Raw genomic sequence first — 44,515 nt, forward strand, 5'->3', positions numbered from 1 at the left:
AACGCCGGGGCCGTGCTGACCCTGCGGACGCTGGAGGACGTACCGGAGGCGCTGCGGACGCCGCTGCTCGGCGCGGTCGGCTGCCGGATGGCGTTCGCCGGGGTGACGACGTGGGACGGCGCCCGGTTCGCCGAGGTGTGGGGCAAGGAGTGGGTCGAGGCCCGCGACATCACCAACCGGCAGATCATCGCGGACGAGCCGCTGACCCGCGTCGTGCACACCGTCCGCCGGCTCGTCACGGGACGGGCGGTGACGGCGGAGTCGGTGACCGTACGGAGGGTGGAGCGCGAGCGCTGGTCGGCCTCCGAGCTGGCCCATTCCGTCCCGGCCGGACACGCGGTGCTGTCGCTGACCACGGTCCGCGGCGAACACGCCCCGCCGGTGCTGGTCGACCTGCGGGGCTAGGGCGCGGGCGGCATTCGGGGGCGCCCCCGCGCGGGACGCGCGGGGGCCCCTCCGGACGCGCGGCCTCCGCGCCCACCGGGGCGCCCGCGGGCACGCGGAACTGTGTGCGGGGGATTCGTCCGCTGAGGCAGAATTGGCCCATGCCGTTCATACGGAGCGGCGCATTCTGCCTGAAGGTGCCATGGCTCCCACCCTCGCGTCCCTCGTCCAGCACTCGGCGCTCAAGCTCGGGGTCCGCGCGGGCGAGGACCGCCTGGAGACCGAGGTCCGCTGGGCGCACCCGAGCGAACTCGACGACCCCGTGCCGTACATGGACGGCGGAGAGCTCCTGCTCACCACCGCCATGAAGCTCGATGCCGAGGACACGGACGCGATGCGCCGGTACGTCACGAGGCTTGCGGGCGCGGGCGTCGTCGGGCTCGGCTTCGCCGTCGGCGTCAACTACGACCGGATCCCGCAGGCCCTGGTCGAAGCCGCGCAGGAGCGGGACTTCCCGTTGCTGGAGGTGCCGCGCCGGACCCCGTTCATCGCCATCAGCAAGGCGGTCTCGGCCGCGATCGCTGCCGACCAGTACCGGGCCGTCACCGCGGGCTTCGATGCCCAGCGCGAGCTGACGCGTGCCGCGCTCGGCACCGACGGGCCCGCCGCCCTCCTCGCCCGTCTCGCCGCGCACGTCGACGGCTGGGCCGCGCTGTACGACGCGTCCGGCGCCGTCGTCGCCGCGGCCCCCGACTGGGCAGCGCGCCGGGCCGCGCGGCTCACCGCCGAGGCCGCCCGGCTGCGCGAGCGGCCCGCCCCGGCGACCGCGGTGGCCGGAGGCACGGACGAGGGCGAGGACCGCGTCGAGCTGCAGTCCCTGGGCACCGGGCGGCGGTCCCGCGGCGTGCTGGCCGTCGGCACCGGCGCCCCGCTGGGCACCGCCGAGCGCTACGCCGTGCACTCCGCCATCGCCCTGCTCACCCTGACGACCGAGCGCTCCCGCTCACTGCACGAGGCGGAGCAGCGGCTCGGCGCCGCGGTGCTGCGGATGCTGCTGGCGGGCGAGCCCGACCACGCCCGCGCGGTGGCGGGCGGGCTCTACGGCGGGCTGCTGGACGCGCCGTTCCGCATGCTCGTCGCCGAGACGGCACCGGGCTCGGCGACGGCGGACAGCGCTGCCGCGGGACCCGACGGCCGGCAGCCGCCCGACCCGCTGTCCGTGCTCGCCGACACCGTGGAGTCCGCGGCGGCCCGCGGCGGCGAGTCCGTCCTCGTCGTCCCGGACGGCGAGCGCCTGGTGGTCCTGGCTCCCGACGGGGGGACGGCCGTCGGGGCGTGCTTCGCGCACGCCGAGACGCTGGAGGGGCGGCGGAGCGGGGGCGCCGGAGCTCACGAGCACGACAAGGGGACGGGGGAGGACGGCCCCGAACCGGTCATAGGGCTCTCGGCGCCCGCGGGCCCGATCGCCGCGTCGGGCGCGTACCGCCAGGCCGAGCAGGCACTGTCCGTCGCCCGCCGCCGTGGCCGGGTGCTCGTCGAGCACGAGCAGGTGGCCGCCGGTTCGGTCCTCCCGCTCCTGGCGGACGACGCCGTACGCGCCTTCGCCGACGGCATGCTCCGTGCGCTCCACGACCACGACGCGACGGGACGCGGGGATCTGGTCGCCTCGCTGCGCGCCTGGCTCTCCCGCCACGGCCAGTGGGACGCGGCGGCCGCGGACCTCGGCGTCCACCGGCACACGCTGCGCTACCGGATGCGCCGCGTGGAGGAGATCCTGGGCCGCTCCCTGGACGACCCGGACGTACGGATGGAGCTGTGGCTGGCGCTCAAGGCCACGGCCCCCGGCACGGACTGACTCCTGGTGGGCCCGGCCCGGGGCCCAGCGCGACGCTCCCGTCGCGACACGCGCGGCCGATGCGTCACTCCCGCACCACCCCGGAGCGGCAACGGTGCCAAACCGGCGTGGGCGGCGGGGGATACCACTCCACGCCGGACAAACCACATTCGGCGCCCCGACCCCTACCGTGGGGACCAGAGACATCCCCACCACTTCGGAAGGGCCGGGATTCGCTGTGACCACACATCACGCCTTCTGGCTGGCCGGGCGCGAGGCGACCGGCGACGACACGCTCGACGTGACCTCCCCCTGGGACGGCGGCCTCGTCGGCACCGTCAGCGTTCCCACCGAGGCCCAGGTCGAAGAGGCCGTGGCCGCGGCGCACGCCGTACGCGACGAGTTCGCCGCCACGCCCGCCCACGTGCGGGCCGCGGCCCTCGATCATGTGTCGCGTCGCCTCGTCGAGCGCACCGAGGAGATCGCCCGGCTGATCTCCGCCGAGAACGGCAAGCCCCTCAAGTGGGCGCGCGGCGAGGTCGGCCGTGCCATCTCGGTCTTCCGGTTCGCGGCCGAGGAGGCCCGGCGCTTCAACGGCGGCGAGGCGCAGCGCCTGGACACCGACCTCGGCGGCGTCGGCCGGCTGGCCTTCACCCGGCGCTTCCCGCGCGGCGTGGTGCTGGGCATCGCCCCGTTCAACTTCCCGCTGAACCTGTGCGCCCACAAGCTCGCCCCGGCGATCGCGGTCGGCGCGCCGATCATCCTCAAGCCCGCTCCTGCGACGCCGCTCTCCGGGCTGATCCTCGGCGACCTGCTCTCCGAGACCGAGCTGCCGGCCGGTTCGTGGAGCATCCTGCCGGTGCCCAACGACCGTATGCCCGCCCTCGTCCAGGACGAGCGGCTGCCGGTCATCTCCTTCACCGGCTCCGACAAGGTCGGCTTCGCGATCATGGAGTCGGTGCCGCGCAAGCACTGCACGCTGGAGCTGGGCGGCAACGGCGCCGCCGTCGTCCTCCCCGACTTCTCCTCCGAGGCCGACCTGGACTGGGCCGCGACCCGCATCGCGACCTTCTCCAACTACCAGGGCGGCCAGTCCTGCATCTCCGTGCAGCGCGTCATCGCCGACGCCTCGGTCTACGACCGGCTGGTGCCGAAGGTGGTCGCGGCCGTCGAGGCGCAGGTCACCGGCGACCCGTCGGACAGTGCCACCGACGTCGGCCCGCTGGTCAGCGAGGACGCCGCCAAGCGCGTCGAGTCCTGGGTCGACGAGGCCGTCCAGGCGGGCGCCAAGCTGCTCGCGGGCGGCAAGCGGGACGGCGCCTCGTACGCCCCGACCGTGCTCGAAGGCGTGCCGGACGACACCACGATCGCCTGCGAGGAGGTCTTCGGCCCGGTGCTGACCCTGCAGAAGGTCGACGGCGAGGCCGAGGCGTTCGCGGCGGTCAACAGGTCCAAGTACGGCCTGCAGTCCGGGGTGTTCACGCGCGACCTGCAGACCGCGTTCCGCGCCCACCGCGCCCTCGAGGTCGGCGGCGTCATCATCGGCGACGTCCCCTCCTACCGCGCGGACCAGATGCCCTACGGCGGCATCAAGCAGTCCGGCGTCGGTCGCGAGGGCGTGAAGTACGCGATGGACGACTACACCTACGAGCGGGTCATGGTCCTCACGGGCATCGACCTCTGAGCTCGGACCTCTGAGTTCTGAGCGGGATCCGCCCGGCGCCGGGCCGAACCGCTCGGGCGGCCGGGGACGCGACCGCAAGGCGCGTGCCCGGCCGTCGCGTTTCCGCAAGCCGGGCTGCGCGCCCATCGGCCGTCCGGACGCACCCGCGCGGGACCGCCCGGCCCGCCACGCCCCCCGCACGCGGCGTGCCTCACCGCCGTACTCCCGGAAATCCGCCACACGAAATCACCGAAAGTCAACTACATCCTTACGGTGAGTCGTGCGCGAAGTCTGGTAGAGCGGTCCTGGATCGGGTACATACGGTCGAGTAGCACCGACAGGTAGCGAATGGCTCAGACTGGAAGCAAGTCGACCGGTGCAGCCCCGACTCCGCGGCGAGGTGACCCCGTCATGACCGCCACACCCACCAGGCCAACCGTCTCCGAGCGCGAAGCGCGCCAGGTCGCCGAGGCGGCCCGTGAGCAGGACTGGCGCAAGCCGAGCTTCGCCAAGGAGCTGTTCCTGGGCAGGTTCCGGCTCGACCTGATCCATCCGCACCCCATGCCGGACGCCGAGAGCGTGCGGCGGGGCGAGGAATTCCTCGCCAAGCTGCGCGACTTCTGCGAGACCCGGATCGACAGCGCCCGGATCGAGCGGGAGGCCCGGATCCCGGACGAGGTGATCAACGGCCTCAAGCAGCTCGGCGCGCTGGGCATGAAGATCGACACGAAGTACGGCGGTCTCGGCCTCACGCAGGTCTACTACAACCGCGCCCTGTCCCTGGTCGGCACCGCGAGCCCCGCCCTCGGCGCGCTGCTCTCCGCCCACCAGTCGATCGGTGTGCCGCAGCCGCTGAAGCTGTTCGGGACCCAGGAGCAGAGGGACGTCTTCCTGCCGCGGTGCGCCCGTACGGACATCTCGGCGTTCCTGCTGACCGAGCCGGACGTGGGCTCGGACCCGGCACGGCTGGCGACCACCGCCGTGCCGGACGGGGACGACTACATCCTCGACGGCGTCAAGCTGTGGACCACCAACGGCGTCGTGGCCGACCTGCTCGTCGTCATGGCCCGGGTGCCGAAGTCGGAGGGCCACAAGGGCGGGATCACCGCGTTCGTCGTCGAGGCGGCGTCCGAGGGCATCACCGTCGAGAACCGCAACGCCTTCATGGGCCTGCGCGGCATCGAGAACGGCGTGACCCGCCTCCACCAGGTCCGGGTGCCCGCCGCGAACCGCATCGGCCCCGAGGGCGCCGGTCTCAAGATCGCCCTGACCACGCTCAACACCGGACGCCTGTCGCTGCCCGCCATGTGCGTCGGCGCCGGCAAGTGGTGCCTGAAGATCGCCCGCGAGTGGTCGAGCGTCCGCGAGCAGTGGGGCAAGCCGATCGCCAGCCACGAGTCCATCGGCTCGAAGATCTCCTTCATCGCCTCCACCACCTTCGCGCTGGAAGCCGTGGTCGACCTCTCCAGCCAGATGGCGGACGAGGACCGCAACGACATCCGTATCGAGGCGGCCCTGGCCAAGCTGTACGGCTCCGAGATGGGCTGTCTGATGGCCGACGAGCTGGTGCAGATCCGCGGCGGCCGCGGCTTCGAGACGGCCGAGTCGCTGGCGGCCCGCGGCGAGCGCGCCGTGCCCGCCGAGCAGATGCTCCGCGATCTGCGCATCAACCGGATCTTCGAGGGCTCGACGGAGATCATGCACCTGCTGATCGCCCGCGAGGCGGTCGACGCCCACCTCTCCGTCGCGGGCGACCTGATCGACCCCGACAAGTCCCTCTCGGACAAGGCGAAGGCGGGTGCCAAGGCCGGTGGCTTCTACGCCCGCTGGCTGCCCAAGCTCGTCGCGGGTCCTGGTCAACTCCCGCGCAGCTACAGCGAGTTCCACCGCGCGGGCCACCCCGACCTGTCGGTCCACCTGCGCTACGTCGAGCGCGCCTCGCGCAAGCTCGCCCGGTCCACCTTCTACGCCATGTCCCGCTGGCAGGGCCGGATGGAGACCAAGCAGGGCTTCCTCGGCCGCATCGTCGACATCGGCGCGGAGCTGTTCGCCATGAGCGCGGCCTGCGTCCGCGCCGAGCACCTGCGGGCGACCGGCGACCACGGCAGCGAGGCGTACAAGCTCGCCGACGTCTTCTGCAAGCAGTCCCGCATCCGCGTCGAGGAACTCTTCGGACGGCTGTGGAACAACACCGACGACCTCGACCGCAAGCTCGTCAAGGGCATCCTCGGCGGCCAGTACACCTGGATGGAAGAGGGCATGGTCGACCTCAGCGGCGACGGACCCTGGATCGCCGACGCGACCCCCGGCCCCGCCCAGCGGGAGAACGTCCACCGCCCCATCCGCTGACGCGGACGACCCGGATCCACCCGGCGCGGTGCACCGCAACCACGCGGTGCACCGCGCCGTGCCGTGACTGTGCGGCACGCCACGCCGCCCCTTCGGGGGCGCCCGTCCGGAAGTGGAGGGGACTCCGGCCACAATGGGGGGATGACGGACTCTCTCGCTCATCCGCACGACCGCTTTCCCGCGGCCGGCGCCGCCACCGGCGGGCCACGCGACATCGTGATCCTCGGCTCCACCGGATCGATCGGCACCCAGGCCATCGACGTCGTGCTGCGCCATCCCGACCGCTTCCGGGTCACCGGGCTCTCCGCGGCCGGAGGCAGGGTCGCCCTGCTGGCCGAGCAGGCCCGGCGCTTGCGAGTCCGTACCGTCGCCGTCTCCCGCGAGGACGTCGTACCGGCGCTGCGCGAGGCGCTGGCCGCGCAGTACGGGAGCGAGTCGCTGCCCGAGATCCTGGCCGGCCCGGACGCCGCCACCGACCTGGCCGCGTCCCCGTGCCACTCCGTCCTCAACGGCATCACCGGCTCCATCGGGCTGGCCCCTACGCTCGCCGCGCTGGAGGCCGGGCGGGTGCTGATCCTGGCCAACAAGGAGTCCCTGATCGTCGGCGGCCCGCTGGTGAAGGCGGTCGCCAAGCCCGGTCAGATCGTGCCGGTCGACTCCGAGCACTCCGCGCTCTTCCAGGCGCTCATGGGCGGCGCCCGCTCCGAGGTCCGCAAGCTCGTCGTCACCGCGTCCGGCGGCCCGTTCCGCGGCCGTACGAAGCCCGAGCTGGCGCAGGTCACGCCCGAGCAGGCGCTGGCCCACCCGACCTGGACGATGGGCCCGGTCGTCACGATCAACTCCGCGACTCTGGTCAACAAGGGGCTGGAGGTCATCGAGGCGCACCTGCTCTACGACATTCCCTTCGACCGCATCGAGGTCGTCGTCCACCCGCAGTCCTACGTCCACTCCATGGTGGAATTCATCGACGGGTCGACACTTCTCCAGGCGAGCCCGCCGGACATGCGGATGCCGATCGCCCTCGGCCTGGGCTGGCCCGACCGGGTGCCCGACGCGGCCCCGGGCTGCGATTGGACCACGGCGTCGACCTGGGAGTTCTTCCCGCTGGACACCGACGCCTTCCCCTCGGTCGACCTGGCCCGGCACGTGGGCGAACTGGGGGGCACGGCCCCGGCCGTGTTCAACGCCGCCAACGAGGAGTGCGTTGACGCATTTCTCGAAGGAAGGCTGCCGTTCAATGGAATTGTGGATACCGTCGCCGACGTGGTCGCCGAACACGGGACTCCGCGAGGAACCGGCCTGACCGTCGCGGACGTCCTCGAGGCGGAGACCTGGGCGCGCGCCCGCGCCCGTGACATGGCAGCACAGGCGACACCGGAGGCTCGCGCATGACGGCATTGATGACGGTACTCGGCATAGTCGTCTTCGCCGTCGGTCTGCTCTTCTCCATCGCGTGGCACGAACTGGGGCATCTCTCCACGGCCAAGATGTTCGGCATCCGTGTGCCGCAGTACATGGTCGGCTTCGGGCCCACCATCTGGTCCCGCCGCAAGGGCGAGACCGAGTACGGCGTCAAGGCGATCCCGCTCGGCGGCTACATCCGCATGATCGGGATGTTCCCGCCCGGTGACGACGGCAAGGTGAAGTCCCGCTCCACCTCGCCCTGGCGCGGCATGATCGAGGACGCCCGCTCGGCGGCGTTCGAGGAGCTGAAGCCGGGCGACGAGAAGCGGCTCTTCTACACGCGCAAGCCGTGGAAGCGCGTCATCGTCATGTTCGCCGGGCCCTTCATGAACCTGATCCTGGCCGTGGTGGTCTTCCTCGGCGTGCTGATGGGCTTCGGCATCAACAGCCAGACCACCACCGTCAGCACGGTCTCGGTCTGTGTGATCTCGCAGAGCGAGAACCGCGACACCTGCGCCAAGGGCGACCCCGCGTCCCCCGCGAAGGCCGCGGGGCTGAAGCCCGGCGACAAGATCGTCGCGTTCAACGGCACATCGACCGACGACTGGGGCACGCTCCAGGACCGCATCCGCGACACCATCGGCCCGGCCACGATCACGGTCGAGCGGGACGGGGCGACCAAGACCCTGCACGCGAACCTGGTCGAGAACCAGGTCGCCAAGAACGACGGCAACGGCCGCCCGGTCCCGGGCGAGTACGTGAAGGCGGGCTTCCTGGGCTTCAGCCCCGCCACCGGCGTCGTCCAGCAGTCCTTCGGCCAGTCCGTGGACCGCATGGGCGGCATGATCACCTCGGGTGTCCAGTCACTGGTGGACCTGCCCTCGAAGGTCCCGGCCCTGTGGGACGCGGCCTTCGGCGACGGACCGCGGGAACCGGACTCTCCGATGGGCGTCGTCGGCGCGGCACGCGTCGGCGGAGAGGTCTTCAACCTCGACATCCCGCCGGAGCAGCGCGTCGCGACCATGCTCTTCCTGGTCGCGGGCTTCAACCTGTCGCTGTTCCTGTTCAACATGCTGCCGCTGCTGCCGCTGGACGGCGGGCACATCGCCGGTGCCCTGTGGGAGTCGGTGCGGCGTCACGCCGCGCGTCTGCTGCGGCGGCCCGACCCCGGCCCGTTCGACGTGGCCCAGCTGATGCCGGTCGCCTACGTGGTCGCCGGGATCTTCATCTGCTTCACCTTGCTGGTGCTGGTGGCCGACCTGGTCAACCCCGTCAGAATTTCCTAGCGGGGTACGGATTCCGACAGCCGGGCGAATTTTGTGCCCGGCTGTCGGCATTTGTACGTGTTCGGCGACGGGATGTGCTGCGGCCCGGACAGGTGCCGTAATCTCGTGGAACGGAGCCCGCCGATCTCGGGACCTCGATCCGACACCTTCTGGGGTTGCAAGCAAGATGACTGCGATTTCGCTCGGAATGCCGTCCGTTCCGGCCAAGCTCGCCGACCGGCGGGTCAGCCGCAAGATCCAGGTCGGAACGGTCGCCGTGGGCGGAGACGCCCCGGTGTCCGTGCAGTCGATGACGACCACGGTCACGGCGGACATCGGAGCGACCCTGCAGCAGATCGCCGAGCTGACGGCCTCGGGCTGCCAGATCGTCCGCGTCGCCTGCCCCTCGCAGGACGACGCCGAGGCCCTGCCCGTCATCGCGAAGAAGTCCCAGATCCCGGTGATCGCGGACATCCACTTCCAGCCCAAGTACGTCTTCGCCGCCATCGACGCCGGATGCGCCGCGGTCCGCGTGAACCCGGGGAACATCCGCCAGTTCGACGACAAGGTGAAGGAGATCGCCAAGGCGGCCTCCGACGCCGGCGTCCCGATCCGGATCGGCGTCAACGCCGGCTCCCTCGACAAGCGGCTGCTCCAGAAGTACGGCAAGGCCACCCCCGAGGCGCTGGTGGAGTCGGCGCTGTGGGAGTGCTCGCTGTTCGAGGAGCACGGCTTCCGGGACATCAAGATCTCCGTGAAGCACAACGACCCGGTGGTGATGGTCAACGCCTACCGCCAGCTCGCGGCCCAGTGCGACTACCCGCTCCACCTCGGCGTGACCGAGGCGGGCCCCGCCTTCCAGGGCACCATCAAGTCGGCCGTGGCCTTCGGCGCCCTGCTGTCCGAGGGCATCGGCGACACGATCCGGGTGTCCCTCTCCGCGCCCCCGGCCGAGGAGGTCAAGGTCGGCATCCAGATCCTGGAGTCGCTGAACCTCCGTCAGCGCCGCCTGGAGATCGTCTCGTGCCCTTCCTGCGGCCGCGCCCAGGTGGACGTCTACAAGCTGGCGGACGAGGTGACCGCGGGACTGGACGGCATGGAGGTGCCGCTGCGCGTCGCCGTCATGGGCTGCGTCGTCAACGGCCCCGGTGAGGCACGGGAGGCGGACCTCGGCGTCGCCTCGGGCAACGGCAAGGGCCAGATCTTCGTGAAGGGCGAGGTCATCAAGACCGTGCCCGAGTCCAAGATCGTGGAGACCCTGATCGACGAGGCCATGAAGATCGCCGAGCAGATGGAGAAGGACGGCGTCATGTCCGGCGAACCGCAGGTGTCGGTGAGCTGATCCCGCGGACCGGACTTCCGGTGCGTACGGGGCCCGCGCGTCCCGTACGCACCACCGCAAGCCCCGCTCGTGAGCAGGCCCCAAGGGCCCTTGCCAGGAGCGGGGCTTGTCGCTGCAGGGCGGCGCTCACCAGCGGCGGCGGGTACAGTGCGGAAACCAGCAGACCGCACGGTGAGGCATTCCGACAGGTGTTGACCACGACCACGACGAGGGTTCTCGAACCCGGAGACCTCGGCGCCGCTCTCGCGGTTCTCGACCGTGACCCCGTCGCCAACGCCTTCGTGGCCGCCCGGGTCCAGGTCGCCGGTCTCGACCCCTGGCGCCTCGGCGGCGAGATGTGGGGCTGGTACGCCGACGGCCGGCTGGAGTCCCTCTGCTACGCGGGAGCCAACCTGGTGCCGATCTGCGCGGGCCCCGAGGCCGTGCGCGGCTTCGCCGACCGGGCCCGCCGCGCCGGCCGCCGCTGCTCCTCGATCGTCGGCCCGTCCGAGCCCGTGGCCCGGCTCTGGTCGCTGCTGGAGCCGAGCTGGGGCCCCGCCCGCGAGGTCCGCGGCCACCAGCCGCTGATGGTCACCACCACTGTGCCCGAGGACGTGCGCCCGGACCCGCTCGTGCGGCGCATCCGCAAGGACGAGATAGACCTGGTGATGCCGGCCTGCGTGGCGATGTTCACCGAGGAGGTCGGCGTCTCGCCGCTCGCGGGGGACGGCGGGCTGCTCTACCAGGCCCGGGTCGCCGAGCTCGTCGGCACGGGCCGTTCGTTCGCCCGCATCGAGAACGGCCGCGTGATCTTCAAGGCGGAGATCGGCGCCGCGACCCCGAAGGCGTGTCAGATCCAGGGCGTCTGGGTCGACCCCGAATTCCGCGGCCGCGGCCTCTCCGAGACCGGAATGTCGGCCATTCTCCACCACGCCCTGCACGAGATCGCCCCCGTGGCCAGCCTCTACGTCAACGACTACAACACCGCTGCTCGCGCGGCGTACCGGCGCGTCGGCTTCCAGGAGACCGGCGCGTTCATGAGCGTGCTGTTCTGAGCCGGTCGGCCGCCCCCGGGCCCTTCTGCCACCGGTAGGGTCGCGACCATGAATGACGTCGTGGTCGGGCCGCTCGACCTTGCCGCACGGGTGGACGAGGCCCTCGCGGTCCAGGCGCTCGCGTTCGGGCTCACCCACGACGAGATCGGCGTCCGCCGCCACATCGTGCTGCGCCATCTGACCAGTCCCGGAGCCCGCGCGCTCGGCGCCACCGCCGCCGACGGACGCCTCGTCGGCTTCGTCTACGGCATGCCCAACGACCGCGGCCACTGGTGGTCGACCGTCGTAGAGCCCTACCTCCGCTACGTCGGCCAGGACCACTGGCTCGACGACTCGTTCGTCATCACCGAGCTGCACGTCCACCCCGCCTTCCAGAAGCGGGGCATCGGCCGTGCGCTGATCACCACGATCACGGACGGCGCCGACGAGCCGCGCAGCATCCTGTCCGCGATCGACACCGAGCGCAGCCCCGCCCGCACGCTCTACAGCGCCCTGGGCTACGAGGACCTGGCCCGCCGCGTCGTCTTCCCCAGCGCCCCGAGCCCGTACGCGGTGATGGGGGCGTTCCTGCCGCTCCGCAGGGGCTGACGGCGCCGGGCACTCCCCGGGTTGGATAGCCTCCAGGGCACGCACTTCGCACCGCAGTAGACGCAGGAGACAACCTCATGGTCCAGCGCATGTCCCGGATGATGCTCAAGACGCTGCGGGACGACCCGGCCGATGCCGAGACCACCAGCCACAAGCTGCTGGTCCGCGCCGGGTACGTCCGCCGCTCTGCCGCGGGGATCTGGACCTGGCTGCCGCTGGGCAAGCGGGTCCTGGAGAACGTGTCCCGCGTGGTCCGCGAGGAGATGGACGCCGCCGGGGCCCAGGAGGTCCTGCTGCCCGCGCTGCTGCCCAAGGAGCCGTACGAGGTGAGCGGCCGCTGGGAGGAGTACGGCGACCTGCTGTTCCGCCTGAAGGACCGCAAGGGCGGCGACTATCTGCTCGGGCCCACCCACGAGGAGATCTTCACCCAGGTCGTCAAGGACCAGTGCTCCTCGTACAAGGACCTGCCGGTCGTCCTCTACCAGATCCAGACCAAGTACCGGGACGAGGCACGGCCCCGCTCCGGCGTGCTGCGCGGCCGGGAGTTCCTGATGAAGGACTCCTACTCCTTCGACACCGACGACGAGGGCCTGGCCGCCTCCTACGCCCTGCACCGCGAGGCGTACACGAAGATCTTCCAGCGGCTCGGCCTGGACTACCGCATCGTCTCCGCCGTCTCCGGTGCCATGGGCGGTTCGGCTTCCGAGGAGTTCCTCGCCCCCGCCGCCGCGGGCGAGGACACGTTCGTGGACTGCCCGGCCTGCGACTACGCGGCCAACACCGAGGCGGTGACCGCGCCGGCGCCCGAGGTCGAGCGGGTCGAGCACGGGGACGTCGAGGAGCTGGACACCCCGGACACTCCGACCATCGAGACCCTGGCCGAGCACCTGGGCGTGGAGCGCTCCGCGACGCTGAAGAACCTGCTGGTCAAGGTCGACGGCAAGATCACGGCCGTGGGGGTGCCCGGCGACCGCGAGGTAGATCTCGACAAGCTCGGCGAGCACCTGGCACCCGCGGTCGTGGAGCTGGTGACGGCCGAGGACTTCGAGGGCCGCCCCGACCTCGTCCGCGGCTACGTCGGCCCGCAGGGCCTGGCCGGGTCCGCCTTCCGCTACATCGCCGACCCCCGCGTCGCCCCCGGCACCGCGTGGATCACCGGCGCCAACACGGAGGGCAAGCACGCGAAGAACGTGGTCTGCGGACGGGACTTCGAGGTCGACGACTACCTGGACGTGGTCGTCGTCGAGCCGGGCGACCCCTGCCCCCGCTGCGGCACCGGCCTGGAGATCGGCCGCGCCATCGAGATCGGCCACATCTTCCAGCTCGGCCGGAAGTACGCGGACGCCTTCGAGCTCGATGTGCTGGGCCGCGAGGGCAAGCCGGTCCGGGTGACCATGGGTTCGTACGGCATCGGCGTCTCCCGTGCCGTGGCCGCGCTCGCCGAGCAGACCGCCGACGAGCAAGGCCTGTGCTGGCCGCGCGAGATCGCGCCCGCCGACGTCCACGTGGTCGCCGCCGGCAAGGCGCAGCAGACCGAACTCGCCCTGGAGGTGGCCGAGAAGCTGCACTCGGCGGGCGTCCGGGTGCTCGTGGACGACCGCGCGGGCGTCTCGCCCGGCGTGAAGTTCACCGACGCCGAGCTGATCGGTGTGCCGACGATCCTGGTCGTCGGCCGGCGTGCGGGCGAGGGCGTCGTCGAGCTGAAGGACCGGCGTACGGGCGAGCGCGAGGAACTGCCGGTGGACGACGCCCTGGCGCGGGTCGCCAAGGGTTAGCACGCACCACCGGGACGGCCCGGCCGGCGCGGTCCGCCATGGAGCGGGAGGCACGCCGGCCGGGCCGTCGCCGTCCGCACGCCGGGAGTTCCTGCCGGCCCCTCGCCACCGCGGACCCGTACGCCCGGATCGTCCCCGAGTCCCGTCACCGCGAGTGGCGGGAAATCGCTCCTCAGAACCGGGGGATCCCAAGACCCAGCGTGGTAGCGGCACTTGGGCCAACGCGGCCACCGGAGCGGGACTCTTTCCGGAACGGGAGGAGGGGGCCGCCCGCCGCCGACGTGATGCCGCCGCGCGTTTCGCCAGGTCGGCACGGCCCGCGTGGCGCCCGCGGCCCCGCCGCTCAACTCCCCGGCGCCGTCCCGCCGTTCGGGCCCGCGGTGGCCGTCAGAGCCAGCCGGCGAACTCCAGCAGCAGTTCGCCGTCCTGAGGGCGGCCCACCGACAGGGCCCGCACCCCGGACTCGACCGCCCGGAAGACCGTCCAGCCGCGCAGCCGATCGCGGTCCACGTCCAGGGAGTCCGCCAGCTTCGCGACCCTGCGGCGTGCCGCCGCCGCGCCCCCGGGCGAGGCCACCAGATCCTCCAGCCGGTCACGGACGAGCCGCGCCAGGTCGTAGGCGCGCTCGCCGACCAGCGGCTGCGGCCCCACCGCCACCCACGGCACCCGCTCCGCCGACAGCACCTTCCCCTGCCGGAAGCGCCCGTGCAGCAGCACGGACTCCGGGGGAGCGGCCGTCAGCCCCTCCCGTACGGCCAGAGCCTCCTCGACCATCGGACCGGCGCTCTCCGCGGCCGGCGCGGTGACGGCCGTACGCAGCGCCTGCGCCGCCTCCGCCGTGCGGTCGGCGACCGACGCGAACGGATGGTTCCCGCCCGGCTCCACCCACAGCTTCCGTACGGTCCCGGCCGCCTCGAGCTGCGCCTTGCCCTCCGGCAGCGAACTCAGGCCCACCTCCCCGTGCAGCCGCTCCAGCAGCAGCGCGCCGGAGTCCGGGTCGGCGTCCAGCAGCCGTACGGCGCCCCAGCCGTCCCAGAGCGCCAGCGCGGCGTGCTCGCACCGCGAACGGGCGCCCGGGACAAGGAGCTTGAGCACCGCGGAGGTGCCGTCGGGGCGGCGTACGAGCGCGATGAGACCGCTGCGCCCGCCGGGTGTCAGCACCCGCTCGAAGTCCAGATCCCAGCGGTCCAGGGCCTCGCCCAGCGCGTCCGGCAGAGCTTCCAGCCACTCCCTCCCGGCGTCCCCGTACTCCTCGGCCAGCGCGCGCACCAGGCGCTGCGGTGGCTCAAAAGGAGTGCCGGCGCCGGGCCGTGCCGCTGAAGCCATGCCTGAGCTGTCCCTTTCCCTCGCTGCGCACGAGCCCGTCCGGGCCCGCGACCCGCGGCTCGTACCACCCGCGCGGGTCCGCCCGACGGTCAGAGCGTGTCCGCCGTGGGGCCCGCCGGCTCGGACGAGCTGTTCGCGGCCTGCCGTTCGGCAAGCCCAGGGAAGGCTACGCTCCCGCCGCGCCAGCGCACCGCCCGCACTGCCGCCTCGCGCAGCGCGGCCGCGGCCTCGCGGCGCAGCGATCCATCCGTGGCGCGGACCAGATCGCCGTACACCCCGGCCACCCGGTCCTCCAGCTCGGCGGCCAGCCGGAGCGCGGCGGGCCCGTCCGGGACCGGGAACGGCAGGGCGTAGGCCGCGGCCGACGCCTCGGGCTTCCCGCCCAGGTCGCGCACGGTGCGGCCGAGGGCGTCGCGGCGGGCCCGGTGCGCGTCGTACGCCTCGCGGGCCTCGGACCGCCGCTTCTCTCCTATACGGCCCCCGACCACGCCGTATCCGTACACCGCTGCATGCTCCGCCCCGAGCGCCGCCTGCGCCGCGGCGAGGGCGGCGTCCTGCGACGGCGGGCGGGTGCGAGGGGCCTGGGTGGTCATCGCGTCTCTCCTGAACCGTCTCCTGAGGAAGGTGCGGGGGCGGGCGCGCGGTGCGCGCGGGGCACCCTCAGGCGCCCTTCGTGAGCAGGTACGCGTGGCCGGCGCCCGCGGCGGCGACGGAGGCGAGCAGGCGGGCCAGTTCGGGCGGCGCGTCCATCAGGGCCTTGGCCCGGGCGTCGGCGGTCGTGCGCTCGGCCTCCGCCAGCGCGGCCAGCGCCTTGTCCTCGTCGTCCGGGATCTCGGGGGCCCGCGAGGCGCGGTCGCCCGAGGCGGACGCCGAGGGCGAGGCACTGCCGGACCGCGGGGTGACGAGCGCGTCCGCGTGGCGCGAGACCTCGGCGCGCAGCGGGGCGAGCCGGGACGCGAGGGGCGGGTGTGCCTTGAGCGTGGCGTCGTACCGGGCCAGCAGCGCCTTCGACTCGGCGGCGCTGCGGTCGCGGAGCTTCAGCGCCCGGGAGGTCCGCTCGGCCCGCTCGGCCGCGGAGCCCGAGTCCGAGCAGCCGGAGAGGACGGTTGTCGCCGCGGTGGCGCCGAGCGCACCGGTCAGCAGGCTCCTCCTGCGCGGCCCGCCACGGGGGGCCGCGGGGACCTGATCCGGCCAGGAACCGGACCCTGAGTCCGGCCCGGACGAAGGCCGCGACGGGGTGGAGAGCGGCACGGTTCACATCCTGTCGGGGAGTGAGGGGCGCATGCGGCCGGTGGTCGGGAAGGAGCCGCCGGAACGGGTGTCCGGGACGGCGGCTGGAGCGAGCCTACCTGCGGGTACCGCGAAGATCACCGACCGGCTCGTCGGTACCGTGGCACGCCCGTGGAAGGCGGACAGCACCACCGCCCGCGACCGGATACCCTTTGAGCTGACACGCGCCCTTCCCACAACAGCACACGCGGCCGAGGAGTCACCCGGATGAGCACCACCCAGAGCGAGAGGCTGCGCGGACTGCTCGAACCGCTGGTCGCCGCACGAGACCTGGATCTGGAAGAGATCGAGGTGACACCGGCGGGGAAGCGACGTGTGCTGCGGATCGTGGTGGACGCCGACGACGGCGTGTCCCTGGACGCCTGCGCCGAGCTGAGCCGGGCCGCATCCCAGGAGCTTGACGACTCCGACGCCATGGGCGGAAACCCGTACGTCCTGGAGGTCACCTCCCCCGGCGCCGACCGCCCGCTCAGCGAACCGCGCCACTACCGCCGTGCCACCGGCCGCCTCATCAAGGCCGGCCTGACCGACGGCGGCGAACTGGTCGCCCGGATCACCGCCGTCGACGAGACGGGTCTCGACCTGGAGGTCCCGGGCGTCAAGGGCCGCAAGCCCACGCACCGCCGACTCGCCTTCGACGACATCGCCAAGGCCCGGGTGGAGATCGAGTTCAACCGCAAGGCCGCCGAGAAGAGTGCCGCGGCCGCTGACGACGAGAGCCAGGAGGAGGCGTAGCCGTGGACATCGACATGAGCGCCCTGCGCGGTTTGGTACGGGAGAAGGAGATCTCCTTCGATCTGCTGGTCGAGGCCATCGAGGCCGCCCTCCTCATCGCGTACCACCGCACCGAGGGCAGCCGCCGTCACGCACGCGTGGAGCTGGACCGCAACACCGGTCACGTCACGGTGTGGGCGACCGAGGACCCGGCCGATCTCGACGAGGGCGAGGAGCCCCGCGAGTTCGACGACACCCCCTCCGGCTTCGGCCGCATCGCCGCGACCACCGCCAAGCAGGTCATCCTGCAGCGGCTGCGCGATGCCGAGGAGGAGATCACGTTCGGCGAGTACGCGGGCCGCGAGGGCGATGTCGTCGCGGGCGTCGTCCAGCAGGGCAAGGACCCCAAGAACATCCTGGTCGACATCGGCAAGCTCGAGGCGATCCTGCCGGTCCAGGAGCAGGTCCCGGGCGAGGACTACGCGCACGGTACGCGGCTGCGGTCCTACGTCGTCCGCGTGGTCAAGGGCGTCCGCGGCCCGTCCGTCACGCTCTCCCGGACCCATCCCAACCTGGTGAAGAAGCTGTTCGCCATGGAGGTCCCGGAGATCGCGGACGGGTCGGTGGAGATCGCCGCCATCGCCCGCGAGGCCGGCCACCGAACCAAGATCGCCGTACGGTCCACCCGCTCCGGGCTGAACGCCAAGGGTGCCTGCATCGGCCCCATGGGCGGCCGGGTGCGCGCGGTGATGGCCGAGCTCAACGGTGAGAAGATCGACATCGTCGACTGGTCGGACGACCCGGCGGAGCTGGTGGCGCACGCGCTCTCGCCTGCCAGGGTGAGCAAGGTCGAGGTCGTCGACCTCGCCGCGCGCTCGGCCCGCGTCACCGTCCCCGACTACCAGCTCTCGCTGGCGATCGGGAAGGAAGGGCAGAACGCCCGGCTCGCCGCCCGTCTGACCGGCTGGCGGATCGACATCCGGCCCGACACCGAGCAGCAGCCGGTCGCCCAGGCCGCCGAGTAGCGGCGCGATCACCCTGGTCGGCCCGCAGGCCGCACCGGGTGCCGGGGCCGGTCCGTGCGAGCGGTCCGGGGAAACGAAATATCGAGTGGCCGTACGGCCGTTACCCGGGCAGGGTGAGGTCGGTACGGGGAGGTAGACTGAGCGTGTCTGGCCGGACGCATGCCCGAGCATGCCCTGAGCGAACCTGTGTGGGGTGCCGGGAGCGAGCGGCCAAGGACGATCTGCTGCGTATCGCGGTGATCGAGGGCGCCTGCGTTCCCGATCCACGCGGTACGCTGCCCGGCCGGGGTGCTTATGTGCACCTCGCCCCGGTCTGTCTGGACCTGGCGGTCCGGCGCCGGGCGTTCTCCCGGGCCTTCCGAGGCCAGGGCCCGCTCGACACCGAGGCACTGCGCCAGTACGTCGAGCAGGCAACGCAAGCCGTAACACCGTAAGAGAACGGCACGGGAAACCGTGCGGTCAGGTACCTCGCGAGTCGGAAGTAGGTCGAGATTGCGATGAGCACTCGATGAGTACGCGATGAGTACGCCCATGAAGTAGCGACGGTCCGGCGGATACCCCGGACCAGAAGGAGCGAAGTGGCTAAGGTCCGGGTATACGAGCTCGCCAAGGAGTTCGGAGTCGAGAGCAAGGTCGTCATGGCCAAGCTCCAAGAACTTGGCGAATTCGTACGTTCGGCGTCCTCGACCATCGAGGCGCCGGTTGTACGCAAGCTGACTGACGCTTTCCAGCAGGGCAACGGCTCCGGCCGTGCCGCAGGCAAGCCTTCGGCGCCCCGCAAGGCGGCGCCCTCCCCCGCGAAGCGCGCGGGCGGAACCCCCTCGCCGTCCCCCGCCCAGGGTGCGACGGCTCGTCCCGCTGCCCCCAAGCCCGGTGCGAGCGCGCCCAAGCCCGCCGCCGCGGAAGCGGGTGGCCCCGTCACCCCGGCAGCTCCGGGCCCGCGTCCCACCCCGGGACCGAAGGCACCGGGGCCGAAGCCCGGCCCGGCCGCGCCCGCGACGCCGGCTCCCGCCGCTCCGGCCGCGCCGGAGTTCAGCGCGCCCCCGCAGGCGCCCTCCGGCCCGAAGCCCGGCGCCACCCCCGGCCCGCGCCCCGCGCGTCCGGCCCCCGGTGGCCAGGGCGGCGGCCGTGGCGACTCCCGTCCGGCGTCGCCGCGTTCCGGTGGCGACCGCGGTGCTCCGCGTCCGGGCGGTCGTCCGGCCGGTCCGCGTCCGGGCAACAACCCCTTCACCTCCGGTGGCAGCACCGGTATGGCGCGCCCGCAGGCGCCCCGTCCCGGCGGTGCCCCGCGCCCCGGCGGCCAGGGCGGCCCCGGCGGTGCTCCGCGTCCGGGCGGTCAGGGCGGTCCCGGTGGACCTCGTCCGCAGGCCTCCGGCGGCGGCCGTCCGTCCCCGGGCGGCATGCCGCGTCCGCAGGCGCCCCGCTCCGGCGGCGGCCCCGGCGGCGGCGGTAACCGTCCGAACCCGGGCATGATGCCGCAGCGTCCGTCCGCCGGCCCGCGTCCGGGTCCCGGTGGCGGCGGCGGTCGCGGTCCTGCCGGTGCCGGTCGTCCCGGCGGCGGCGGTCGCCCGGGCGGTGGCGGCGGCTTCGCCGGCCGTCCCGGCGGCGGTGGCGGCGGTGGCCGTCCCGGCGGCGGTGGCGGCGGCTTCGGCGGTCGTCCCGGCGGCGGCTTCGGCGGTGGCGGCGGTGGCCGTCCCGGCTTCGGCGGTCGTCCCGGCGGTCCCGGTGGCCGCGGTGGCACGCAGGGTGCGTTCGGCCGTCCCGGCGGTCCGGCGCGTCGCGGTCGCAAGTCGAAGCGGCAGAGGCGCCAGGAGTACGAGGCCATGCAGGCCCCGTCCATCGGCGGCGTGATGCTGCCGCGCGGCAACGGGCAGTCCGTCCGCCTGTCGCGTGGAGCCTCGCTCACCGACTTCGCCGAGAAGATCAACGCCAACCCCGCCTCGCTGGTCCAGGTGATGTTCAACCTGGGCGAGATGGTGACGGCGACCCAGTCGGTCTCCGACGAGACGCTGCACCTCCTCGGCGAGGAGATGAACTACGTCGTCCAGATCGTCAGCCCGGAGGAGGAGGACCGCGAGCTTCTCGAGTCCTTCGACATCGAGTTCGGCGAGGACGAGGGCGGCGAGGAGAACCTCGCGCCGCGTCCGCCGGTCGTGACCGTGATGGGTCACGTCGACCACGGTAAGACGCGTCTGCTGGACGCGATCCGCAAGACCAACGTCATCGAGGGCGAAGCCGGCGGCATCACCCAGCACATCGGTGCGTACCAGGCGGCGACCGAGGTCAACGACGAAGAGCGCAAGATCACCTTCATCGACACCCCGGGTCACGAGGCGTTCACCGCCATGCGTGCCCGTGGTGCGAAGTCGACCGACATCGCGATCCTCGTGGTGGCGGCCAACGACGGTGTGATGCCCCAGACGATCGAGGCGCTGAACCACGCCAAGGCGGCCGAGGTGCCGATCGTGGTCGCGGTCAACAAGATCGACGTCGAGGGCGCGGACCCGACGAAGGTGCGCGGCCAGCTCACCGAGTACGGGCTCGTGGCCGAGGAGTACGGCGGCGACACCATGTTCGTCGACATCTCCGCCAAGCAGGGTCTGAACATCGACAAGCTGCTCGAGGCCGTCGTCCTGACCGCCGACGCCGCCCTGGACCTCCGGGCCAATCCGGTCCAGGACGCGCAGGGCATCGCGATCGAGGCGCACCTCGACCGCGGCCGCGGCGCCGTGGCGACCGTCCTCGTCCAGCGCGGCACCCTGCGGGTCGGCGACACGATGGTGGTCGGCGACGCGTACGGCCGTGTCCGCGCGATGCTCGACGACAAGGGCGAGAACGTCGAGGAAGCGGGTCCCGCGACCCCCGTCCTCGTCCTCGGTCTCACCAATGTCCCGGGCGCCGGTGACAACTTCCTGGTCGTCGACGAGGACCGCACCGCCCGGCAGATCGCCGAGAAGCGTGCGGCCCGTGAGCGCAACGCCGCGTTCGCCAAGCGGACCCGCCGGGTCTCGCTGGAGGACCTGGACAAGGTGCTCAAGGCCGGCGAGGTGCAGCAGCTCAACCTCATCATCAAGGGCGACGCGTCCGGTTCGGTCGAGGCCCTCGAGTCCTCGCTGCTCCAGCTCGACGTCGGCGAAGAGGTCGACCTGCGCATCCTGCACCGCGGTGTGGGTGCTGTCACCGAGACCGACATCGACCTGGCGACCGGCTCCGACGCCATCGTCATCGGCTTCAACGTGCGCGCCGAGGGGCGTGCCACGCAGATGGCCGAGCGCGAGGGCGTGGACGTCCGCTACTACTCGGTCATCTACCAGGTGATCGAGGAGATCGAGGCGGCCCTCAAGGGCATGCTCAAGCCGGAGTACGAAGAGGTCGAGCTCGGCACGGCGGAGATCCGCGAGGTCTTCCGCTCCTCCAAGCTCGGCAACATCGCGGGTGTCCTCATCCGCTCCGGCGAGGTCAAGCGGAACACCAAGGCCCGCCTTGTCCGCGACGGCAAGGTCGTGGCGGAGAACCTCAACATCGAGGGTCTGCGCCGCTTCAAGGACGACGTCACCGAGATCCGCGAAGGGTTCGAGGGCGGTATCAACCTCGGCAACTTCAACGACATCAAGATCGACGACGTCATCGCGACGTACGAGATGCGCGAGAAGCCGCGAGGCTGATCGGCCGCGTCTCTCCGGGGCCGGTCGGCGGAGAAATCCGTCGATCGGCCCCGGCCGTTGCGTGTACGGTTTCGAACGGCGCTCCCGCGGGCCTTCGCGGGGAGACGCCCCCTCCCAGCCACCGCTGGGAGGTACCACGACGGCCCCACGGGTGGCTTGACCCGCACTGCATGTACGTAGGGACGCTGTCCTTTGACCTGCTTCTCGGCGACGTCCGGTCGCTGAAGGAGAAGCGCTCCGTCGTCCGCCCGATCGTCGCCGAGCTGCAGCGCAAGTACGCGGTCAGCGCGGCCGAGGTCGGAGAGCAGGACCTCTACCGCAGGGCCGTCATCGGTCTGGCGGTCGTGTCCGGGGACGCCGGGCACCTCACGGACGTACTCGACCGGTGCGAACGCATGGTCGCCGGCCGTCCCGAAGTGGAGCTGCTGTCCGTACGGCGGCGCTTCCACGGCGAGCACGACGACGCGTGACCCGGGTCGGCTGCCGCCGAACGCATCATCGTGGAAGAGAGAAGAAAGAAGGAGACGGACCAGTGGCCGACAACGCGCGGGCCCGCAAACTGGCGGACCGCATCCAGGTCGTGGTCGCGGAGACCCTGGACCGGCGTATCAAGGACCCCCGGCTGGGGTTCGTGACCATCACGGACGCGCGGGTCACCGGCGACCTGCGGGAGGCCACGGTCTTCTACACGGTCTACGGGGACGAGGAGGAGCGCACGGCCTCGGCCGCCGCCCTCGAGAGCGCGAAGGGGATCCTGCGGTCCGAGGTCGGACGGCAGACCGGGGTGCGTTTCACGCCCACCCTCACGTTCGTGCCGGACGCCCTCCCGGAGAACGCCCGCACCATCGACCACCTGCTCGACCAGGCGCGGGCCAAGGACGCTCAGGTACGGCAGGCGTCCACGGGCGCGGCGTACGCGGGCGAGGCGGACCCGTACCGCAGGCCCGGTGAGGACGACCACGACGAGAACGAGGACGAAGCGTCCGAATGAAGCGCAGGTCAGCCCACGAGCGAGCCGAAGGGCGCGCCGAGGCCGAAAGCGACGGGACCGAGCGAGGAACGAGCGCGGAGTCGAGGAGCGTCGACCCCGGGGCGACGCGCCCGGAGGCGAGCCGAGCGCGCCGAAAGGTGCCGGACGGCTTGATCATTGTCGACAAACCGTCCGGCTTCACCTCTCACGACGTCGTCGCGAAGATGCGCGGGATCGCCCGCACGCGCCGCGTCGGGCACGCCGGAACCCTCGATCCCATGGCGACCGGTGTGCTCGTCCTCGGCGTCGAGAAGGCGACCCGGCTGCTCGGGCACCTCGCGCTGACGGAGAAGGAGTACGAGGCGACGATCCGGCTCGGGCAGAGCTCCGTGACCGACGACGCCGAGGGCGAGATCACCGAGTCGGCCGGGGCCGCGGGGCTCTCCCGCGAGGCCGTCGACGCCGGGATCGTGCCGCTGACCGGCGACATCCAGCAGGTTCCGTCCAAGGTCAGCGCCATCAAGATCGACGGCAAGCGCTCGTACAAGCGCGTGCTGGAGGGCGAGGACTTCGAACTGGCCGCCCGGCCGGTCACCGTCTCCTCGTTCACCGTGCACGAGGTCCGGGAGGCCGTCGCCGAGGACGGCACCTCCGTGGTCGACGTGGACGCGACCGTCGTGTGCTCCTCCGGGACCTACATCCGGGCCCTGGCCCGCGATCTCGGCGCGGCGCTGGGCACGGGTGGCCACCTGACGGCACTGCGCCGTACCCGCGTCGGGCCCTACGGCCTGGACGCTGCGCGCACGCTGGACCAGCTCCAGGAGGAGCCGGCCGTCATGCCGATCGCCGAGGCCGCGGCTGCCGCGTTCCCGCGCTGGGACGTGGACGCCGAGCAGGCACGGCTGCTCTCCAACGGCGTCCGGCTGGACGCCCCGGGGCTCGGTACGGGTGGCCCGATCGCGGTGTTCGCCCCCGACGGGCGCTTCCTGGCTCTGGTGGAGGAGTCCAAGGGCAAGGCGAAGAGCCTGGCGGTCTTCGCGTAGCTCGGCAGGATGCTCCCGGGGGTCGGCCCAGGGTGTGTGCCCGGGCGGTCGGGGTGCCGGGGCGGCGCTCCGGTGGGCCGCGTGCCGCCCTCGTCGCGCCGACGCCGGTGACGGCGACGGGCGCCCGGCATGGCAGTCTTAGACCTGCGCAATCGGATAGGCATCACGTGAATCACGGTGGATCACGCTGGATCACGTACACGGGTTCGGGCGAGGAGCGGTCACAGTGCAGCGCTGGCGTGGCTTGGAGGAGATCCCCGAGGGGTGGGGGCGCAGTGTCGTCACCATCGGCTCCTATGACGGCGTGCACCGCGGTCACCAGCTCATCATCGGCCGTGCCGTCGCCCGCGCGCGCGAGCTGGGGATCCCCTCGGTCGTCGTGACCTTCGACCCGCACCCCAGCGAGGTCGTCCGCCCCGGTAGCCATCCGCCGCTGCTCGCCCCGCACCACCGGCGCGCGGAGCTGATGGCGGAACTGGGCGTGGATGCCGTGCTGATCCTGCCGTTCACGGCGGAGTTCTCCAAGCTGTCCCCGGCGGACTTCGTGGTGAAGGTGCTGGTCGACAAGTTGCACGCGAAGGCCGTCGTCGAGGGCCCCAACTTCCGCTTCGGGCACAAGGCGGCGGGCAACGTCGCGTTCCTGGCCGAGCTGGGGACCACGTACGACTACGAGGTAGAGGTCGTCGATCTGTTCGTGCGCGGCGAGGCCGGGGGAGGCGAGCCCTTCTCCTCGACCCTGACCCGGCGCCTGGTCGCCGAGGGCGACATGGCGGGGGCGATGGAGATCCTCGGCCGACCGCACCGCGTGGAGGGCGTCGTCGTCAGGGGCGCACAGCGCGGGCGCGAACTCGGCTACCCGACGGCCAACGTCGAGACCCTGCCCCACACCGCGATCCCGGCCGACGGTGTCTACGCGGGATGGCTCGAGGTCGACGGCGAGGCGATGCCCGCGGCGATCTCGGTCGGCACCAACCCGCAGTTCGACGGGACCGAGCGGACCGTGGAGGCGTACGCGATCGACCGCGTCGGTCTGGACCTGTACGGGCTGCACGTGGCGGTGGACTTCCTCGCCTATCTGCGCGGGCAGGAGAAGTTCGCCTCGATCGAGGCGCTGCTGGAGGGCATCGCGAACGACGTGAAGCGCTCGCGCGAACTCGTCGCGTCCTACGAGGTGTCGTACGAGGCACAGCGTGGTGAGAGCGGGCCGGGCGGGCCGGGTGCACCGGAGACGGCGTAGAGCCAACGCCGCGGGAGAACCACGGACTTCGACGCGACAAGGGGCCCGGGCGCCGGTGTGCGCCCGGGCCCCTTGTCGCGTGCCGCCGTTCGTCCTTGGGCAGGGTGCCGTCGCGCCTCGGCGGGGTGCACCGAGGCCCGCGGGCTGTGTGCGTGCCTCGCGGGCCTCGGTGACGGTGCCCGGTAGGGCGGCCGGTTACTGCTGCGGGGGAGCGGGCGGCGGGAAGCCGTAACCCGTCCCGGGCTGGGGCTGGGCCTGCGCCTCGTCGTCGGGTCCTGCGGGCTGTCCCGGGTGCTGCCCCTGCTGCTGACCCGGGTGAACGGGCGGCTGACCGGGCTGGCCGGGCTGAGCGGGGACCTGTCCCGGCTGGGGCTGCGGCCAGCCGTAGCCGCCCTGCGGCGCGGGCGCGCCCGGCGCTCCCTGCGGCGGCTGATGGGGCCAACCGGGCTGCCCCTGCTGCTGACCGGGTACGGGTTGTCCGGGCTGACCCGGATGGGCGGGGGCTGCCTGGCCGGGTTGACCGGCCTGGCCGGGTTGCTGTGCCTGTGCCCAGCCCTGCTGCGGCCCCGGCTGTTGCGGGGGCTGTCCGCCCTGTTGCGGCTGCCCGTACGGGTACGGCTGGCCCGGCTGGGCGGGGGGCTGACCCGGCTGGTGCTGCGGCCAGCCCTGACCGGGCTGCGGCGCGGGTGCGCCGGGAACGCCCTGCTGCTGCGGCTGCTGTGGCCAGCCCTGCTGCGGCGCGCCCTGATGACCCGGCATCGGCGGGGCGACCTGCGGGGGCGGGTTGCCGCCGTTCGCCGTCCACAGGCCCTGGTTCTGCTGGGCCCGGGCGAAGTCCTCCGCGACGAGCGCCGAGAGGTTGAAGTACGCCTCACGGGTCTTCGGCCGCATCATGTCGAGGTCGACCTCCGCACCCGCCGACAGATGCTCGTCGAACGGCACGACCACGACTCCGCGGCAGCGCGTCTCGAAGTGCGACACGATGTCGTCGACCTTGATCATCTTTCCGGTCTCGCGGACTCCGGAGATGACCGTGAGGCTGCGGGACACCAGGTCCTGATAGCCGTGCGCGGACAGCCAGTCCAGGGTGGTGCTCGCGCTGCTGGCTCCGTCGACGGACGGGGTCGAGATGATGATCAACTGGTCGGCGAGGTCGAGCACGCCGCGCATGGCGCTGTAGAGCAGGCCCGTACCCGAGTCGGTGAGGATGATCGGGTACTGCTTGCCGAGCACGTCGATCGCGCGGCGGTAGTCCTCGTCGTTGAAGGTCGTGGAGACCGCCGGGTCGACGTCGTTGGCGATGATCTCCAGGCCGGAGGGCGCCTGGGAGGTGAACCGGCGGATGTCCATATAGCTGTTGAGGTACGGGATCGCCTGCACCAAGTCGCGGATGGTGGCGCCCGTTTCGCGCCGGACGCGGCGACCGAGCGTGCCGGCGTCCGGGTTGGCGTCGATGGCCAGGATCTTGTCCTGGCGCTCCGTGGCGAGCGTCGCGCCGAGAGCCGTCGTCGTGGTCGTCTTGCCGACGCCGCCCTTCAGGCTGATGACGGCGATCCGGTAGCAGGACAGCACCGGCGTACGGATCAGTTCGAGCTTCCGCAGCCGCTCCGCTTCCGCCGCCTTGCCGCCGATCTTGAAGCGTGAGCCGCCGCTGACCGGGTTCTTGCTCTTCGGCTTCTGCTTGTTGCTGCGCAGGAGCCGGTCGGAGGAGAGCTCAACAGCCGCTGTGTAGCCCAGTGGTGCGCCTTGCGCGGCACGCTGGCGATCCTCGGGGCTGATCTCGGGCCAACCGCCCGCGCGCGGGTCGGCGGGGGCACCGCTCGGAGCCTCCTGCTGCTGGTGCGGGTGGCCGCCGGCGTGTGGCGCCGGAGGCTGCTGCTGCTCGGGCTGCGGGACCCCGGGGTGCGGGGCCGGAGGCTGGTGCTGCGGTGGCGCGGGCTGCTGTCCAGGCTGCGGCACCTGGTGCGGCTGGGGCGGTGGGAAGCCATAGCCGGGCTGGGGCTGGTGCTGGTGCTGCGGGAAGCCGTATCCCGTGCCGGGCTGCGGCTGGGGAGGCGGCACCGGGCCGCCGGGCTGCTGCTGCCCGGGCTGCGGGCCCGGCTGTACGGGCGGGCCCTGGGGGCCGGGCTGCGCGGGCTGTCCCGGCTGGACCTGCTGCGGCTGCTGGGCGGCCGACGGCTGCTGTGCAGCGGGCGGTTGCTGCGCACCCTGCGGCGCCCATGCGGCACCGGGCTGCGGATAGCCGTAACCGCCTTGCGGGGCCGCGGCGTTCGGCACTCCGGCTCCGGCTCCGGCTCCGGCTCCGGCTCCGGCTCCGGCTCCGGCTCCGGCCGCGGGCGGCGTGGCGGCGCCGGGGTGGCCCGCCGTACCCGGCTGCGGCACCTGAGCACCGGGCAGGGGTGACTGCGGTCCGGGCGCGGGGGATTCCGGCGCGGGGGACTCGGGCATGGAAGGTGCACCGGCGGGCGAACCGGCCGATGCTCCTGCCGGTCCGCCGGGCAGGGGCTGCGGGGGACCGTCGGTGCGCTGGTGCGGAACCTGCGGGAAGCCGTAACCGCCCTGCTGCGCGGGCGGCTGCGCAGCAGGCGGGGTGCCCGGCGCGGCCTCCGGCTCCTGGGACGGTCCAGAGGAGGGGACCGGACCCTGCGGCGACTGCCAGGCGGTGCCCGGCTGCGGGTAGCCGTAACCGCCCGCAGCGGCAGGCGCGTTGGTGTCCTGCTGCGGCTGCTGCGGTACCTGTTGCCGCGGAGGCTCCGGCTGCTGTTCCGGCTCGGCCGGGCGGAAGTTCGGAGGCAGGGGCGGCAGCCCCGTCTGCGGAACCGGCGGGGGCGTCCATGCGGTGGGCCCCGTGTCCCGCGGCTCAGCGCCCGGCCTTGGCCGCGGTTCCGGTACGGGCGGCGGCGCCCAGGCGATCGGCGGGGCGTCCTGCGGCTCGGGCCGCGGCTGCCGTTCGGGGACCGGCGGTGGGGACCACGCGACCGGTGCGGCGTCCTCCGGCTCGGCGTCGGGCTTCGGGTCCGCCTGAGGGACGGGCGGTGGGGACCACGCGACAGGCGCGGCGTCCTGCGGTGCGTCGCCCGGCCTCGGCCGCGGCTCGGGCACCGGCGGCGGTGCCCAGGCGAACGAGCCGGGCCCGCCCACGGCGGGCGTGCCGGCCCCGCTGGCCGGAGCCTCGGACGACGAACCGGTCCCCGGGGCGTCGTCGGCCCCGTCGGTCTCGTCGGCCGGGTCGTCCAGGGAGTCGCGCTCGTCGGACTCGGCGGCAGCGGCTTCCGCGTCCGCCTCCCCTTCCGAAGACTCCGGCTCGAGGGCCGGGGCCCCAGCGGCGACGTCATCGTCAGTGTCGATGCCGTCCCCGTCCCCGTCCCCGTCGTCGCCCGGAGCCACCTCTGTACGGTCCGTGAACTCCCCGGCGGCGCTTGTCGGTTCCGCCGCCGGAGCCTCCGCACCGGACGCCGGGTTCTGCGCCGCGGAGCGCTCGGCGATCTCGCGACGCAGCGCGGCGCTGGAGAACCGCATCGTCGCGGCACTGCCCAACTCGCCGCTGTCGGCCTCGGTGTCCTGGTCCGCTACGACGGGACCGCCGATGCCGTCGCGCGCGACGGCGGGCTCGGGTGCGTTCGCTTCCGGCTCGTCCTCCGCCGAGGCCTCGGCCTCGCCTTCGAGGCCGGCCGACGCGTCGCCGCCTGTGGCCGGAGCCAGGGCGGACGCGATCGCGGACGGTGATGCGGACGGAGTGGAGAAGAGCGGCGGTACGGGGATGGACGTCGGATCGGACGCGTTCGGACGCTGCCGCTCCGCCGCCGATTCGGCCTCCTCGAAGTCCTCGTCGGCCTCCTCGAAGTCCTCGTCGGCCTCCTCGAAGATCTCGTCGGTGTCGGTGTCGGCGTCGGCGTCGGAGTCCGCGTCCTGGGCCGGCGCGGAGTCCGCGAGGTCGACGTCCTCGCCGCGCGCTCCGCCCTCGTCGTCCCTCCTCTTCTCGGACGGCCCTGCCTCGGGCCGGGTCTCCGGAGGGGGCGGCACAGGCGGGCTCCAAGCAGGCTGGAACGCGTCGCCCTGAGGCCCGTCGGGCGCCGGCACCGGCGTGCCGGAGGGCGGCGGAGGTGCGAACGACGTGGCACCGCCGCTCCCGCTTCCCGCCCCGCCCGAACCACTCCCGCCGCCGGAACCGGACGATGAACTCGTGTACCAGGCAGGCGGCGTGTAGTCGATGGTGAACTCGCCCGTCTGGTCGGGCTCCGCGTCGGACCGATCCTCGCCGGGGGTCCCTCCGCCCGCGCGGATCTCGTCCCGATCGCTGCTCACAATGCCTCCTGGTGTGGTCTTTCACCCGTGTACGCGCCATGGGGGCCGACTGTCCCCGCTGCCGCGGCCACTGGGCCTTCCCCGTCCGGCGCGGTCCGCCGCACCCGCAGGTGCCGCAGCCGCGCCATACCCCAGCCTAATCACCGCACGCACCCCTCCGGCAGGGCCGTCCCCACGAGCGCGATGTCCCGTACGTCACGCAGTGCCCCGGCACCCCTCAGGCCCGCGGGATCCGCTGAAGTCCGGTGTGGAATCGCCCTATTGGGGTCGAGCCGCGCGCATGGGGATGTTCACCGCACATCGGGCGTCAGCTCGCCCCGTCCACGCAGGGTGCCGCTACCGACGTCCGTGGCGGAAGAGCGGCAGCGTGGTCGCGTCCCGTGGTGGCACTCCCGCGCCCCGCGCCCCCGCGCCGGAGCGTCATGCGATGCGGCGTATGCCGTCAGAAGCGGACATGACCGCGCCTCCCCCTATGTCCCTAAATCCCTGCGTGGTCGGCGTATTGGATGCGTCGAGCACCCCGGCCGCCCGCAGGTTCCTCCCCGTCGACAGGCATCGTAGAGGGCCGGTCCGACAATCGGCGGGGGAGCACATCGCCCCGTCGCCGGACCGCATCACGTGACGCTTGGTCACGGGGATACGGGGATACGGGGATACGGGGATACGGGGAGCGACAGCGGCATGGCATCACGACGGGGCAACAACGCGGCACCTGCATCTTCATGTCCGCTTCCGGCACCAGGTCCACCGGGAGAACCAGGAGGCCGACCGCTGCTCCGTCAACGGCATGGACGGGGGACCTGTGCTCGTCTCCCGGGTGACGTGTGGGGACCGGGGCGAGAAGGAGATCTTCGCCCACGATCCCGAATCCGGCCGGCCGGAATGGAGATGGGCGGTGTCGAGGGGACTCGAGGTCACGCCCGTGATCGCCGTGAAGTCCGCCGGTGCCGAATCCGTGGAATACGTGATGCGGCTGCGCGGCGAGGACGAACCGCCGACGAAGATCTCCGTGGGGTCCAAGGGCCAGACGCTGTGCGGCAATGCCTCACCGCGCTGCGCGGACATCGTGGTCGCCCGGGAAACGCTCTACGTCCCCACCCGTTCCCACGGGTCATTCGGCGACGGCAGCGTGCTGGCGAACGAAGTGGTCGCAGACGACCTGGGAACCGGAAAGTCCCGGAGGCTCCTGGAACCCGACGCCAAACGCGAACTCATTCCCTTCCCCTCCCTGGACGGAGATCTGATCGCCTATCAGCCCGCCGCCCAGGAAAGGGCGGGGTGCTGCTGCGCTTCGATGCCGAATCCGGAAAGCTTTCCGTCTACGAACGCCATCCGGACTGGTCGAGCGAGAAGGAGTACGCGATCTCCCAGGACGCGTTCCCCTTCCTCCACCAAGGAATGTTCCTCCTCTCGGGCGAGGAGATCTACGAGCAGGTGGGACCCGGCGACGGGCGAGCGGAAGTGGAGCTGCCGGTGCCGGAGGGGCAGCGGCCCGAGGCCGTGGTGTCCACCTCGCCGATCGTCGTCGGGCTCGCGGCCAAGGGCGAATTCCTGGTCGACCAGTTCGTGGCCGTGGACGACAAGGGCTCTCGGCGGTCGCGCATCACGATCGCCACGGTCGCGCATCACGATCGCCAAGAAGGGCGGCAAGTCCGGCGACGGCTACCAGGACATGGCCTACGAGCCGCGCTGTTCCCCCGACGGCTGCGCAGCGGCCGTCGTCACGGCGACACGTTGTTCCTCCCCACGCAGAACATGCGGCCGAACGACGGCGATCGGGAATACAACAAAATCGCGGCCTTCGGTCTGGAGACCGGCCGGGTCACGTGGTCCGCGGACGCCGGCGCGAAGAGGGCGGCTTTTCCGCAGGCGGCCGATGGAGGAAAGGTGATCGCGTACATCCAGGCGACCCGGGAGAACGGCGGACGGCTCGTCCGATTCGGTCCCGCGACGGGCGCAACGTCCGTGGATCAGCAACACCCGGACAGCGAAAGCGAGGACGAGCGGGACGCATTCGGACTGAGCAGCCCCATGCCACGTATCCGGACCGCTGGCAGTTGTTCATCGTCACCGAGTCGCTGACGGGAAGCGAGAAGATCTTGATCAACGCCTACGCGAAGGAACTGGATCTCCGGTGCGCCGGTCCGCATGTGACGGGCGAGTGGGGAAGTGGGGGTTCCGGAGAGGCCCGGTCAGGGTGAGTGGTACAAAGAACCCCCGCTTGATTATTGGTCACTTGGCGGGATTCGTGCGCGATTCGCTCCACTCTGGGGAAACTTGCCGGAGTTGCGGGGGAGGCTGGTCGCGCACCGAACCCGTATGAAGAGGTATGCGCAGATGTCGCAGCCACCCCAGCCGTCCCAGCCACCCAGCGAGCCGGACCGGCCGGACCGGTCGCCGAGCCGGCCCAGCGGGGCCGAGCAGTCCGACCAGCCTGGCCCCTCCCAGGCGGCGGACCAGCAGAGCCCGCCCCCGCAGGGCGGTTTCGGTCCTCCGCAGGAGCCGGGCTACGGCTATCCGCAGCCGCCGGCGCAACCTCCTCAGGCGCCCCCGGTGCCGCCGGCCGCCCCCGCGGCTCCGCCGTCGCAGCCGCCGGCCGGCACCCCGAACCCGTACGGCGGCCAGCCGGGCCAGGGCCAGCAGCCTGCCCACGGACAGCCGCCCGCCCCGGGACAGCCGGCGGCGTTTGGCCAGCCTGCGCCGTACGGGCAGCACCCACCGCACGGCCAGCCCCCGCACGGCCAGCCCCCGTACGGCGCCCAACCCCCCTACGGTCAGCCCCCGTACGGTCAGCCGGGCCAGCCGTACGGTGCCTATCCGCCGCCCGGCATGCCCCCGGGCGGCGGCGGACCGGGCTCCAGCCGCAAGGTCCTCATCGCCGTCTCCGCCGCCGTGGCCCTCGTCCTCGCCATCGGCGGCGGCATCTGGATGGCCACCAGCGGCGATGACGACGCGAAGCCCACCGCGAAGAAGAGTAAGAAGAGCACCGGAGGCGGAGGCTCGTCCGACAGCGACGACGAGGCGGGCGGCCGCCCCGGCGGCGACGGCCTGACCGGCATCGGCGGCGAGGGCGGCGAGGCGAAGCTGCTGTGGCAGACGCCCGCCCCGGATGTCTCCAAGCGCGGCGTCGACGCCCCCGGCTTCTACGTCGTCGGCGACACGGCCGTGAAGCCGGCCCTCAAGGACGTCACGGCCTACGGCGCCGCCGACGGCAAGGAGAAGTGGTCGGTCACGCTCGACAAGAACGTCTGCGCCGCACCCCGCCACGCCACCGACGACGGCAAGGTCGTCGTGGCGTACGAGGGCGACAAGGACGACGAGTGCAGCAACATCGCGATGATCGACATGAAGTCCGGCAAGAAGGTCTGGGACAAGCCCATGCCCAAGTCGGGCGGGTTCGGTGAGGGCTTCATCGGCACCAAGCTCGCCATCAGCGGCAAGGCCGTCGCCGCCTCCTGGTTCGGCGGATCCGGCGTCTTCCGCGTCACCGACGGCAAGGCGATCCCCACCCCGGACAAGGCCTCGGGCTGCACGGTCGACGGCTTCGCGGGCGGCAAGGCCCTGCTGCGGGTGACGACCTGCCTGGACGACAACTCGCGTCTGGAGAAGCTCAACACCCGCACCGGCAAGGCCGAGTGGACGATGAAGACCAAGGGCGGCATGCAGGTGAGCCAGGTCTTCTCGAGCGACCCCGTGGTCCTCTCGCTCGCCGACAAGAACCGCAAGTCCGGCGGCATCGTCTCCATCGCCGGCGGCAAGGTCCGCGCGCCCATCGACCTGGGCAAGGACACGTACCGGCCCAGCTGCGGCATGAACATCATCGCCAAGGACCTCAGCGCCTGCCAGGGCGTGGCCGTGGACGACGACACCCTCTACCTGCCGACCGAGCCGAAGAAGGCCGACGGGGAGAGTTACGGCCGTTCCAACGAGATCCACGCCTTCGACCTGGGCACCGGCAAGCGCAAGTGGACCTCCAGCGCGGGCGCGGACCTCACGATGTCCCCGCTCCGTACGGAGGACGGCAAGCTCCTCGCCTACCAGGAGCCGACGTACGACAAGGCGGGCGCCGTCGTCAGCATCCCCGCCGGCGGAGGCAAGCCGAAGCCGGTCCTGCGCAACCCGCAGGCTGCGAGCAGCACGGAGCGCAACTTCTACTCGTCGATCCTCACCTACGAGGGCGGGCGCTTCTTCATCGCCTCGAGCCGCGTGACGGGCGTCGGCCAGGGCCCGGAGAAGCTGATCGTGGCCTACGGGGACTGATCCGGGCGAGCGGTCCGGCGGGTCGGGCGACCGATCCGCCGGGTCAAAGGCACTGGTACCAGGCTGGTACTCTGTGCAACGGCCGTTTGTGTACGCGCCCCCGGTCCCTGCCCCGCAGGGTCTGGTGGCAGCGCCCAGCGAGCCCCGCCTCCCGAGTCACGGAAGCTCCCCTGAGATGCAGACCAGGGGCACTCGGTGGCCAGAAACGAGAATCAGAGGAGTTCCGCGTGTCGCTCGACGCCGCAACGAAGAAGAAGATCATGGCCGAGTACGCCACCAAGGAGGGTGACACCGGCTCCCCCGAGGTGCAGGTCGCGATGCTGACCCGTCGCATCACCGACCTCACCGAGCACCTCAAGATGCACAAGCACGACCACCACTCCCGCCGTGGTCTGCTGCTCCTGGTCGGCCAGCGCCGCCGCCTGCTGCAGTACCTGGCGAAGAAGGACATCACCCGCTTCCGCCAGCTCGTGGAACGCCTCGGCATCCGCCGCGGCGCTGCGGGCGCCCGGTAGGACGCGGTGAAGGGGAGCGGCTCCCGTACGAGGGGGCCGCTCCCTTTGCCGTATACGCGTTCCGTTCGCCGTCCGCGCCGCCCGCGTGGCGCGGACGTCCCCCGGGCAGGACGACACCTGCCCCTACGGACGGAGAGCGGACGCACACACGGCGCTCCGCGGAGGGAGCCCCACGGCTCCCTCGCGCACCAGAGGTTTCAGCCGTCGTGAGGACGGCCGAAGCTTTGTAGTCTGGTCGCACAACGGCATCACGACAACTGAACAACGACGAACGAGGAGGGGCGCCCCACCCGCCGCCGGTCCTCGGTAGTGGCCCCCGGGAGCCCGCTCGGCAGCGAACATCCGCTGCCGCAGCCCCGGGTGCTTCGATCGAAGACCGGCCCGCAACGAGGAGGCGCTCCACCGCCATCGTCCCGCCGCCACACGGGCGGGGGACGCAGACGAGGAGATATTCCTGGTGGAGAACGAGACCCACTACGCCGAGGCCGTCATCGACAACGGTTCCTTCGGCACCCGCACGATCCGCTTCGAGACGGGCCGTCTGGCCCGCCAGGCCGCAGGCTCCGCCGTGGCCTACCTGGACGACGACACCATGGTGCTGTCGGCCACCTCCGCTTCCAAGAACCCCAAGGACCAGCTCGACTTCTTCCCGCTGACGGTCGACGTCGAGGAGCGGATGTACGCGGCCGGGCGCATCCCCGGCTCGTTCTTCCGCCGTGAGGGCCGCCCCTCCGAGGACGCCGTCCTCACCTGCCGCCTGATCGACCGCCCGCTGCGCCCCTCCTTCAAGAAGGGCCTGCGCAACGAGATCCAGATCGTCGAGACGATCATGGCGCTCAACCCCGACCACCTCTACGACGTGGTCGCGATCAACGCCGCCTCCTGCTCCACGCAGCTCGCCGGCCTGCCCTTCTCCGGCCCCATCGGCGGCACCCGCGTCGCCCTCATCAAGGGCCAGTGGGTGGCGTTCCCGACGCACACCGAGCTCGAGGACGCCGTCTTCGACATGGTCGTCGCCGGGCGCGTCCTGGACGACGGCGACGTCGCGATCATGATGGTGGAGGCCGAGGCCACCACGAAGACGATCCAGCTCGTCAAGGACGGCGCCGAGGCCCCGACCGAGGAGGTCGTCGCCGCCGGTCTCGAGGCCGCGAAGCCCTTCATCAAGACCCTGTGCAAGGCCCAGTCGGACCTCGCCGCCAAGGCCGCCAAGCCGACCGGCGAGTTCCCGATCTTCCTCGACTACCAGGACGACGTCCTGGAGGCGCTGACCACCGCCGTGCGCGACGAGCTCGCCCAGGCGCTGACCATCGCCGGCAAGCAGGAGCGCGAGGCCGAGCTCGACCGCGTGAAGGCCGTTGCCGCCGAGAAGCTGCTCCCGCAGTTCGAGGGCCGCGAGAAGGAGATCTCCGCCGCGTACCGGTCGCTGACCAAGACCCTGGTCCGCGAGCGCGTCATCAAGGACAAGGTCCGCATCGACGGCCGTGGCGTCACGGACATCCGTACGCTCGCCGCCGAGGTCGAGGCGATCCCGCGGGTGCACGGCTCGGCGCTCTTCGAGCGCGGCGAGACCCAGATCCTGGGTGTCACCACGCTGAACATGCTGCGCATGGAGCAGCAGCTCGACACGCTCGCGCCCGAGACGCGCAAGCGCTACATGCACAACTACAACTTCCCGCCCTACTCCGTCGGTGAGACCGGCCGCGTCGGCTCCCCGAAGCGCCGCGAGATCGGTCACGGCGCGCTCGCCGAGCGGGCGATCCTGCCGGTGCTGCCGTCCCGCGAGGACTTCCCGTACGCGATCCGCCAGGTCTCCGAGGCGCTCGGCTCCAACGGCTCCACCTCCATGGGCTCGGTCTGCGCCTCCACCATGTCGCTGCTGAACGCCGGTGTGCCGCTGCAGGCCGCCGTCGCCGGTATCGCCATGGGCCTGATCTCCGAGCAGATCGACGGCGAGACGCACTACGTCGCGCTGACCGACATCCTCGGCGCCGAGGACGCGTTCGGTGACATGGACTTCAAGGTCGCCGGCACCAAGCAGTTCGTCACCGCCCTGCAGCTCGACACCAAGCTGGACGGCATCCCGGCGTCCGTGCTCGCCGCGGCCCTCAAGCAGGCCCGCGACGCGCGTCTGCACATCCTCGACGTCATGAACGAGGCCATCGACGTCCCGGACGAGATGTCCCCGAACGCCCCGCGGATCATCACCATCAAGATCCCCGTGGACAAGATCGGCGAGGTCATCGGCCCCAAGGGCAAGATGATCAACCAGATCCAGGAGGACACCGGGGCCGACATCACCATCGAGGACGACGGCACCATCTACATCGGTGCCGCCGACGGCCCGGCCGCCGAGGCCGCCCGCACCACGATCAACGGCATCGCCAACCCGACGATGCCCGAGGTCGGCGAGCGCTACCTGGGCACGGTCGTGAAGACCACCACCTTCGGTGCCTTCGTCTCGCTGATGCCCGGCAAGGACGGCCTGCTGCACATCTCGCAGATCCGCAAGCTCGCCGGCGGCAAGCGCGTGGAGAACGTCGAGGACGTGCTCAAGGTCGGCGCCAAGGTCCAGGTCGAGATCGCCGAGATCGACCAGCGCGGCAAGCTCTCGCTCATCCCCGTCATGGAGGACGAGGAAGGCGGGGAAGGCAAGGCCGAGGCCAAGCCGGAGTCCAAGGACGACGCCGCCAAGTGACCTCCCGTAGTCACGGCACGACGGCCCGCACCTCATCCGAGGGGCGGGCCGTCGCCCGTACCCAAACGCTTCTCAAGGGCGACAACGGCATCGGTACCGTCCGCAGGACCACCCTCCCGGGCGGCCTGCGCGTCCTGACCGAGACCCTGCCCTCCGTACGCTCGGCCACCTTCGGCATCTGGGCCCACGTCGGTTCCCGCGACGAGACCCCGGCGCTCGGCGGAGCCACCCACTACCTCGAGCACCTCCTCTTCAAGGGCACGAAGAAGCGCACCGCCCTGGAGATCTCCGCGGCCGTCGACGCGGTCGGCGGCGAGATGAACGCCTTCACGGCGAAGGAGTACACCTGCTACTACGCGCGGGTGCTCGACACCGATCTGCCGCTGGCCATCGACGTGGTGTGCGACATGCTCACCGGTTCGCTCATCGAGGCGGACGACATCGAGGCGGAGCGGGGCGTGATCCTCGAAGAGATCGCCATGACGGAGGACGACCCGGGCGACTGCGTGCACGACCTGTTCGCCACCACGATGTTCGGCGACTCCCCGCTGGGCCGCCCCGTCCTCGGCACCGTGGACACCGTCAACGGCCTGAACCGCGACAGCATCGCCCGCTTCTACAAGAAGCACTACGACCCCACGCACCTGATCGTCGCGGCCGCCGGCAACGTCGACCACGCCACCGTCGTACGGCAGGTGCGCACCGCCTTCGAGCGGGCCGGGGCCCTCGGCCGCGAGGACGCCGTCCCGGTCGGTCCCCGCACCGGCCACCGGGCGCTCCGCGCGAGCGGCCGCGTCGACGTCCTGGACCGCAGGACGGAGCAGGCCCACATCGTCCTCGGCATGCCCGGCATGCCGCGCACCGACGACCGCCGCTGGGCGATGGGCGTGCTCAACACGGCCCTCGGCGGCGGCATGAGCTCCCGGCTCTTCCAGGAGATCCGAGAGAAGCGCGGCCTGGCGTACTCCGTCTACTCGTACACCTCCGGCTTCGCCGACTGCGGGCTCTTCGGCGTCTACGCGGGCTGCCGTCCCAGCCAGGTCGACGACGTCCTGAAGATCTGCCGCGACGAGCTGGACCGGGTCGCCGAGCACGGTCTGGCGGACGACGAGCTGGAGCGCGCGATCGGACAGCTCTCGGGCTCCACCGTCCTGGGCCTCGAGGACACCGGCGCGCTGATGAACCGCATCGGCAAGAGCGAGCTGTGCTGGGGCGAGCAGATGTCGGTCGACGACATGCTCGGCCGGATCGCCGCCGTCACCCCGGACGACGTACGGGAGGTGGCGCGCGACGTGCTGGGGCAGCGGCCCTCGCTGTCGGTCATCGGCCCCCTCACGGACCGGCAGGCCTCCGGCCTCCACGACGCCGTCTCCTGAACGCCCCGTGGACATGACCGACCGGACGGCCGACGGACGCAGGCCACACGAACCGACGCACACCGACGCATGACGCACCGCATCACGCACCGACGCAAGGGATTCGAAGCACGATGAGCAACAAGCTGCGGGTGGCCGTCCTCGGCGCCCAGGGCCGTATCGGCTCCGAGGCCGCACGGTCCGTCGAGGCCGCCGAGGACATGGAACTGGTGGCCGCGCTGGACCGGGACGACCGGCTGGAGGCGGTCGCCGAGAACGGCGCCCAGGTCGCCGTCGACCTCACCCACCCCGAGGCCGTCATGGGCAACCTCGAGTTCTGCGTCCGCAACGGCATCCACGGCGTCGTCGGCACCACCGGCTGGACCGAGGAGCGCTTCGACCGCCTGCGGGGCTGGCTCGACGCCTCCCCGTCCACAGGCGTACTCATCGCCCCCAACTTCTCGATCGGCGCGGTGCTCACCATGAGCTTCGCCCGGCAGGCGGCCCGCTTCTTCGAGTCCACCGAGGTCATCGAGCTGCACCACCCGAACAAGGCCGACGCCCCCTCCGGCACCGCCTCCCGCACCGCCCAGCTCATCGCCGAGGCCCGTCGGGACGCCGGCTGCCCGCCGCAGCCGGACGCCACGAGCACGGCGCTGGAGGGTGCGCGCGGCGCCGACGTGGACGGCGTACCGGTCCACTCCGTACGGCTGCGGGGCCTGCTGGCCCACCAGGAGGTCCTCTTCGGCGGCACCGGCGAGACCCTCACCATCCGCCACGACTCGCTGCACCACAGCTCGTTCATGCCGGGCATCCTGCTCGGCGTCCGCCGCGTCGTCTCCGCCCCCGGCCTCACGGTCGGCCTGGAGAACTTCCTCGACCTGGGCTGATGACAGTGTCAGGAGCAGCAGTGCGCGCACGCATCACCTACTTCGCCCTCGCGGCGGTCCTGGTCGTCTACTTCGTCCTCGTCGGCAGCCGCGGTGTGCTGCTCATCCGGCAGGGCACCGTGCTGACCGTGGTTTTCGGGGTGTCGGTGCTCGTGCTGCCGGTGATCGGCGCCTGGTTCCTGTGGCAGACGACGCGGTTCGCGCGCGCGGCGAACCGGCTGGCCGCGGAGCTGGAGGCCGAGGGCGGACTGCCCGTCGACGAACTGGTCCGCACCCCGAGCGGGCGGATCGACCGGGACTCGGCGGACGCCGTCTTCGCGCGGCGGAAGGCCGAGGCCGAGGAGGCGCCGGGGGACTGGCGGGTGTGGTTCCGGCTCGCCGTCGCCTACCACGACGCACGGGACACCCCGCGAGCCCGCAAGGCCATGCAGCGGGCCATAGCCCTGCACGACGGAAAGCCGGTCCGCGCCCTCTGAGAGGCCGCACCGGCGCGGCGACCCGGAGCACCGCGGATCCGGCGCCGCGGGACGGCAGGCGGATACGGACGCCCATGCACCGGGGTACGCCGGTCGGTCCCGGTACGCAGTCGGTCCCGGTACGCGGTCAGTCCCGGTACGCGGTCAGTCCCGGTACTCGGCCGACCAGCCCTCCACGGCGTCCGCCGCCGTGTCGAAGGCCTCCGGGCGCCCCAGGAAGTCGGCGTTGTGGTCCGTGATCAGCGGACGCGTCGGCTCACCGGAATTCGGCACCGCGACGACCGCCTGGCCCTGCACCGTACGCGGCATACCGAGCCACTTCACCGGCTGCTGGACGGTCCGCACGGCCGCAACCCGCGCCCACGGCAGGGTCGTCGTCGAGAAGAACCCGATGCGCCGTACGCCCAGCTCGCTCACCCAGGCGCCCACGCGCAGCAGCCGCAAGGCACCGGCGATCACGGCCGTGGCCGCCGCGACGCACAGACCCGCTCCGGGCAGCGCGCCCGCGAAGGCCACGATCATCGCGGCGAAGAGCATGTACGAGGCGAGCAGCAGCAGGACGGCCGCCGCGCCCACCCGCCAGGGCCCCGGGCGGTACGGGCGGCGCCACCGGTCCTGCGTCTCGTGCGGCAGCGCGGTGCCGTCCGCGTGGTCGTCGTCGAGCTCATCGAAGGCACGGTCGGCCGTCAGGAAAGGCAGGGGCACGGCGGGTCCTCACTCACATGCACGCCGATGGGGTTGTGCCCGGTGAGGCTACCGAGACCCGCGGTGCCCGACCACCCCAGGGTGCCGACCGGCTCAGCCCTCAGCGCCCCTGCGACGCCCCTCGCTGCGCGGTCCCGCTCGAGCCCTGCTCCTGGGGCTGCAGCGCCGGGACGCCGAAGATCAGCGCACCGATCAGCCCCGCGACCGCGGTGACCCCGAAGAGCGTGTGCCCCGCTATGCGGGAGGCTCCGGGGCTCTGGCGGGGCGGGGGTGTGACATTGCTGCGGAAGCGCTCGGCCTCGGATACGAAGGCGAACGGCACGGGCTCTCGCCGGCGGTGGAACATGAAGGGCTCTCCTCCCGGAAGCCTCGAAGTGTTCTGTTACTTGTACAGACGCCTGAAGTGCCCCCTCGGTGCCCGTTTACGGCGACTTTTTGCGCGGCGGTCCGGCGGCGGACCCGGCTGTCGGTTCCGGGTCGTAAGCTGGGCGCCGCCCGAGCGATGCACATGGAAGGACCCGTCGGTGACCGAGACCCCCGCCGAGAGCGCCAAGCCCAGCTTCCGCAGCGATGTGACCGTGGAGCTGGTCAAGCACAGCGCCGCGGACTCCGACGTGCTGTGGGCGGCCCGGGTCTCCACCGCGGGCGAGCAGTCCCTCGAAGAGCTGACGAAGGACCCGGAGCGCTCGAAGGGCCTGATCAACTTCCTGATGCGCGACCGGCACGGCAGCCCGTTCGAGCACAACTCGATGACCTTCTTCATCAGCGCCCCGATCTTCGTCTTCCGCGAGTTCATGCGCCACAGGGTCGGCTGGTCGTACAACGAGGAGTCCGGTCGCTATCGCGAGCTGCAGCCGGTCTTCTACGTGCCGGGCCCCGCCCGCAAGCTCGTCCAGCAGGGCCGCCCCGGCAAGTACGAGTTCGTCGACGGCACAGCGGAGCAGCAGGAGCTGGCCGTCCGTGCGATGGAGACGTCCTACCGGGACGCCTATGAGGCGTACCAGGAGATGCTGGCTGCCGGCGTCGCCCGCGAGGTGGCCCGTTCGGTCCTCCCCGTCGGTCTCTTCTCGTCGATGTACGCGACGTGCAACGCCCGCTCGCTGATGCATTTCCTCGGCCTGCGCACCCAGCACGAGCAGGCGAAGGTGCCGTCCTTCCCGCAGCGGGAGATCGAGATGGTGGGCGAGCAGATGGAGGCCCACTGGGCTCGGCTGATGCCGCTGACCCACGCCGCGTTCAATGCCAACGGCCGCGTCGCCCCGTAGACCGCGCCCGGCGCATCAACCGCGCGAAGTGTCCGTATTGCGACGTTTCGTAAAGTGCATCTAGGCTGAAATCACGGACCCGGCACTGCTTGAACCCCCGAGCAGGCAGTGCCGGGATCCGCATCCCGGCTCCCCCCGAGGGAGCACGCCGCGGGCAGCTACGAGTAGCGTGGGAGCCATGGCTCCGACCTCGACACCGCAGACCCCGTTCGGACGGGTCCTGACCGCCATGGTCACGCCGTTCACGCAGGACGGCGAACTCGACCTCGACGGCGCGCAGCGGCTCGCCGCCCACCTCGTGAATGCCGGGAACGACGGCATCGTCGTCAACGGCACCACCGGCGAGTCCCCGACCACCAGCGATGCGGAGAAAGCCCGGCTCGTCCGGGCCGTTGTCGAGGCCGTCGGTGATCGCGCCCATGTCGTCGCCGGAGCCGGCACCAACGACACCCGGCACAGCGTCGAGCTGGCCCGCGCCGCCGAGAAGGCCGGCGCGAACGGCCTCCTCGCCGTCACGCCGTATTACAGCAAGCCCCCGCAGGAGGGCCTGTTCCGGCACTTCACCGCGATCGCGGACGCCACCGAGCTGCCGGTGATGCTGTACGACATCCCGGGCCGCAGCGGTGTGCCGATCAACACCGAGACGATCGTGCGGCTCGCCGACCATCCGCGGATCGTGGCCAACAAGGACGCGAAGGGCGACCTCGGACGGGCGAGCTGGGCCATCGCCCGGAGCGGCCTTGCCTGGTACTCCGGCGACGACATGCTGAACCTGCCGCTGCTCTCGGTCGGCGCCATCGGTTACGTCTCCGTCGTCGGCCACGTCGTCACCCCCGAGCTGCGCGCCCTGCTGGACGCGCACCTCACCGGTGACGTCACCAAGGCGACCGAGATCCACCAGCAGCTCCTCCCGGTCTTCACCGGGATGTTCCGCACCCAGGGCGTCATCACCACCAAGGCGGCGCTGGCGCTCCAGGGTCTGCCGGGCGGACCGCTCCGCCTGCCGCTCGTGGAGCTGACCCCGGAAGAAACCGAACAGCTCAAGCGCGATCTCGCGGCCGGCGGGGTACAGCTTTAGTCAAAGACTTCACAACTTCATACAGAAGACAACTGCAAGTGCACGAAAGTCACGCGCGCCGCTTGCCTCGCCCGGGGCAGGTGGCGTGCGTGGTGAGGAGAGTCTTTTGAGTCATCCGCATCCCGAGCTCGGTCCTCCGCCCCAGCTCCCCGACGGGGGTCTGCGCGTCACCCCCCTCGGCGGTCTCGGCGAGATCGGCCGCAACATGACCGTCTTCGAGTACGGCGGTCGGCTGCTGATCGTCGACTGCGGAGTGCTCTTCCCCGAGGAGGAGCAGCCCGGAGTCGATCTGATCCTTCCCGACTTCACCTCGATCCGGGACCGCCTCGACGACATCGACGGCATCGTGCTCACGCACGGCCACGAGGACCACATCGGCGGTGTCCCGTATCTGCTCCGCGAGAAGCCGGACATCCCGCTGATCGGTTCGAAGCTCACGCTCGCGCTGATCGAGGCGAAGCTGCAGGAGCACCGGATCCGCCCGTACACGCTCCAGGTCGCCGAGGGGCACCGCGAGAGCATCGGTCCTTTCGAGTGCGAGTTCGTCTCGGTCAACCACTCCATCCCGGACGCCCTCGCGGTCGCGATCCGCACTCCCGCGGGCATGGTCGTGCACACCGGCGACTTCAAGATGGACCAGCTTCCGCTGGACGGCCGCCTCACCGACCTGCCGGCGTTCGCCCGCCTCGGTGAGGAGGGCATCGATCTGCTGCTCTCGGACTCGACGAACGCCGAGGTACCCGGCTTCGTCCCGCCCGAGCGCGACATCTCCAACGTGCTGCGCACCGTCTTCGCCGGGGCGCAGAAGCGGATCATCGTCGCCAGCTTCGCCAGTCACGTGCACCGCATCCAGCAGATCCTGGACGCGGCGCACGAGTACGGGCGCAGGGTCGCCTTCGTGGGACGGTCCATGGTCCGCAACATGGGCATCGCCCGGGACCTCGGCTACCTCCGGGTGCCGGCGGGACTCGTGGTGGACGTGAAGACGCTCGACGACCTGCCGGACCACGAGATCGTGCTGGTCTGCACGGGGTCTCAGGGTGAGCCGATGGCTGCCCTCTCCCGGATGGCCAATCGCGACCACCAGATCCGTATCGTCCCGGGCGACACCGTGATCCTCGCGTCGTCGCTGATCCCGGGCAACGAGAACGCGGTGTACCGCGTGATCAACGGGCTGACCCGGTGGGGTGCCAACGTCGTCCACAAGGGCAACGCCAAGGTCCATGTCTCGGGCCACGCCTCGGCGGGCGAGCTCCTGTACTTCTACAACATCTGCAAGCCGCGCAACTTGATGCCGGTGCACGGCGAATGGCGCCATCTGCGGGCGAACGCGGAGCTGGGCGCGCTCACGGGAGTGCCGCACGACCGTGTGGTCATCGCCGAGGACGGCGTCGTCGTCGACCTCGTGGACGGCACCGCGAAGATCGTCGGCAAGGTCCAGGCCGGATACGTGTACGTGGACGGCCTCTCGGTGGGCGACGTGACGGAGACGTCGCTGAAGGATCGCCGCATCCTCGGGGAGGAGGGCTTCGTCTCGGTCTTCGTGGTCGTGGACAGCACGACGGGGAAGATCACCGGCGGCCCGCACATCCAGGCTCGCGGCTCCGGAATCGAGGACGCGGCCTTCGGCGACGTCATTCCCAGGATCGAGGAAGCCCTGTCCTCGTCGGCTCAGGACGGAGTCGCGGAGACGCACCAGCTTCAGCAGCTGATCCGCCGGACCGTGGGGAAGTGGGTGTCGGACACCTACCGCAGGCGCCCGATGATCCTCCCTGTGGTCGTGGAGGTCTGACGCCGCATCAGGCGAACGGACGGCCGTACCGGGCTCGATTTGCTTCCCGGTGCGGCCGTCCAGTACGTTGACATCTCCCCCGGAACGAGGAACACCGGCGCCGCTGTGCGTCCGGATCATTTCTCGGGAGGGTGGAAATCCGGCTCAGGGAAATCTGATAAAGTCGGAGACATCGAAGGGAAGCGCCCGGAGAAACCGGAGACGGTTTTGAAGGAAGCGTCCGTTCCTTGAGAACTCAACAGCGTGCCAAAAGTCAACGCCAGATATG

The 44,515-nt window shown here is 71.7% G+C and carries 34 protein-coding genes (1 of these 34 running past the window's edge); 28 read left to right on the forward strand and 6 right to left on the reverse strand.

Annotated elements, in window-relative coordinates:
- From ABZ822_RS05000 to ABZ822_RS05045, 10 genes are all read left to right on the forward strand, one after another.
- Positions 1–405 carry the end of an ATP/GTP-binding protein gene (locus ABZ822_RS05000; RefSeq protein ID WP_360846798.1) on the forward strand. Its footprint begins 1,899 nt before the window's first position, so 405 of the gene's 2,304 nt are visible here — the last part of the coding sequence; its start codon lies beyond the left edge, outside the window; it ends in the stop codon at positions 403–405.
- 181 nt (positions 406–586) lie between these two features.
- Positions 587–2,239 carry a PucR family transcriptional regulator gene (locus ABZ822_RS05005; RefSeq protein WP_360846800.1) on the forward strand — a complete coding sequence of 551 codons (1,653 nt, stop codon included), beginning with the start codon at positions 587–589 and terminating at the stop codon, positions 2,237–2,239.
- 217 nt (positions 2,240–2,456) lie between these two features.
- Positions 2,457–3,902, forward strand: a complete 1,446-nt coding sequence (locus ABZ822_RS05010) for an aldehyde dehydrogenase family protein (RefSeq protein WP_360846802.1) — start codon at positions 2,457–2,459, stop codon at positions 3,900–3,902.
- A gap of 390 nt (positions 3,903–4,292) precedes the next feature.
- The gene (locus ABZ822_RS05015; RefSeq protein WP_360846804.1) at positions 4,293–6,230 is read left to right on the forward strand and encodes an acyl-CoA dehydrogenase family protein; all 1,938 of its coding nucleotides are present in this window, start codon (positions 4,293–4,295) and stop codon (positions 6,228–6,230) included.
- A gap of 141 nt (positions 6,231–6,371) precedes the next feature.
- Positions 6,372–7,622: a 1-deoxy-D-xylulose-5-phosphate reductoisomerase gene (gene dxr / locus ABZ822_RS05020; RefSeq protein WP_360846806.1), complete on the forward strand. Its 1,251-nt coding sequence runs from the start codon at positions 6,372–6,374 to the stop codon at positions 7,620–7,622.
- Positions 7,619–8,920 carry a site-2 protease family protein gene (locus ABZ822_RS05025; protein ID WP_360846808.1) on the forward strand — a complete coding sequence of 434 codons (1,302 nt, stop codon included), beginning with the start codon at positions 7,619–7,621 and terminating at the stop codon, positions 8,918–8,920. The genes dxr and ABZ822_RS05025 overlap by 4 nt, the downstream gene beginning before the upstream one ends.
- 166 nt (positions 8,921–9,086) lie before the next feature.
- On the forward strand, positions 9,087–10,241 hold the full coding sequence (ispG, locus tag ABZ822_RS05030) for a flavodoxin-dependent (E)-4-hydroxy-3-methylbut-2-enyl-diphosphate synthase (protein ID WP_360846810.1): 1,155 nt from the start codon (positions 9,087–9,089) through the stop codon (positions 10,239–10,241).
- A 188-nt stretch (positions 10,242–10,429) separates the two neighbouring features.
- Positions 10,430–11,275, forward strand: a complete 846-nt coding sequence (locus ABZ822_RS05035; protein WP_360846812.1) for a GNAT family N-acetyltransferase — start codon at positions 10,430–10,432, stop codon at positions 11,273–11,275.
- A gap of 48 nt (positions 11,276–11,323) precedes the next feature.
- Positions 11,324–11,863 (forward strand): GNAT family N-acetyltransferase, encoded by a 540-nt coding sequence (locus ABZ822_RS05040; RefSeq protein WP_360846814.1) that lies wholly within the window; start codon positions 11,324–11,326, stop codon positions 11,861–11,863.
- A gap of 77 nt (positions 11,864–11,940) precedes the next feature.
- Entirely contained in the window at positions 11,941–13,638 is a 1,698-nt protein-coding gene (locus ABZ822_RS05045) for a proline--tRNA ligase (RefSeq protein WP_360846816.1), read from the forward strand.
- A 387-nt stretch (positions 13,639–14,025) separates the two neighbouring features.
- On the opposite strand, the gene ABZ822_RS05050 is transcribed toward ABZ822_RS05045, so the two are convergent.
- From ABZ822_RS05050 to ABZ822_RS05060, 3 genes are all read right to left on the reverse strand, one after another.
- Positions 14,026–14,964: an aminoglycoside phosphotransferase family protein gene (locus ABZ822_RS05050; RefSeq protein WP_360846818.1), complete on the reverse strand. Its 939-nt coding sequence runs from the start codon at positions 14,962–14,964 to the stop codon at positions 14,026–14,028.
- Positions 14,965–15,053: 89 nt separating this feature from the next.
- Complete coding sequence (locus tag ABZ822_RS05055) at positions 15,054–15,557, reverse strand: ferritin-like domain-containing protein (protein ID WP_360846820.1); 504 nt, start codon at positions 15,555–15,557, stop codon at positions 15,054–15,056.
- Between the two features lie 67 nt (positions 15,558–15,624).
- Positions 15,625–16,215 carry a hypothetical protein gene (locus ABZ822_RS05060; RefSeq protein ID WP_360846822.1) on the reverse strand — a complete coding sequence of 197 codons (591 nt, stop codon included), beginning with the start codon at positions 16,213–16,215 and terminating at the stop codon, positions 15,625–15,627.
- Positions 16,216–16,461: 246 nt separating this feature from the next.
- Here ABZ822_RS05060 and rimP point away from each other — a divergent pair, with 246 nt between their 5' ends.
- From rimP to ABZ822_RS05100, 8 genes are all read left to right on the forward strand, one after another.
- The gene (gene rimP / locus ABZ822_RS05065; protein WP_360846824.1) at positions 16,462–16,989 is read left to right on the forward strand and encodes a ribosome maturation factor RimP; all 528 of its coding nucleotides are present in this window, start codon (positions 16,462–16,464) and stop codon (positions 16,987–16,989) included.
- A gap of 2 nt (positions 16,990–16,991) precedes the next feature.
- Positions 16,992–17,993 carry a transcription termination factor NusA gene (gene nusA / locus ABZ822_RS05070; protein ID WP_360846826.1) on the forward strand — a complete coding sequence of 334 codons (1,002 nt, stop codon included), beginning with the start codon at positions 16,992–16,994 and terminating at the stop codon, positions 17,991–17,993.
- 143 nt (positions 17,994–18,136) lie between these two features.
- Complete coding sequence (locus ABZ822_RS05075) at positions 18,137–18,427, forward strand: YlxR family protein (RefSeq protein ID WP_360846828.1); 291 nt, start codon at positions 18,137–18,139, stop codon at positions 18,425–18,427.
- 144 nt (positions 18,428–18,571) lie between these two features.
- Positions 18,572–21,658 (forward strand): translation initiation factor IF-2, encoded by a 3,087-nt coding sequence (infB, locus tag ABZ822_RS05080; protein ID WP_360846831.1) that lies wholly within the window; start codon positions 18,572–18,574, stop codon positions 21,656–21,658.
- Positions 21,659–21,828: 170 nt separating this feature from the next.
- Positions 21,829–22,128 (forward strand): DUF503 domain-containing protein, encoded by a 300-nt coding sequence (locus tag ABZ822_RS05085; RefSeq protein ID WP_360846833.1) that lies wholly within the window; start codon positions 21,829–21,831, stop codon positions 22,126–22,128.
- A 62-nt stretch (positions 22,129–22,190) separates the two neighbouring features.
- Positions 22,191–22,649, forward strand: a complete 459-nt coding sequence (gene rbfA, locus ABZ822_RS05090; protein WP_360846835.1) for a 30S ribosome-binding factor RbfA — start codon at positions 22,191–22,193, stop codon at positions 22,647–22,649.
- A 137-nt stretch (positions 22,650–22,786) separates the two neighbouring features.
- The gene (gene truB / locus ABZ822_RS05095) at positions 22,787–23,671 is read left to right on the forward strand and encodes a tRNA pseudouridine(55) synthase TruB (protein WP_360847093.1); all 885 of its coding nucleotides are present in this window, start codon (positions 22,787–22,789) and stop codon (positions 23,669–23,671) included.
- 226 nt (positions 23,672–23,897) lie between these two features.
- Positions 23,898–24,908 (forward strand): bifunctional riboflavin kinase/FAD synthetase, encoded by a 1,011-nt coding sequence (locus ABZ822_RS05100; RefSeq protein WP_360846837.1) that lies wholly within the window; start codon positions 23,898–23,900, stop codon positions 24,906–24,908.
- Between the two features lie 195 nt (positions 24,909–25,103).
- Here the strand turns inward: ABZ822_RS05100 and ABZ822_RS05105 are convergent, their stop codons facing one another.
- The gene (locus ABZ822_RS05105; protein ID WP_360846839.1) at positions 25,104–29,213 is read right to left on the reverse strand and encodes an SCO5717 family growth-regulating ATPase; all 4,110 of its coding nucleotides are present in this window, start codon (positions 29,211–29,213) and stop codon (positions 25,104–25,106) included.
- Positions 29,214–30,491: 1,278 nt separating this feature from the next.
- Between ABZ822_RS05105 and ABZ822_RS05110 the strand changes: the two genes are divergently transcribed.
- The 7 genes from ABZ822_RS05110 to ABZ822_RS05140 all read left to right on the forward strand — a co-directional run bounded on the left by ABZ822_RS05110 (position 30,492) and on the right by ABZ822_RS05140 (position 39,407).
- Positions 30,492–31,295, forward strand: a complete 804-nt coding sequence (locus tag ABZ822_RS05110; RefSeq protein WP_360846841.1) for a hypothetical protein — start codon at positions 30,492–30,494, stop codon at positions 31,293–31,295.
- Between the two features lie 255 nt (positions 31,296–31,550).
- Positions 31,551–33,473, forward strand: coding sequence for a PQQ-binding-like beta-propeller repeat protein (locus ABZ822_RS05115; RefSeq protein ID WP_360846843.1), 1,923 nt, complete (start codon positions 31,551–31,553; stop codon positions 33,471–33,473).
- 227 nt (positions 33,474–33,700) lie between these two features.
- The gene (gene rpsO, locus ABZ822_RS05120; protein ID WP_360846845.1) at positions 33,701–33,988 is read left to right on the forward strand and encodes a 30S ribosomal protein S15; all 288 of its coding nucleotides are present in this window, start codon (positions 33,701–33,703) and stop codon (positions 33,986–33,988) included.
- 457 nt (positions 33,989–34,445) lie between these two features.
- A complete protein-coding gene (locus tag ABZ822_RS05125; protein ID WP_360846847.1) occupies positions 34,446–36,686 on the forward strand; it encodes a polyribonucleotide nucleotidyltransferase in 2,241 nt (746 codons plus the stop codon).
- Positions 36,683–38,062 (forward strand): pitrilysin family protein, encoded by a 1,380-nt coding sequence (locus ABZ822_RS05130; protein WP_360846849.1) that lies wholly within the window; start codon positions 36,683–36,685, stop codon positions 38,060–38,062. The genes ABZ822_RS05125 and ABZ822_RS05130 overlap by 4 nt, the downstream gene beginning before the upstream one ends.
- Before the next feature lie 113 nt (positions 38,063–38,175).
- On the forward strand, positions 38,176–38,931 hold the full coding sequence (gene dapB / locus ABZ822_RS05135; protein WP_360846851.1) for a 4-hydroxy-tetrahydrodipicolinate reductase: 756 nt from the start codon (positions 38,176–38,178) through the stop codon (positions 38,929–38,931).
- Positions 38,932–38,951: 20 nt separating this feature from the next.
- Positions 38,952–39,407, forward strand: a complete 456-nt coding sequence (locus ABZ822_RS05140; RefSeq protein WP_360846853.1) for a hypothetical protein — start codon at positions 38,952–38,954, stop codon at positions 39,405–39,407.
- Between the two features lie 144 nt (positions 39,408–39,551).
- On the opposite strand, the gene ABZ822_RS05145 is transcribed toward ABZ822_RS05140, so the two are convergent.
- Both ABZ822_RS05145 and ABZ822_RS05150 read right to left on the reverse strand, forming a co-directional pair.
- Positions 39,552–40,112 (reverse strand): hypothetical protein, encoded by a 561-nt coding sequence (locus ABZ822_RS05145; RefSeq protein WP_360846855.1) that lies wholly within the window; start codon positions 40,110–40,112, stop codon positions 39,552–39,554.
- 100 nt (positions 40,113–40,212) lie between these two features.
- Complete coding sequence (locus ABZ822_RS05150) at positions 40,213–40,458, reverse strand: hypothetical protein (RefSeq protein ID WP_360846857.1); 246 nt, start codon at positions 40,456–40,458, stop codon at positions 40,213–40,215.
- A gap of 178 nt (positions 40,459–40,636) precedes the next feature.
- Here ABZ822_RS05150 and thyX point away from each other — a divergent pair, with 178 nt between their 5' ends.
- The 3 genes from thyX to ABZ822_RS05165 all read left to right on the forward strand — a co-directional run bounded on the left by thyX (position 40,637) and on the right by ABZ822_RS05165 (position 44,247).
- A complete protein-coding gene (gene thyX / locus ABZ822_RS05155; protein ID WP_360846859.1) occupies positions 40,637–41,377 on the forward strand; it encodes an FAD-dependent thymidylate synthase in 741 nt (246 codons plus the stop codon).
- Between the two features lie 178 nt (positions 41,378–41,555).
- Entirely contained in the window at positions 41,556–42,455 is a 900-nt protein-coding gene (gene dapA, locus ABZ822_RS05160) for a 4-hydroxy-tetrahydrodipicolinate synthase (protein WP_360846861.1), read from the forward strand.
- A 106-nt stretch (positions 42,456–42,561) separates the two neighbouring features.
- Positions 42,562–44,247 (forward strand): ribonuclease J, encoded by a 1,686-nt coding sequence (locus tag ABZ822_RS05165; protein ID WP_360846863.1) that lies wholly within the window; start codon positions 42,562–42,564, stop codon positions 44,245–44,247.
- Positions 44,248–44,515: the final 268 nt, after the last annotated feature.

Origin of the sequence: Streptomyces sp. NPDC047108, assembly GCF_040643575.1 — a bacterium.
GTDB lineage: Bacteria > Actinomycetota > Actinomycetes > Streptomycetales > Streptomycetaceae > Streptomyces.

What these genes read in the sequence shown, in the direction of transcription:
- ABZ822_RS05005 (WP_360846800.1), top strand. Translation starts at nt 587, where the DNA reads ATGGCTCCCACCCTCGCGTCCCTCGTCCAGCACTCGGCGCTCAAGCTC.
- ABZ822_RS05015 (WP_360846804.1), top strand. Translation starts at nt 4,293, where the DNA reads ATGACCGCCACACCCACCAGGCCAACCGTCTCCGAGCGCGAAGCGCGC.
- dxr (WP_360846806.1), top strand. Translation starts at nt 6,372, where the DNA reads ATGACGGACTCTCTCGCTCATCCGCACGACCGCTTTCCCGCGGCCGGC.
- ABZ822_RS05025 (WP_360846808.1), top strand. Translation starts at nt 7,619, where the DNA reads ATGACGGCATTGATGACGGTACTCGGCATAGTCGTCTTCGCCGTCGGT.
- ispG (WP_360846810.1), top strand. Translation starts at nt 9,087, where the DNA reads ATGACTGCGATTTCGCTCGGAATGCCGTCCGTTCCGGCCAAGCTCGCC.
- ABZ822_RS05040 (WP_360846814.1), top strand. Translation starts at nt 11,324, where the DNA reads ATGAATGACGTCGTGGTCGGGCCGCTCGACCTTGCCGCACGGGTGGAC.
- ABZ822_RS05045 (WP_360846816.1), top strand. Translation starts at nt 11,941, where the DNA reads ATGGTCCAGCGCATGTCCCGGATGATGCTCAAGACGCTGCGGGACGAC.
- ABZ822_RS05050 (WP_360846818.1), bottom strand. Translation starts at nt 14,964, where the DNA reads ATGGCTTCAGCGGCACGGCCCGGCGCCGGCACTCCTTTTGAGCCACCG.
- ABZ822_RS05055 (WP_360846820.1), bottom strand. Translation starts at nt 15,557, where the DNA reads ATGACCACCCAGGCCCCTCGCACCCGCCCGCCGTCGCAGGACGCCGCC.
- rimP (WP_360846824.1), top strand. Translation starts at nt 16,462, where the DNA reads ATGAGCACCACCCAGAGCGAGAGGCTGCGCGGACTGCTCGAACCGCTG.
- ABZ822_RS05085 (WP_360846833.1), top strand. Translation starts at nt 21,829, where the DNA reads ATGTACGTAGGGACGCTGTCCTTTGACCTGCTTCTCGGCGACGTCCGG.
- ABZ822_RS05115 (WP_360846843.1), top strand. Translation starts at nt 31,551, where the DNA reads ATGTCGCAGCCACCCCAGCCGTCCCAGCCACCCAGCGAGCCGGACCGG.
- dapB (WP_360846851.1), top strand. Translation starts at nt 38,176, where the DNA reads ATGAGCAACAAGCTGCGGGTGGCCGTCCTCGGCGCCCAGGGCCGTATC.
- ABZ822_RS05150 (WP_360846857.1), bottom strand. Translation starts at nt 40,458, where the DNA reads ATGTTCCACCGCCGGCGAGAGCCCGTGCCGTTCGCCTTCGTATCCGAG.
- dapA (WP_360846861.1), top strand. Translation starts at nt 41,556, where the DNA reads ATGGCTCCGACCTCGACACCGCAGACCCCGTTCGGACGGGTCCTGACC.